39 protein-coding genes and 2 pseudogenes (2 of these 41 only partly in view) are annotated in these 57,671 nt (G+C 63.6%); 19 read left to right on the top strand and 22 right to left on the bottom strand.

Annotated features, from left to right (window positions below):
• From CQ13_RS14010 to fhuB, 4 genes are all read left to right on the top strand, one after another.
• Positions 1-12,627, top strand: partial view of a non-ribosomal peptide synthetase gene (locus tag CQ13_RS14010; protein WP_057843428.1) — the 3' portion only. 3,810 nt of this gene lie to the left of the window's left edge; 12,627 of the gene's 16,437 nt are visible here — the last part of the coding sequence; its start codon lies beyond the left edge, outside the window; the stop codon is at positions 12,625-12,627.
• Between the two features lie 8 nt (positions 12,628-12,635).
• On the top strand, positions 12,636-13,640 hold the full coding sequence (locus CQ13_RS14005; protein WP_057843551.1) for an alpha/beta hydrolase: 1,005 nt from the start codon (positions 12,636-12,638) through the stop codon (positions 13,638-13,640).
• 76 nt (positions 13,641-13,716) lie between these two features.
• Positions 13,717-14,649, top strand: a complete 933-nt coding sequence (locus CQ13_RS14000; protein WP_082637452.1) for an ABC transporter substrate-binding protein — start codon at positions 13,717-13,719, stop codon at positions 14,647-14,649.
• On the top strand, positions 14,636-16,642 hold the full coding sequence (fhuB, locus tag CQ13_RS13995; protein ID WP_197427333.1) for a Fe(3+)-hydroxamate ABC transporter permease FhuB: 2,007 nt from the start codon (positions 14,636-14,638) through the stop codon (positions 16,640-16,642). Before CQ13_RS14000 ends, fhuB begins: the two co-directional genes overlap by 14 nt.
• Before the next feature lie 33 nt (positions 16,643-16,675).
• Here fhuB and CQ13_RS13990 read toward each other — a convergent pair whose 3' ends face one another.
• Both CQ13_RS13990 and CQ13_RS13985 read right to left on the bottom strand, forming a co-directional pair.
• Positions 16,676-17,500, bottom strand: a complete 825-nt coding sequence (locus tag CQ13_RS13990; protein ID WP_057843426.1) for an ATP-binding cassette domain-containing protein — start codon at positions 17,498-17,500, stop codon at positions 16,676-16,678.
• Positions 17,501-17,570: 70 nt separating this feature from the next.
• Positions 17,571-18,632, bottom strand: coding sequence for a siderophore-interacting protein (locus CQ13_RS13985; RefSeq protein WP_197427332.1), 1,062 nt, complete (start codon positions 18,630-18,632; stop codon positions 17,571-17,573).
• 315 nt (positions 18,633-18,947) lie between these two features.
• Here CQ13_RS13985 and CQ13_RS13975 point away from each other — a divergent pair, with 315 nt between their 5' ends.
• From CQ13_RS13975 to CQ13_RS13965, 3 genes are all read left to right on the top strand, one after another.
• Complete coding sequence (locus tag CQ13_RS13975; RefSeq protein ID WP_057843423.1) at positions 18,948-20,651, top strand: cyclic peptide export ABC transporter; 1,704 nt, start codon at positions 18,948-18,950, stop codon at positions 20,649-20,651.
• Between the two features lie 292 nt (positions 20,652-20,943).
• Entirely contained in the window at positions 20,944-21,942 is a 999-nt protein-coding gene (locus CQ13_RS13970; protein WP_245309172.1) for a GNAT family N-acetyltransferase, read from the top strand.
• A 20-nt stretch (positions 21,943-21,962) separates the two neighbouring features.
• Complete coding sequence (locus tag CQ13_RS13965; RefSeq protein WP_057843421.1) at positions 21,963-23,261, top strand: lysine N(6)-hydroxylase/L-ornithine N(5)-oxygenase family protein; 1,299 nt, start codon at positions 21,963-21,965, stop codon at positions 23,259-23,261.
• 4 nt (positions 23,262-23,265) lie between these two features.
• Here the strand turns inward: CQ13_RS13965 and CQ13_RS44395 are convergent, their stop codons facing one another.
• Together CQ13_RS44395 and CQ13_RS47095 are read right to left on the bottom strand one after the other, a co-directional pair.
• Positions 23,266-23,565 (bottom strand): 4'-phosphopantetheinyl transferase family protein, encoded by a 300-nt coding sequence (locus CQ13_RS44395; protein ID WP_197427331.1) that lies wholly within the window; start codon positions 23,563-23,565, stop codon positions 23,266-23,268.
• Between the two features lie 69 nt (positions 23,566-23,634).
• Positions 23,635-24,024, bottom strand: a pseudogene (locus tag CQ13_RS47095) (4'-phosphopantetheinyl transferase family protein); the annotation flags it as partial.
• Positions 24,025-24,253: 229 nt separating this feature from the next.
• Between CQ13_RS47095 and CQ13_RS13955 the strand changes: the two are divergent.
• Positions 24,254-24,700 carry a hypothetical protein gene (locus CQ13_RS13955; protein ID WP_057843419.1) on the top strand — a complete coding sequence of 149 codons (447 nt, stop codon included), beginning with the start codon at positions 24,254-24,256 and terminating at the stop codon, positions 24,698-24,700.
• Positions 24,701-24,734: 34 nt separating this feature from the next.
• On the opposite strand, the gene CQ13_RS13950 is transcribed toward CQ13_RS13955, so the two are convergent.
• The 3 genes from CQ13_RS13950 to CQ13_RS13945 all read right to left on the bottom strand — a co-directional run bounded on the left by CQ13_RS13950 (position 24,735) and on the right by CQ13_RS13945 (position 26,233).
• Positions 24,735-25,055: a VOC family protein gene (locus CQ13_RS13950; RefSeq protein WP_197427329.1), complete on the bottom strand. Its 321-nt coding sequence runs from the start codon at positions 25,053-25,055 to the stop codon at positions 24,735-24,737.
• Positions 25,052-25,186: a VOC family protein gene (locus CQ13_RS46425; RefSeq protein WP_283807505.1), complete on the bottom strand. Its 135-nt coding sequence runs from the start codon at positions 25,184-25,186 to the stop codon at positions 25,052-25,054. The genes CQ13_RS13950 and CQ13_RS46425 overlap by 4 nt, the downstream gene beginning before the upstream one ends.
• Positions 25,187-25,294: 108 nt before the next feature.
• Complete coding sequence (locus CQ13_RS13945) at positions 25,295-26,233, bottom strand: LysR substrate-binding domain-containing protein (protein ID WP_082637450.1); 939 nt, start codon at positions 26,231-26,233, stop codon at positions 25,295-25,297.
• 182 nt (positions 26,234-26,415) lie between these two features.
• On the opposite strand from CQ13_RS13945, the gene CQ13_RS13940 reads away from it, so the two are divergent.
• Together CQ13_RS13940 and CQ13_RS13935 are read left to right on the top strand one after the other, a co-directional pair.
• Positions 26,416-28,167, top strand: a complete 1,752-nt coding sequence (locus tag CQ13_RS13940; RefSeq protein WP_156433658.1) for an acyl-CoA dehydrogenase family protein — start codon at positions 26,416-26,418, stop codon at positions 28,165-28,167.
• 3 nt (positions 28,168-28,170) lie between these two features.
• Positions 28,171-28,953, top strand: a complete 783-nt coding sequence (locus tag CQ13_RS13935) for a 2-keto-4-pentenoate hydratase (protein ID WP_057843417.1) — start codon at positions 28,171-28,173, stop codon at positions 28,951-28,953.
• A 21-nt stretch (positions 28,954-28,974) separates the two neighbouring features.
• Here CQ13_RS13935 and CQ13_RS13930 read toward each other — a convergent pair whose 3' ends face one another.
• Positions 28,975-29,406 (bottom strand): hypothetical protein, encoded by a 432-nt coding sequence (locus tag CQ13_RS13930; protein WP_057843416.1) that lies wholly within the window; start codon positions 29,404-29,406, stop codon positions 28,975-28,977.
• Positions 29,407-29,517: 111 nt separating this feature from the next.
• On the opposite strand from CQ13_RS13930, the gene CQ13_RS13925 reads away from it, so the two are divergent.
• Both CQ13_RS13925 and CQ13_RS13920 read left to right on the top strand, forming a co-directional pair.
• The gene (locus tag CQ13_RS13925) at positions 29,518-29,718 is read left to right on the top strand and encodes a hypothetical protein (RefSeq protein WP_057843415.1); all 201 of its coding nucleotides are present in this window, start codon (positions 29,518-29,520) and stop codon (positions 29,716-29,718) included.
• Between the two features lie 826 nt (positions 29,719-30,544).
• Positions 30,545-30,790 (top strand): hypothetical protein, encoded by a 246-nt coding sequence (locus tag CQ13_RS13920; protein WP_028346859.1) that lies wholly within the window; start codon positions 30,545-30,547, stop codon positions 30,788-30,790.
• 148 nt (positions 30,791-30,938) lie between these two features.
• Here the strand turns inward: CQ13_RS13920 and CQ13_RS13915 are convergent, their stop codons facing one another.
• The 7 genes from CQ13_RS13915 to CQ13_RS13885 all read right to left on the bottom strand — a co-directional run bounded on the left by CQ13_RS13915 (position 30,939) and on the right by CQ13_RS13885 (position 39,606).
• Positions 30,939-31,907 (bottom strand): ABC transporter ATP-binding protein, encoded by a 969-nt coding sequence (locus CQ13_RS13915; protein WP_057843414.1) that lies wholly within the window; start codon positions 31,905-31,907, stop codon positions 30,939-30,941.
• Positions 31,904-32,896 carry an ABC transporter ATP-binding protein gene (locus CQ13_RS13910; protein WP_057843413.1) on the bottom strand — a complete coding sequence of 331 codons (993 nt, stop codon included), beginning with the start codon at positions 32,894-32,896 and terminating at the stop codon, positions 31,904-31,906. Before CQ13_RS13910 ends, CQ13_RS13915 begins: the two co-directional genes overlap by 4 nt.
• The gene (locus CQ13_RS13905) at positions 32,896-33,816 is read right to left on the bottom strand and encodes an ABC transporter permease (RefSeq protein WP_057843412.1); all 921 of its coding nucleotides are present in this window, start codon (positions 33,814-33,816) and stop codon (positions 32,896-32,898) included. Before CQ13_RS13905 ends, CQ13_RS13910 begins: the two co-directional genes overlap by 1 nt.
• A complete protein-coding gene (locus CQ13_RS13900; protein ID WP_057843411.1) occupies positions 33,782-34,741 on the bottom strand; it encodes an ABC transporter permease in 960 nt (319 codons plus the stop codon). The genes CQ13_RS13905 and CQ13_RS13900 overlap by 35 nt, the downstream gene beginning before the upstream one ends.
• Positions 34,742-34,766: 25 nt before the next feature.
• Positions 34,767-36,557 carry a peptide ABC transporter substrate-binding protein gene (locus CQ13_RS13895; RefSeq protein ID WP_057843410.1) on the bottom strand — a complete coding sequence of 597 codons (1,791 nt, stop codon included), beginning with the start codon at positions 36,555-36,557 and terminating at the stop codon, positions 34,767-34,769.
• Positions 36,558-36,849: 292 nt separating this feature from the next.
• Complete coding sequence (locus CQ13_RS13890; protein WP_057843409.1) at positions 36,850-38,268, bottom strand: M20 family metallopeptidase; 1,419 nt, start codon at positions 38,266-38,268, stop codon at positions 36,850-36,852.
• Between the two features lie 90 nt (positions 38,269-38,358).
• On the bottom strand, positions 38,359-39,606 hold the full coding sequence (locus CQ13_RS13885) for a multidrug effflux MFS transporter (RefSeq protein ID WP_057843408.1): 1,248 nt from the start codon (positions 39,604-39,606) through the stop codon (positions 38,359-38,361).
• Positions 39,607-39,844: 238 nt separating this feature from the next.
• Between CQ13_RS13885 and hemC the strand changes: the two genes are divergently transcribed.
• Entirely contained in the window at positions 39,845-40,831 is a 987-nt protein-coding gene (hemC, locus tag CQ13_RS13880; protein WP_082637449.1) for a hydroxymethylbilane synthase, read from the top strand.
• 101 nt (positions 40,832-40,932) lie between these two features.
• On the opposite strand, the gene CQ13_RS13875 is transcribed toward hemC, so the two are convergent.
• From CQ13_RS13875 to CQ13_RS13860, 4 genes are all read right to left on the bottom strand, one after another.
• A complete protein-coding gene (locus CQ13_RS13875; protein ID WP_245309171.1) occupies positions 40,933-43,467 on the bottom strand; it encodes a branched-chain amino acid ABC transporter ATP-binding protein/permease in 2,535 nt (844 codons plus the stop codon).
• A complete protein-coding gene (locus tag CQ13_RS13870; protein ID WP_057843407.1) occupies positions 43,464-44,339 on the bottom strand; it encodes a branched-chain amino acid ABC transporter permease in 876 nt (291 codons plus the stop codon). The genes CQ13_RS13875 and CQ13_RS13870 overlap by 4 nt, the downstream gene beginning before the upstream one ends.
• A 102-nt stretch (positions 44,340-44,441) precedes the next feature.
• Positions 44,442-45,686, bottom strand: coding sequence for an ABC transporter substrate-binding protein (locus tag CQ13_RS13865; protein ID WP_057843406.1), 1,245 nt, complete (start codon positions 45,684-45,686; stop codon positions 44,442-44,444).
• Between the two features lie 188 nt (positions 45,687-45,874).
• The gene (locus CQ13_RS13860) at positions 45,875-46,768 is read right to left on the bottom strand and encodes an IclR family transcriptional regulator (protein ID WP_057843546.1); all 894 of its coding nucleotides are present in this window, start codon (positions 46,766-46,768) and stop codon (positions 45,875-45,877) included.
• Between the two features lie 205 nt (positions 46,769-46,973).
• On the opposite strand from CQ13_RS13860, the gene CQ13_RS13855 reads away from it, so the two are divergent.
• The 3 genes from CQ13_RS13855 to CQ13_RS13845 are packed head-to-tail and all read left to right on the top strand — an operon-like array spanning position 46,974 to position 49,900.
• Positions 46,974-48,773, top strand: a complete 1,800-nt coding sequence (locus CQ13_RS13855; protein ID WP_057843405.1) for a thiamine pyrophosphate-binding protein — start codon at positions 46,974-46,976, stop codon at positions 48,771-48,773.
• Positions 48,774-48,793: 20 nt separating this feature from the next.
• Positions 48,794-49,498, top strand: a complete 705-nt coding sequence (locus CQ13_RS13850) for an SDR family oxidoreductase (protein ID WP_057843404.1) — start codon at positions 48,794-48,796, stop codon at positions 49,496-49,498.
• 18 nt (positions 49,499-49,516) lie between these two features.
• The gene (locus tag CQ13_RS13845) at positions 49,517-49,900 is read left to right on the top strand and encodes a cupin domain-containing protein (protein WP_057843403.1); all 384 of its coding nucleotides are present in this window, start codon (positions 49,517-49,519) and stop codon (positions 49,898-49,900) included.
• 36 nt (positions 49,901-49,936) lie between these two features.
• Here the strand turns inward: CQ13_RS13845 and CQ13_RS13840 are convergent, their stop codons facing one another.
• From CQ13_RS13840 to CQ13_RS13830, 3 genes are all read right to left on the bottom strand, one after another.
• Complete coding sequence (locus CQ13_RS13840) at positions 49,937-50,161, bottom strand: hypothetical protein (protein ID WP_057843402.1); 225 nt, start codon at positions 50,159-50,161, stop codon at positions 49,937-49,939.
• Positions 50,162-50,462: 301 nt separating this feature from the next.
• The gene (locus tag CQ13_RS13835) at positions 50,463-51,263 is read right to left on the bottom strand and encodes an SDR family NAD(P)-dependent oxidoreductase (RefSeq protein ID WP_057843401.1); all 801 of its coding nucleotides are present in this window, start codon (positions 51,261-51,263) and stop codon (positions 50,463-50,465) included.
• 67 nt (positions 51,264-51,330) lie between these two features.
• On the bottom strand, positions 51,331-52,272 hold the full coding sequence (locus CQ13_RS13830) for a hypothetical protein (protein ID WP_057843400.1): 942 nt from the start codon (positions 52,270-52,272) through the stop codon (positions 51,331-51,333).
• A gap of 195 nt (positions 52,273-52,467) precedes the next feature.
• Between CQ13_RS13830 and CQ13_RS13825 the strand changes: the two genes are divergently transcribed.
• The 3 genes and pseudogenes from CQ13_RS13825 to CQ13_RS13815 all read left to right on the top strand — a co-directional run.
• Positions 52,468-55,941: an indolepyruvate ferredoxin oxidoreductase family protein gene (locus CQ13_RS13825; protein ID WP_057843399.1), complete on the top strand. Its 3,474-nt coding sequence runs from the start codon at positions 52,468-52,470 to the stop codon at positions 55,939-55,941.
• A 143-nt stretch (positions 55,942-56,084) separates the two neighbouring features.
• The gene (locus CQ13_RS13820; RefSeq protein WP_057843398.1) at positions 56,085-56,564 is read left to right on the top strand and encodes a hypothetical protein; all 480 of its coding nucleotides are present in this window, start codon (positions 56,085-56,087) and stop codon (positions 56,562-56,564) included.
• A 181-nt stretch (positions 56,565-56,745) separates the two neighbouring features.
• Positions 56,746-57,671 (top strand): annotated as a pseudogene (locus CQ13_RS13815) (alkaline phosphatase D family protein) (it continues 645 nt past the right edge of the window).

Genomic DNA, 57,671 nt, shown 5'->3' with positions numbered 1-57,671 from the left:
GCATCCTGGGGCGCGCAGTTGCAGGCATATAGCGGCACCGAAGAGCTGTCTGCCGAGTTGCCCTATTGGCTCGAACGAGGTTCGCGCGCCGATCTGCCCTGCGACGACGATCATGATGGTGTCGACCGGGTTGCCGAGGGCGAGGAAATCCTGCTGGCATTCGATGCCGGGCTGACGACGCGGCTGCTCAAGGAAGCGCCGTCCGCCTATCGGACTCAGGTCAACGATCTGCTGCTGGCGGCACTGGCGCGGGCGGTATCGCGCTGGAGTGGAATTGAGGACGTTGCCGTCGAGCTCGAAGGGCACGGCCGCGAGGACACCTTCTCTGGGGTGGATATTTCCCGCACGGTCGGCTGGTTCACGACCGCTTTCCCGGTGCGCTTGCCGGGCGGCTCTGGCGACGATGCTTCGCTGATCAAATCCGTCAAGGAGGAGCTCCGGGCGATTCCCGCCCGCGGGTTGGGCTTCGGCGTGTTGCGCTATCTCGGCACCGAGGCGCAGCGCCATGCGCTCGCCGCGCTGCCCGAGCCGCGCATCGTTTTCAACTATCTCGGCCAGTTTGATTCCAGCGTAGGTGAGGGCACACCGTTCAGGATCGCTCCTGAGAGCGCCGGGCCCTCGCGCAGCGACAGCGCGCCGCTTGGCCGCTGGCTGAGCATCAACGGTCAGGTGCGGGAAGGCCAGCTACGGCTGTCGTTCAGCTATGGCCGCAGGCGTTACCGGCGAGCCACGATCGAACGCCTCGCAGAGCACTATGCCGCGGCGCTGAGAGAACTCGTCGACCATTGTACAAGCGGCGCCCGCGGCATCACGCCGTCGGACTTCGCATTGTCGAATTTGAGCCAAGCCGATCTCGATCTCCTGGGCGCGGCGATCGATTGCCGCGACATCGAGGATATCTATCCGTTGTCGCCGATGCAGCAGGGCATGCTTTTCCACGCGCTGCGCGACGGAGAAAGCGGCAACTACGTCAACCAGGTCGGTCTCGAAGTGCGAGGCCTCGATGCCGGCCGGTTACGCGCAGCCTGGCACGAGGTGAGCGCGCGTCATGCTGTGCTGCGGACCGGCTTTGCCTGGCGCGAACTGTCAGGCGCGGCACAGCAAGTGGTATATCGCCATGTGACGCTGCCATTCGTGGAAGAAGACTGGCGCGAGCAGGCCGCAGCCATGGACCGCGGCGAACTCGAGGCGGCCCTGGCGAAGGCGTCGCAGGCCGAGCGCGTCAAGGGCTTCGACCTGTCGCAGGCGCCGTTGCAGCGCGTGCGGCTGATCCGGCTTGACGAAAGCCGCCACTGGCTGATCTGGACGCATCATCATATCCTGCTGGACGGCTGGAGCTCGGCGCGGCTGGTGGCCGAGATACTGCAACACGAACGCGGCCATCGTTTACCTGCCGTGCAGGGCCGCTACCGCGACTACATCGCCTGGCTGCAACGGCAGGACCGCGACGCCTCCGGGACGTTCTGGCGCACGGCATTGGCGGAACTGGATGAGCCGGGTTTCCTGGCGGATACGCTGGGAGGACCTGCGGCCACCACCGGCGCGTCCGGCCATGGTTCGCTCGATCTGCTTCTCACTGCCGATCTGACTGCAAAGCTGCACGCATTTACAAAGCGCGAGCGCGTTACGCTGAACACCCTGTTGCAGGGTGCATGGGCGCAATTGTTGCGCCGTCATACCGGCCGGCGCGTGGTCTGCTTCGGTGCGACGGTATCGGGCAGGCCGGCAGAGATCGGCGGGTCCGAGGACATGGTGGGCCTGTTCATCAACACCCTGCCGGTTGTGGATCGGGCAAACCCGCAAACCGATGTTGGTGCATGGCTGCGGGACCTGCAGGAACGCAACATCGATTTGCGCGATCACGGCTGGATGCCGCTCTACGAGATCCAGCGCCTCGCCGGACGATCCGGCCGGCCGCTGTTCGACAATATCCTGGTGTTCGAGAACTATCCGATCGATCAGGCCTTGCGCAGCGAGAACGAAAGCGGTCGCCGCTTCGGGCGGGTCGAGCAGGTCTCGATTACCAACTATGCGCTCACGGTGGCGGTGTTCGCCAAGACCGACGGCATCAATCTCGGCTTCCGCTACGACCGCAGCCGGTTCGATGAAGGCCAGGTCAGATATCTGCAGGTCACGCTGTCGCGGCTCCTTGCCGAGATCGTCGCGGACGCCTCCCGACCGCTGGGTGAGCTCAGCGGGCTCGATGCAGATCAGACGCGAAAGGTGCTCGGCTGGAGCGATGGCTTTGCCAAGGTTCCGAATGTTGGCAACAGTATCGTCGCTCAGATCGAGGCTCGTGCGGCAGCTTCGCCATCCGCTATCGCGTTGGTATTTGGCGACCAGAAAATCAGCTATGAGGAGCTGAACGCTCGCGCCAATCGTCTGGCGCGACGGTTGCAAGCTCACGGCATCGGTCGCGACCGGTTGGTCGGGCTCGCACTGGAGCGCAGCGTCGAGCTGATCGTCGGCGTTCTCGCCGCGCTGAAAGCCGGCGGAGCCTATCTGCCGCTCGATCCCGATTATCCGCCGGACCGTCTTTTGCACATGCTGCGCGACAGCGGAGCTGCGCTGGTGCTGACACAAAGCCGGCTGCTGGATCGTCTCGCGCCCGTAATTGCGAGCGCGTCCGTTGAAGCCTGGGCTATAGAAAGAGAAAGGGGGACTTGGGCAGGAGAGCCGGTCCGCAATCTCGACGTGGCGCTGCACCCGGATAGCCTGGCCTATGTGATGTACACGTCGGGATCGACGGGCATGCCCAAGGGCGTGGCCTGCTCGCATGGCGCGCTCACCGCACGGCTTGGCTGGATGCAGGCGGAGTATCGCCTCGATGCCGGCGAGACCTTGCTGCAGAAGACGCCGTTCAGCTTCGACGTCTCGGTCTGGGAGATCCTGTGGCCGCTCGCGACCGGCGCACGGCTTGCGATCGCAGCGCCGGGCGCGCATCGGGAGCCGCGGCTTTTGGTCGATGCCATCATCGCCCACGACGTGACGACACTGCATTTCGTGCCGCAGATGCTCGAGCATTTTGTTGCCGAGCCCGAAGCGAGGCGCTGCGTCACGATCAAGCGCCTGTTTGCCGGCGGCGAAGCCTTGTCGTCAGAGTTGAAGGCGCGTGTGCTCGCAGCCTTCCCCAATTTGCGTTTCGACAATCGCTACGGTCCGACTGAAGCCCTGATCAATGCCACGTTCTGGAATTGTCGCGACGATGGCGCGGCGCGGGTGCCGATCGGACGGCCGATCCCGGGTACGGTCATTCGGATCCTCGATACCGACCTGAACATGGTCCCGGGCGGCGTGACCGGTGAATTGTTCATTGGTGGAGCAGGGCTGGCGCGGGGCTACTGGCGACGCCAGGCTCTGACGGCGGAACGCTTCCTTCCCGATCCCTTCGGCGGCCCTGGCGCGCGGCTATATCGAACGGGTGACTTGGCGCGTTGGCGCGCCGACGGTGCGATCGAGTTTATCGGGCGGTCCGATCACCAGATCAAGATCCGCGGATTCCGCATCGAGCTTGGTGAGATCGAAGCGCGGCTGCTTGAGCAGCCCGGTGTCCGCTCCGCTGTGGTGGTGGCGCGCGAGGTCGGATCAGGCCGCCAGCTTGTCGGATACGTCAGTGGCGCGAGTGGACTGGAGGAACAGGTCCTGCGGACGGCGCTGTCGGCCGTTCTGCCTGATTACATGGTGCCATCGCGGATTGTGGTGCTGGAGCGGCTGCCGCTGGCGCCGAACGGCAAGATCGACCGCCAGGCGGTTCCGGCGCCCGACGCCGCGTCCACGGTTGCGCAGTACGAGGCGCCGCGCACGCCGGCCGAACTGGCGCTCGCGGCGATCTGGGCCGAATTGCTCGGGCGGCCTGCTGTCGGCCTTGCCGACAATTTCTTCGAGCTCGGCGGCGATTCGATCATCTCGCTGCAGATGGTGAGCCGGGCCCGCCGCGCCGGTTACCTGATCGAGCCGCGCGATGTGTTTCAGCATCAGACGCTCGAAGCGCTGGCGCGCGCCGCGCGTGCCGAGCAGCGCAGCGAGGCGCTCGCCGATCAGGGGCAGGTTACCGGCCCGCTTTCGTTGTTGCCGATCCAGGCGCGTTTCTTTGCGAAGGACGCAGGAGAGCGCGATCACTGGAACCAGGCGGTGCTGTTGCGGCCGAGGGATCGTCTCGATTGGGAAATGATGCGGCGCGCGCTAGCGGCCGTGATCGATCATCACGACGCGCTGCGGCTTCGCTTCGTGGAAAGCGCGGGAAGGTGGCGCGCGGAGCACGGCGCGGCACCTGCTGCCGCGGATTTGCTGTGGATCCGAAGTGCGGTTGACGGGGAAGCCGTGACGGCCTTGGCATCCTCGGTGCAAACAAGTCTTTCGATATCAAGGGGACCGCTGCTGCGGGCGGTCGGGATCGACGTCGCCGATGGCACTCAGCGTTTTCTGATCGTGATCCATCATCTGGTTGTCGACGGCGTGTCATGGCGGGTTCTGCTGGAAGACGTCGCCGCCGCCTATGCTCAGCTAGCGAACGGCGGCGCCGCGGTTGCGCTTCCGCCGAAGAGCCACGCCTATGCCGTGTGGGGCAAGCGGCTGCAAGATTATGCAGCATCGCCCGAACTGGCGACTGAATTGTCCTATTGGATCGATCGCCGTACGGATGTGGATATTCCCTGCGATGACGACCATGGCGGCAGCGACTGTGTCGCCGATGCCGATGAAGTTTTGCTCACGTTCGAGCGGGAATTGACGCAGCGCCTGCTGACGGACGCGCCGTCCGCCTATCGTACGCAGATCAACGATCTTCTTCTCGCCGGCCTTGCACGCGCTGTCTGGCAATGGAGCGGACAGGACAATGTGCTGGTCGAGCTGGAAGGCCACGGCCGCGAGGACCTGTTCGGCGATCTCGATATCTCGCGCACCGTCGGCTGGTTCACCACCGCCTTTCCCGTGCGGCTGGCTGGCGGGTCACAGGACCCTTCGTCACTCATCAAGACCGCGAAGGAGGAACTTCGCGGCATTCCCGGCCGGGGACTCGGTTATGGCGTATTGCGCTATCTCGGCTCCGAAGAGCAGCGCGCGGCGCTGGTTGACATTGCCGAGCCGAAGCTTGCCTTCAACTATCTCGGCCAGATCGACGGCGGCGTTGAAGACGCGGCATTGTTCGCCATGGCATCGGAAAGCGCGGGTCCCTCGCGTGACGCATCGAGCCCGCTGCGGCGCTGGCTTAGCGTGAACGGCACGGTGCGCGAAGGACAGTTGCGGCTCTCGTTCGGCTTCGGCCGCAAACGTTATCGACGGGAAACAGTCGAGCGATTAGCTGGGTTGTACGAAGCGGCGCTGCGCGAACTGGTCGATCACTGCACTAGCGGCGCCTCCGGCGTGACGCCGTCGGACGTGGCACTGTCAGGACTTGGCCAGGCCGATCTCGACAGGCTGGAGTTGCATTGGCGAGAGATCGAGGACATCTACCCGTTGTCGCCGATGCAGCAGGGCATGCTGTTCCATGCCATGCACGACAGCGAGAGTGGGCTTTACGTCAACCAGCTCGCCGCGGAAGTGCAGGGCCTCGATGCCGGAAAGCTCCAACGCGCCTGGCAGGCGGTCAGTGATCGCCATGCGGTGCTGAGAACTGGCTTCGTCTGGCGCGACCTGACAGGCTCGCCGCAACAGATCGTCTATCGTCGGGCCGAGGTGCCGTTCCTCGAGGAGGACTGGCGCGCGCGAGTCGCGGCGTCCGAACCGTCCCAGTTGGAGGCTGCGCTGGGCGAAGTTTCGCTGCGCGAACGGGTCGAAGGGTTCGACCTGTCGAAGCCGCCCCTGCAGCGGGTCCGGCTGATCCGGCTCGGAGAAGATCGTCATTGGCTGATCTGGACGCACCATCACATCCTTCTCGACGGATGGAGTTCGGCGCGGTTGATTGCCGAGGTGATGCAGCATAATGCCGACGGCCGGTTGCCTGCATTGCAGCGCCGCTATCGCGACTACATCGGTTGGCTGCAGAGCCGGGACGGCGATGCATCGGCGGCGTTCTGGCGCAGCGCGATGGCCAAGCTGGAAGAGCCGAGCTTCCTGGCAGGAGGTTCGACCGAACATGCAGACGCGGAGTCGTCCGGTCACGGCATGCTCGCGCTGGAGCTGGATGTTGCCGTGACTGAACGCCTGCAGCAATTTGCTGCGCGCGAGCGTGTGACGCTGAACACGCTGGTGCAGGCGGCTTGGGCGCAACTGTTACGGCAATATACCGGGCAGGGAACGGTTTGCTTCGGCGTCACCGTATCAGGCAGGCCGCCGGAATTGGCCGGCGCCGAGGACATGGTGGGCCTGTTCATCAACACCTTGCCTGTTATCGACGACGTCGGTCCGCAGCAGAAAGTCGGCGCATGGCTGCGTCACTTGCAGGATCGCAATCTGACCTTGCGCGAATACGGCTGGACGCCGCTCTACGAGATCCAGCGCTTGTCGGGACGTCCCGGGCGGCCGCTGTTCGACAGCATCCTGGTGTTTGAAAATTACCCGGTCGACCACGCGCTGATGGGGAAAGATGGACAAATCCGTGTCGGCGAGACCAGGATCGTCGAGACCAGCAACTATCCGTTGTTCGCCAGTGTCGGCGTCGATGACCGATTGCGGCTGGTCTTCAACTATCAGCGCAGGCATTTTGATGAGGCGCAGATCGCGCGGCTGCAGCGCGCCTTTGTGCGGTTGATGGAGGCGTTGAGCGTCGATGCTGACCGGCCCGTCGGCATGATCGCGGCCGGCGCCCCGGGTGATCATGCGCTGCTCTCCCGGGCGAACGAGACGCGCCGCGATGCACTGCGTCGGGGAATTGTCGAGCAGTTCGAGGCACAGGTCGATCAATCTCCCGACACGATCGCGCTGGTGTTTGGCGATGAGACATTGAGCTATGCCGCGTTGAACGCGCGCGCCAATCGGCTGGCGCGGCGGCTGCGCGATCGCGGCGTTCGAACCGACGTGGTGGTGGGGCTGGCGCTGGAGCGCGGCGTCGAGATGATGGTCGCGCTGCTCGCGGTGTTGAAGGCGGGCGGGGCCTATCTGCCGCTCGATCCGGATTACCCGGCGGAGCGGCTGGCGCATATGCTGCGCGACAGCGGCGCCGCGTTGGTGCTGACGCAGCGGACGCTGTTGGATCAGTTTGCGCCGGTACTGGAGGAGACCGGCGCCGAGGCATGGTTGCTCGACGGGAATGACAGCGGCGAGGACGGTGACGGTGGCAATCTTGATGTCGCCGTCCACCCCGAAAGCCTGGCCTACGTGATCTACACCTCGGGCTCGACCGGTCTGCCCAAGGGCGTGATGGTCCGCCATGACGCCGTGACGAATTTTTTGGCGACCATGGCGGAGCAGCCGGGCATGACGGCCCAGGACCGCGTGCTCGGCCTGACCTCGCTGTCGTTCGACATCGCGGTGCTGGAGCTCTGGCTGCCGCTGACGCTCGGGGCATGCGTGGTGCTGGCCGATCGCGCCGCCGCGCATGATCCGTCGCGGCTCAAGGCCATGGTGGTCAGGCATGGCGTGACCATGATCCAGGCGACGCCCTCGACCTGGCGGATGCTGCTTGATCATGACGGCCCATCACTGTCCCCAAGCTGCCGCGTGCTGTGCGGCGGCGAGGCCTTGCCGCCGGACCTGGCGCGGCGGCTGGTGGCGCAGGCCGGCGAGGTCTGGAACCTGTATGGCCCGACCGAGACCACGGTGTGGTCGGCCCGCCACCGCCTCGATGCGCAGGACGACCGTCCAGTTTTGGGCGGCCCGATCGGCAACACCACGCTTCATATCCTCGACAACGACCTCAATCTCGTGCCGGTTGGCGTTGTGGGCGAGCTCTATATCGGCGGCGCGGGCCTTGCGCGCGGCTACTGGCGGCGCGGCGCGCTGAGCGCGGAACGCTTCATCCCCGATCCGTTCGGCCGGCCAGGCGCGCGGCTCTACCGCACCGGCGACATAGCGCGGTGGCGCGCCGATGGCGTGATCGAATATATCGGCCGCGCCGACCACCAGGTGAAGGTCCGCGGTTTTCGGATCGAGCTCGGCGAGATCGAGGCGCGGCTGTTGGCGCAGGCTGGCGTACGCTCGGCGGTGGTGGTGGCGCGCGAGGTCGGCGCTGCCCGCCAGCTCGTCGGCTATGTCAGCGGTGAAACGTCGCTGGACGGGACAGCTCTCAAGACCGCGCTGTTGTCGCTGCTGCCGGACTACATGGTGCCGGCACGGATCGTGGTGCTGGACCGGCTGCCGCTGACACCGAACGGCAAGATCGACCGCAAGGCGCTTCCGGCCCCGGACCAGCTCGCGACATCAACCGAGCGCGTCGCACCGCGTACGCCGATGGAAGCGGCGCTCGCCGCGATCTGGGCCGATCTGCTGCGCCAGCCCAGTATCGGCGTCACCGACAACTTCTTCGAGCTCGGTGGCGACTCGATCATCTCGCTGCAGATGGTGAGCCGCGCGCGCCGCGAAGGCGTACTCGTCGAGCCCCGCGATGTCTTCCGGCACCAGACGATCGAAGCATTGGCCGCGTTGGCCCGCGACGTCAGCCCGAACAATGACACTCCGGCATCAGCGCGCGGCTCATTGTCGGGTTTGACCAGCGAGCAGCTCGATCGGCTTGGACTGAATTGGGACCGCATTGAGGACATCTACCCGCTGTCGCCGATGCAGCAGGGTATGCTGTTCCACAGCCTGCGCGATGCCGGCAGCGGCGTCTACGTCAACCAGGTCAGCGTTGAAATCCGCGGACTTGATGCGGAGCGTCTCGGGAGAGCATGGCGCGAGGTGACCGCACGCCATCAGGTGCTTCGGACTGGCTTTCTGTGGCGCGAGCTTGCCGGGTCTTCGTTGCAAGCCGTCTATCGCGACGCCGTCGCGCCGTTCGAACAGGAGGACTGGCGCGGGCAAACCATTGATGAGGACCGGATTGCGGCGGCGCTTGCCGACGAACGCGCCGCCGAGTTCGATCTCTCGACACCGCCGCTGCAGCGAGTGCGGCTGCTGCGCCTCGAGGACGAACTCTATCGGCTGATCTGGACCTATCATCACATCCTGATGGACGGATGGAGTTCGGCAAGGTTCGTCGGGGAAGTGCTGGAATGCTATTATGGCGGCGCGCCCGCGGCGAACCCGACGCGTTACCGCGACTATATCGCCTGGCTGCTGGCGCAGGACGCCAAGGCTGCCAAACATTTCTGGCGCGAACAGCTCAAGAGCTTCGACGAGCCGACGCAACTGGCGGACGCTTTCGGTGCTCGCCGCCATGATGCATCGGGCCACAAGCGCTGCTACACGCGGCTCGGAGAGACGGCGACCGCGGAGCTGAAAGCATTCGCGCGCCGTGAGCGGATCACGCTCAATACCATCGTTCAGGGCATCTGGGCGCTGCTGCTGCAGCGCTATACCGGCCAGCAGACGGTGACGTTTGGCGTTACGGTTGCCGGCCGCCCGGCTAGCCTCGACGGATCGCAGCAGATGCTCGGGCTCTTCATCAATACCTTGCCCGTGATCGAAACGCCGGCGTCCGCCAGCACGGTTGGAGAATGGCTGCGCGCGCTTCAGGATCGCAATTCGGCGATCTGGGATTACGAGCATACGCCGCTCTACGATATCCAGAGCTGGGCCGGCCGTGCCGGTCAGGCGATGTTCGACAGCATCATCGTGTTCGAAAACTATCCGATCGAACGCAGCATGCACCGGGGCGACGGCTCACTGCAGTTCGGCGGCCTTAGGAATGTCGACGTCACGAACTATCCGATGGACCTGTCGGTGCTCGTCGAGGATACGCTTCAGGTCGAGTACACCTATATGCCGAGCCACTTTACGGCGGTACAGGCGGGGCAGATCAAGGCGCAGTTCGAGCGTCTGCTTGAAATTCTGAGGCGCGATTCGTCGGCGTTGCTTGGCAGTATCGACCCGGTCACGGCAATCGACGATGCTCTCGCCAAAAATTGCAATCGCCACGCGATGTCGGCGGCCGCATTGCCGCTGGTTCACGAGTCGATCAGCATCCACGCGCGGCGTCATCCGGAACGGACGGCGCTTACCATCGGCGGCAAAACGCTCTCATTCGGTGCGCTCGACGCCAGGGCCAATCGTCTTGCCCATCACCTGATCGGCCGTGGGCTGAAGTCTGAGCAGCGCGTCGGCGTCGTGGTCGAGCGAACCGAAGCCACGATGGTCGCGCTGCTGGCCGTCCTGAAGGCGGGCGGGGCCTACGTTCCGCTCGATCCGGAGATTCCGGCCGAGCGGCGCGCCTTTGTCATGCGCGATGCCGGGATATCGTTCTTGCTGACAGGACAGCTCGATGTCCGGGAAGGCTTGGATGGTGTCGAGAGAGTTTCCCTTTCGACGTTCGATTTCGATGCTGGGCCGGAGCATGCGCCGCAACCGGAGCTGCACCCTGAGAACCTCGCTTATCTGATCTACACGTCCGGCTCGACGGGAACGCCAAAGGGCGTCGCCGTCGCCCATGGGCCGCTCGCGATGCACTGTCAGGTCACGGGCAGCATCTACGAGATCGACGAGAGCTCGTGCGAGCTGCACTTCCTGTCGCTCGCCTTCGATGGTGCCCATGAACGCTGGCTGACGGTCTTGTCGCATGGCGCGCGTCTCTTGATGCGGGATGCAGAATTGTGGACGCCGGAGCAGACGGTCGAGAACCTGCACGCGCATCGCGTCAGCCATATCGGATTGCCGCCGGCCTATCTGCAGCAGGTTGCGGAGGCGGTCGAGCAGGCGGGCAATCCGCCGCCGGTCAAGCTCTACTCGTTCGGCGGCGAGGCGATGCCGAAGGCTGGCTTCGACAAGGTCAGGCGCGTTCTGAAGCCGCGCATCCTGATCAACGGTTACGGTCCGACCGAAACCGTCGTCACGCCGCTGGTCTGGAAGGTCGATGGCGCATCCGAATGCGAGACACCTTACGCACCGATCGGTCTGCCGGTCGGTGACCGCCGCGCCTACATCCTCGATAGTTCGCTCAATATCATTCCCGCCGGTGTCGCCGGCGAGCTCTATCTTGGCGGATTCGGACTGGCGCGCGGCTATCACGGCAAGGCCGGCATGACTGCCGAGCGTTTCGTGCCCGATCCATTCGCTGCGGTGCCGGGCGGGCGGCTATACCGGACCGGCGACCTCGCGCGCTGGCGCAAGGACGGTACCGTCGAATATCTCGGCCGCAGCGACGACCAGGTCAAGGTCAACGGCTTCCGGATTGAGCTTGGAGAGATCCAGACCTCGCTGCTTCGTCACGAGGAAATCGAACAGGCGGCCGTGTTGGCGTTGCCCGGCGCGGCGGGAAATCAACTCGTTGCCTATGTCGCGCCGAAGGCGGCAAAGAGCGGAGCGGGAGACGCTGCCGAGGCTCTGGTCGACAGATTGACAAATTTTCTGAAGCAGACGTTGCCGCTCTATATGGTGCCGGCGCGGATCATGGTGCTTGAGCGACTGCCGGTGTTGTCGAGCGGCAAGGTTGACCGGCGTGCGCTGCCGACCCCCGACTCGGCCGGGCGAAGCTTCGTGGCTCCGCAAGGGCCGGCCGAAACCGCGATGGCGCGGCTGTGGGCCGACATCCTCAAGCTGCCGCAGGTCGGCGTCACCGATAATTTCTTCGAGCTTGGCGGCAATTCGATTCTCAGCCTGAAGGTCGTGGCCCGGCTGCGGCAGGACAAGACGTTTGGCACAGAGATCAAGCTGCGCGATCTACTGCAGAAGCCCACGATCCGCGCGCTGCTCGCGGATAACGCTTCCTCCGTGCCCGCCGCTGCGCCGCCGCCGACAGCGTTGCTGCCGCTGAATGCCGCGGTTCGTGGCGTGCATCCGGTGTTTTGCGTGCATGGCGGCTTCGGCACCGTCTTCGATTATGGGCCGCTGGCGCGACGCCTCGAAGGACGGCGGCAGGTGATTGGTCTGCAGTCCAGGATGCTGGTCGACAGTTCGTGGAGCGACCGGTCGCTCGAAGCGATGGCGGCGGACTATGCGAACGAGATCAGGCAGGTTCAGCCGCAAGGGCCCTATAGCTTGGTCGGCTGGTCGCTTGGGGGCCTACTCGTCACTCTTGTTGCCGCCGAACTTGAACGGTGCGGTGAACGCGTCGATTGTCTCCTGATGGTCGACAGCTTTGTGCTGCGGCAGCACGGCGGATCGGAGCAGCAGGCAGCGTCAGCCCACTGGATCGATGATCTCGCGGGATTGCTGTCGGCCGTTCTTCCGCACGCTGTTGGTATCAGCTCGCATGTGGAGGAAGCGAAGGCCGCAGGCATGCCGGAGACATCCGAGAGCGTCCGGCGTCTGGTCGCACAGATATTGGGGGAGGGAGCATCGGCGGACGACACACTGCTCGGCGTCGACGACCTGTCAGCAGCCTTCGCAGTAGGCCGGCACCTCAAGACCCTGACGCAGAATGCCGCGCCGCCGCGCTGTCTTGCAATCAGGCCATTGTGCTGGTGGACGTCGGGCCGCCTGACGCAGCGCGATCGGCTGGAGACGCAACTGCCTGACGCCATTGACCGCGGCGTCATCGGAGACAACCACTTCACGATCCTGAGGGATGCCGGCTTGCTCGATGGGATCTGCAGGCTGCTCGTGCCGGAGACGGCATCGGCTGCTTCGCAGGACACGGTGCCGGAACCGGCGGAGTGAACGTTGGCATGAGCCTTAATCCCGATATCGCCGCGCTGCTCGAGATGGTGCAGGTTGGCACCGAAAGCGGATCACGCATTCCGTTTCCGCAATTGACGGCCATACAGGCACGCGCTGATTTCGATGCATCCTCACCGTTGCTCGATCTCGATCCGCCGGCGCTCGCGTATGAGCGTCAACTCGCGCTGCCGACGCGCGATGGAGCCGCGATCGACGCGCGGCTCTACGCCAAGGAGGAGCCGAGCCGTCGCAATCCGGCGCCGGTCCTTCTGTATATGCACGGCGGCGGCTTTGTCGTCGGAAGCCTGGACTCACATCAGCCATTGTGCCGCGGTCTCGCCGAAGATAGCGGCGCGGCCGTGCTGTCCGTTGGCTATCGGCTTGCGCCGGAGCACAAGTTTCCGACCGCGTTCGAGGATGCGGTCGATGCGCTGGCCTGGATCGGCCGCGATGGGCTGGCTGCGGGGTTGGATGCCGATCGCGTCGCCGTTGGCGGCGATAGCGCTGGCGGCACGCTCGCCGCGGCGCTTGCCATCGAAGCAAGAGCGAACCGAAACCTGCCGCAGCCTGTTCTCCAGGTGCTCGCCTATCCCGGTCTGAGCTCCCGGCAAACATCTAATTCCTACGAACGATACGGTTCCGGTTATCTCCTGGAACGCAGCACCGTCGACTGGTTCTTCCGGCAGTATCTCCGCGACGATTCAGACCGTGACGACTGGCGGTTTGCGCCGCTGGCTGCGGAAGATCTCTCGAGGTTGCCCCCGGCGCTCATCGTGCTTGCCGAATACGATCCCCTGGTGGACGAAGGGCGCGACTACGCAGCAAGGCTCCGCGCCGCCGACGTTCCCGTCGACCTGCAGGTCTATCCGGGCATGATCCACGAGTTTCTGCGGATGGGCAATGTCGTGGCCGATGCCCTGCAGGCGCGGGCGGCGATCGGGCAGGCGCTGGCTAGCGCGTTTCGCGCCGCAGGCGAAAGGCGGCGGCCGGGCATGGAAAGACAGAGCATATGAAGGTATGGCATATGACGCTATGTCATAACTCCCGTCTCTCGCAGCCTCGCCGCAAGCCGTTCCCGAGTCGCACCCCATGAGCAAGAATTTACTCTCCGACTACAGACTGTCTCGCCGCGCGTTTCTCACAGTGGGCGCGGGCATCGGCGGCGGGGTGGTTGCAGGCGGCTGGCCGATGGCGCTTGCTCAAGCCGCCGCGCAAGAAGGCCCCCGTGTCGCCACGCTCGGCTGGGCCTGCGCGCAGACGATACTGGCGCTCGGCGTCGTGCCGCTGGTTGTGCCGGAGATCGAGCGTTACAACCGGCTCGTCGTCGAGCCGGCTGTCCCGTCCAGCGTTCAGGAGATCGGCCTGCGTTCGGAGCCAAATCTCGAATTGCTGCAGAGTTTTGCGCCTGATATCATCATCATCGATCCCAGTATCACTGCCGCAATACCCCGGCTCAAGCTGATTGCCCCGGTCGAGGTCTTCACGATTTTCAAGCCCGGCCGGCATCCGCTTGAAACAGCGCGCAGTTCGACGATGGAGCTGGCTCAGCGTCTCGGCGTGCAGGCGGCATGCGAGGCCTATCTGGCGCGTTTCGATGCCGCCATGACCGGCTACCACGATCAGCTTCGCGGTCGCAACGACAAGCCGCTGTACCTCGTCAGCGAAATCGCGCGCAACCGTGCGCTCGTGTTCGGGCCGAACAGCCTTTACCAGGAAGTCCTCAGTCAATTCGGGTTGAAGAATGCCTGGACCGGCCAGAGCGGTCCGTGGGGACATACCAGCGTTGGTCTTGAAGTGCTCGCTGCGGTTCCGGATGCGCGGCTGGTTCTGATGAGTTCGCGGGTTGCCGATATTGAAGCCTTGCTCAACGCAAGCCCAGTGTTGCGGACCTTGCCGTTCCTCCGCTCGGGGCGGCTGACGGTGCTGGGAAATCAATTTTTCTATGGCGGCGTGCCGGCGGCCGAACGCTTCGCACGCCTTCTCGCCGAACGTTTGCCGCAGGAAAACAATGAGCAAGGTTGACGCGCTGCCCGCCCGGTCCGGGATCGAGATGCATCCTGCGATACTGATCGGCTTATTGTTTGCGGCGGCGGCTGCGCTGACCTTTCGGCATCTGTCGGGATATCTGCCCGTTAACGCGTGGTTGCCGGTGCTGTCGCGTCCTGAAATCAACGATCCGCAGCAGATGCTCGTGCACTATACCGTCTTTCCGCGAATTGCGGTGGCGCTATTGGCCGGCGCAGCATTGGGCCTTGCCGGCGCCGTCTGTCAGCAGGTGCTGCGCAATCCGCTGGCCGAACCGACCACGCTCGGTGTCTCGAACGGCGCCTATCTCGCGCTGGCCATGACGACCTTGTGGGCGCCGTCGCTGCTTGCTTTGGGCCGCGAGTGGATTGCTCTGGTCGGCGGGTTCGCTGCGTTCCTGTGCGTGTTCGGCCTCACCTGGAAACGTGCGCTATCGCCGGTCGTGCTGGTGCTGGCCGGGTTGATCGTGGGCTACTACTGCGCCGTGACGACCCAGGCCCTGGTGTTGCTCAACCATGACTACCTGATCGGCCTGTTCATCTGGGGCGCGGGCTATCTCAATCAGCAGGACTGGAGCAATGCGGCGTTCCTGGCGCCGCGGTTTCTGATTTCGTTCGTGCTGATCGCGGCGATGGTCCGCCCGCTGACCTTGCTCGGCTTCGACGACGAGACCGCGCGCAATCTCGGCCTCGGACTGACAGGCGCGCGGGTCTGCGCGCTTGGCATTGCGATCGCTCTCAGCGCTTCGGTGGTCAGCGTCGTCGGCGTGTTGGGCTTTGTCGGTCTGACCGGGCCTGCTCTCGCCATGCTTGCAGGCGCGCGACGTTTCCGCGATCGGCTGATTTGGGCGCCGCTCTGCGGCGCTGGCTTGCTGTGGCTGGCGGACGAGCTTGTGCTGCTGATTCCGCCGGGCTATCGCGAGATGCCGGCCGGCGCAGCCACGGCATTGATTGGCGCGCCCATGTTGCTGGTGCTGTTGCCGCGGCTACGGTCCGCAGCTCCAGTCGGAAACCTCACACCATCCGTTCCGCCACGTCTTGATCATCCCTGGCGGGTGATCCTGTTTGGTCTGGCCTTGCTGTTGCTCGTGGTCTGGGTCGCGCTCGCAGTTGGGGTCGGCGCCGAGGGCTGGAGTTGGAGTGGTCTCGCCGGCATCCAGGAATTCCTGCCGTGGCGCTGGCCGCGCGTGGTGTCGGCGTTGGCCGCGGGGGCCACGTTGGCGGTGGCAGGCACGCTGCTGCAGCGCATGACCGGAAATCCAATGGCGGCTCCGGAGGTGATGGGGATCAGCTACGGCGCCGCGATGGGCGTGATCGTTCTTCTCTATCTGCTTCCCTCCCACACCCGCGTGGCGCAGATCGCCGGCGGCGGGATCGGAGCCTTTATCGTGCTCGGGATGGTTCTGCTGTTCAGCCGGCGGTCCGAATTCAGTCCGGAGCGTGTGCTGCTGGCTGGTGTCGCCATGAGCGCGGCATTCGGCGCAATCATCGCCATGGCGCTGGCGACCGGTGATCCGCGCATCGGCATGCTGCTGTCGTTGCTGACCGGATCGCTCTATCAGATCAGTCCGGCCGAGGCCTCGGTGCTCGCCGCCGCGGCGGCCCTTTTGTTGATCATGGTGCCGATGCTGTCTCGCTGGCTCGACATTCTGCCGCTCGGCTCGGCGGCCTCGCGTTCGGTCGGCGTATCGATGGCGAGAAGCCGCATCATCATCATGCTGCTGACCGCATTGTTGACGGCGACCGCGACGCTGATGGTCGGGCTATTGAGCCTGGTCGGTTTTATCGCGCCGCATATGGCGCGAATGATGGGGGCGCAGCGCGCGGTTCATCAGACGGCGCTGGCCGCGCTGATTGGAGCCATCCTGATGGTGTTTGCCGATTGGGCCGGGCGAATGGTGATATTTCCGTTCCAGATGCCGGCCGGCATTTTCGCGATGATGCTCGCCGGGCCCTATCTTCTCTGGCTGTTGCGCCCGCAGCGCGGATGACGCGAGACGGTGAAGCGCCAAATGATAACGAGCTCACCGTGCGAAGCTGATGAGATGGCTGTGATCCGGAGACGGCATCACCCCCATCGCAATGCCGTAGATGGTTTCGAGTTCGGTAGGCGTCATGATCTTGTCCGGCACGCCGCGCGAAATCAGCTTGCCCGAATGCAGGGCGATGATCTCGTTGCAGAAGCGTGCTGCCATGTTGACGTCATGGAGCACGACGACCACGCCGAGATTGCGCTCCCGTGCGAGCCGCTTCACCAGCGACAGCACTTCGATCTGATGGGCAATGTCGAGCGCCGAAGTCGGCTCGTCGAGCAGCAGGCACTCGGCATCCTGCGCAACCAGCATGGCGATCCAGACCCGCTGGCGCTCGCCGCCTGACAATGTATCGACCAGCCGGTCCGCAAACGGCTCGATGTGGGTCAGCGCCATGGCTTCCGCAACCTTGTCGCGGTCGGTGTCGCCGAACCGGCCCAGCGCGCCATGCCAGGGATAGCGCCCGAGCGCGACCAGCTCCTTCACCAGCATGCCGGCGGCGGGCGGCGTCTGCTGCGGCAGATAGGCGACCTTGCGGGCGTATTCCCGATCGCTCCATTCGCGTAAAGCGCGGCCTTCGAACCGGATCGTGCCGGATGAGCTTGGCTGCTGCCGAGCCAGCAACTTCAGCAAGGTCGATTTGCCGGAGCCGTTGTGCCCGATCAGGCCGACGACGCTGCGCGAGGGAAGCGACAGGGTGAGCGGTTCGAGCAGCGCGCGCCCCGCCACAGCGAACTCCACCTGGTCCAGTGCGAACAAGGGCGTGGCCGCATCGGGCGCGGCTTGCGCGATTTCGGTTGGCCGAACTACATGCATGAGAAAGTGCCTGCGGGGGTAATGCGTTGCGAGGTGAATGTCGTCCCGTCGGCCTGCGGATGTGGGGACGTCATGGCTGCCGCAGGCTCCAATACGCGACCGCAAGATGCTGCTCGCGGGCGAGCTTCCGCTCGTCACGCAGATGGTTTCGCAGCGCCTTCAACGCCTGCGCTTCGCACGCGACCCATGCAAAGACCTCGCGATGATCCGGCCATCGCACGGCTTTGACGGCATCGACCAATAGCTGCGTCGTCCCGGCCGCACGCTCGTCGCGATGCAGCCATTGGATCGATACGCCGGCTGGCGCGATCAACGGAACCTGCTCAAGCCGGTCGGCGACTTCGATGAAGACTTCACCGGTTGCCGTCGCCGGCAGCATCTCAAGAATTCGCGCAATGGCGGGAAGGGCGGTCTCGTCGCCCGCCAGCAGCAACCAGCGCGCCGGACGAATGCCTCGTCCGAGCGGACCGGCCATGCCGCAAATGGCGCCGGTTTGCGCATTGAGGGCGAAAGCCGAGCCGGGTCCGGCATGATCGTGGACCACGAAATCGATGTCGATCTCGCAAGCCTGCAGGTCGATGCGGCGGATCGTGTAGTAGCGGGTGACGGGTCTGCGCTCCGGTTCCGGCCACAGGATGCGCCCATCGGGGGCGGGCCACGGCCATTCCGGCTTGGCGAGGCCTTCCGGCGGAAAATACAGGCGGACGTGCAGGTCATCGTCGTTCACGAAGCGGGCGATGTCGTCGCCGGTGAAGGTCAGCCGGCGCATGTGGGGTGTCAGGTCGATCGCTGCCTTCAGCCGCACCTCGCGGAAGTTGGCCAGCGTGCCGCCGTTGGATTCATGGCCGGACCAGACGATGGTCGGCAGCTCATCGCCGGCGAACTCGATGACGTGGAAAGCGACGACCGAACGCAGCATTTCCAGATTGCCCTTGTCGTTGGCCTCGACGCGGATCTTGAGCGCCTCGGCCTCAACGGCCAGCGAACTGGTTCCAAACGGCAGCTTCGCCACCATCAGGCCGCCTTGGTCCTGGAAGGCGATATCATGCTCGGCAAGATGATCGATCATTCGGGCAGCAAGGCCGGAGGCATCAGCAATCGGAATGCGGGTTTCGGAAACAAGCGAATCCAAAGTCATTTCTCCAGTCGGGCCTGCCCGATGCTGGCCTGCGCACGCTTCGATTTCCGGATATCGCAGCCCGACATCGGATCCATGTCCCTGGGTGGATCCATGTCCTACTCGCTCGCCGGCTGCGATGCAAAGGCTCTACTACTCGCATTTTATTAAACGCGTTGCCGATCACAAATTAGAATCAATCGAAAGAGGCCGAAAAATAAGCTCTGGAAGAGCGATGCTGCCATCATGTATTCGCATCACTCCCGCAAGGCTATTCGTATTACGACGGGCCGTGTAGGTTCGCTTCAGCTCTACTCCAGCGCGGCACTCATGATGAATCCACGAAGCGGCCTGACGGCGCAGATTCTGCATCTCCTGCGGCCCTACTGGCCGATCGTGCTGGGCGGCACCGTTCTCGGCGTTGTCGGTGGCGCCAGCGTTGCGGGGCTGCTCGCGGTCGTCAATCGCGGACTTTACGCGTCGCAAGACGACGTCGCCACGCTGCTGTTCGCGTTTGCGGGCCTGTGTCTCTTGATCCTGATCGGCTCGATCGGCGCCGATATCAGCGCCAACTATGTTGGACAGCGGATCATCGCCGAGCTGCGCAAATCGCTCGCCGCGAAAATTTTAGTGGCCCCGATCGACCAGCTCGAATTCTACCGGACGCATCGATTGATTCCGGTCCTCACCCATGACGTCGACACCATCAGCGATTTCGCGTTCTTCTTCTCCTCCTTCTTCGTGTCCGTCGTCATTACGCTCGGCTGCATGGTCTACCTTGCGGTGCTGTCGTGGCCGCTTTTCCTGATCACGGGGCTGGTCATCGTTCTCGGCTCGCTCGCGCATGCATATGCGCGAACGCGCGGCGTTCAGGGCTTCAACGTCGCCCGCGATTCCGAAGACCAGTTGCAGAAGCACTACCGCGCGATCGCCGAGGGCGCGAAGGAGCTGCGCCTGAACCGCGCCCGCCGTCAGCGAGTCTATGTCGACCAGCTTCAGCGCACCGTCGATCGAATCAGCACGGTGCAGATCAAATCGATCAACCTCTTTGTGACCGCGCGGGCGTTGGGCACGATGTTGTTCTTCGTCGTGATCGGCGTCGCGCTGACATTGCGCCCGTTCCTCTGGCCCGACAGCCCGGCCGCCGTCTCCAGCGGCTTCGTCCTGGTGCTGCTCTATATGCGGGGGCCCATCGATCAGGTGATCGGGATCCTGCCGGCATTGGGCCGTGCGCAGGTAGCGATGAAGCGGATCGCCGAGCTTTCGGAGCAGTTCGCGACGCCCGAGCAGGGCTTGCTCGCCGCGCCCTCGGTCGCGCCGGATGGATCAGGCAGCATCGAATCGATCGAGCTCCGTGGCGTATCGTACGGCTTCCGCGCCGTGCCCGGCAGCAACCCCTTCGTTCTCGGACCGATTGACCTGCACGTCCGGCAGGGAGACATCGTTTTCATTGTCGGTGAGAACGGAAGCGGAAAAACCACGCTGATCAAGTTGCTGCTGGGTCTCTACGCGCCACAGAGCGGTACGCTGCTTCGCGACGGTCTGCCCGTCGTGACGGAAACGCGGGATGATTACCGGCAGCTCTTCACGACAATCTTTTCCGACTATTACCTGTTCGAAGATATTCTGCAGGGAGCGGGGATGGTGCCTGAGGTCGCGGAGCGCTATCTGGAGCGGTTGGAGGTGGCGCATAAGGTCTCGGTCGAGAACGGCGTATTTACAACGACGGACCTGTCGACCGGTCAACGCAAGCGGCTGGCACTGATGAATGCCTGGCTCGAGGAGAGGCCGATCCTCGTGTTCGACGAGTGGGCCGCGGATCAGGACCCTGCCTTTCGGCATATCTTCTACACGGAACTGCTGCCTGACCTGAAGCGCATGGGCAAGACGATCATCGTGATCTCACATGATGATCGTTATTTCGGCGCGGCTGATCATCTGGTGCGACTGCGGTACGGCAAGATTGTCGCGGGCGATGCGAAAACCCATGACATCATCAAGTCGTCATCGGTTCCAACCGACGCCTCTCTTTAGAGCTATTTTATTCTTCCGGAAAATTTGCATCGAAGTTCAGGCTCTTTCGAGATGCGCGCTGGGGAACGCGTGCGATGTCTTTGGCGACGCCGTCTTGTCAGATTTGTAAGAAATCTAAACTGCGTGTGCCTGCATTTCTTGTCATCCTGTACGCGAGTGTTTTACATCGCAGGCGCGCGTCAAGATCGCGTGCTGTTTCAAGCAACCAAATTTGCGATGCGAGGGCCGGATGAACAAAGCTTCGAGCTCCGCGACAGGGCCTCGCGCATTCCCGATCGGACCGGATTTTTCCGTGACCGTCGTTCAGGACGGCGGTGGAGATCTCCGCATTGCCGTGGGTATCACGACGGTGATGCGCCTGCGTCTCGATGAACGGCTCGATCACCTGAAAATATTGACCACTCCCGACGATCCGCAACTGGCGATCTCGGCGGTTTCGGCGGCGGCTGAAGCCATTTTTGGATGGCGGCCGACACTTGACCGGCTTGTGCTGGATTCAGCCAGCGCGGAGCTTGTGCGCGAGCTGATGAGCCACGGTCTCGCTTTCATGGCGGGGACAGACCTCGTGCTGCTTCCCGAACTGATCATGCAGCGGAGGGACAATTGGCTGGTCAATGCCAAACGACCGCCATTGCCGCAACTCCACGTCATGACGGACGGCAAGCGCCATCCGCGACGCTCGCCAAAGCCGGTGGGAAAGGTCTATGCCCGCTTCATACCCTGGCTCGCCGAAGTGATCTCCTTTCGCGTCGCCAACACGGACGGTGACCTGCATCTGCTGCACCGGTGGATGAATGATCCCCGCGTCGACGCGTTCTGGAACGAAGCCGGCGATCTCGAAAAGCATCGGCGCTATCTCTCCAGCATCCTGGCGGACCCGCACATGCTGCCGCTCATCGGCTGCTTCGATGACGAACCGTTTGGCTATTTCGAGCTCTACTGGGCCAAGGAGAATCGTATCGCGCCGTTCTACGATGCCGACGATTACGATCGCGGTTGGCATGTCGTCGTCGGCGAGGACGCCTTTCGCGGGCGCCGCTATATCAGCGCCTGGCTGCCGTCGCTGATGCACTACATGTTCCTGGATGATTGTCGAACACAACGAATCGTCGGTGAGCCGGCGGCGGCGCATGCGCAGCAACTCCGCAATCTGGAAGTCTCGGGATTCGCCAAAATCAAGAACTTCGATTTTCCGCACAAGCGGGCCACGCTCGTGATGCTGTTGCGCGAACGCTTCTTTGGTGACCGGCTGTGGCTGCCGGCAGCTACCAGCCCGGCGACTACGTCCTAACGCCCGAACGGAGCGCAGCTATGTCTCACCAGTTTGCGATCGAGCACGACGTCATTGGCGTCGGATTCGGGCCGTCCAACCTTGCGCTTGCGATCGCATTGGATGAATCCGCCAGAAGATCACGTCTGAAATGCGCCGCTCTGTTCGTGGAGAAGCAGCCGCAATTCAACTGGCACGGCGGCATGCTGCTTCCAGGCAGCGACATGCAGATCTCGTTTCTCAAGGACCTCGTTTCGTTGCGTGATCCGACCAGTCCGTTCACCTTCGTGAACTATCTGCACAAGCGCGGCCGTTTGCAGGATTTCATCAACTGCCGAACGTTCTATCCGAGCCGGATTGAATTCAACGACTATCTGCGGTGGGTAGCAGCCCAGTTCAAGTCTCAGGCGGCCTACGGCGAAACCATCGTCGCCATCGAGCCGGTGACGGTCGGGCAGTCGGTGACGTCCTTGCGCGTTCATTCACGGACACTCGCCGGCGAGGAAGCGGTGCGGCTTGCGAGGAACCTGGTAGTCGCGGTGGGAGGGCGACCGTATATCCCGCAAGTATTTGCAGAGATCGCCGATGATCCGAGATTATTGCATTCCAGCCGCTATCTCGACACGGTCGAGGACATCGGCCTCAGTGGAAAGGCCGCGCGCGTGGCCGTGGTCGGGGGAGGGCAGAGCGCGACCGAGGTGACGGTCGACCTTCGCGGGCGATTTCCGGACGCGAGCATTGATCTTATCTTTCGCGGCCATGCCTTGAAGCCGTCCGACAGCAGCCCGTTCGTCAACGAGATTTTCAATCCTGATTACACCGATTTCATTTATGCGCAGCCCGCCGAGCGGCGAGATGCGATCGTTCGTAACTTCCGGAACACGAACTATGCGGTGGTCGATGCCGACCTCCTGGACCAGTTGTATCGACTGCTTTACCAGCAGCGCGTCAGCGGCACGACAGGGATCGCGTTGCACCCGCGTAGCGAAATAACGAGTATAGATGCCGCACCTGAAGGCATCGAGATCGGCACGGCTGACAAGTTCGGCGGTGCAGAGCGTCGATCCACCTACGATGCCGTCATTCTGGCGACGGGCTATGACAGGGAGACGCCGCACGCGTTTCTTGAGCCGATCCAGCGCTACATTCGCGACACCGTTTTGGACCGCAACTACAAGCTCGTCACCACCCCGGTATTTCGGCCTCAAATCCATCTTCAGGGATATTCGGAGGCCTCTCACGGCCTGAGCGATACGCTACTCTCCGTTCTTGCCACGCGCTCGCAGGAAATCGCAGAATCGCTGCTTTCGACGATTTCACGCCGCGAGCTCATCGCGTAGGGCGTCAGATGGCGGGCGCGATGAGTCGCCACTGCGCGGCTGATCCAAGCGCGGCCGGCACCGAAAGCGCGGCAGGTGAAGGACCTGCGTCGATGATCACGGTGTTCGGAGCTATCGTGAATCCGAGGGCGGCCGCCTTCAGCAAGGCTTCCTTGAGGGTCCAGTAGCGAAGAAAGAGCTGGGACCGGAGCGCCGCGGGAGCGTTCCGTAGAACCTCCCGCTCTTCGGCCGCCAGGACGATCTCGGCGACCGAATCCATATCGGCGACTTCCCGCAGCGGTTCGATATCGACGCCGATCGGCATGCGGGCCACTGCAACGGCTACGGCGCCCCTCGCGTGGCTCAGGCTGAAGTCGATCTCCATTGGACCAGCAACGAGTATGGGCTTGCCATGCTCCGATGGTTGAAACCGCAGGGCTTCGGCCGGTTGACCGACAAGCCCGCCAAGCATGAGGCGAACGCCCGCATGCGCAGCCAGATAGCTCATTCGATCTTCGATGTGCAGGAATCGCCCCAAGCGATCGGTCTCACCGGCATCGAGGACTTTCGCAACCCGCTCGACGCTGAGTAAGCCGGGTTCGCCGGCAGCGATCTCCCACGATGGAGGTATCGCTGCCAGCCAGAGAAGAATCTCTTCCGGTTCCAACGGCGCAACCGGCTTCGTAATGTCCGCATCGCCCAAGCATCGCACCCGCAATTGATCCTGCGGAGCCGCGCATTTCACGGCGATCGACCACGCGAGTGAGACGCTTGCATGCGCCATTGAAAGCGATGCGGCAAATGGTCCTTGTCGAGCCTTCAGGGAGTTGGCCATGTCCACGGGCTTATCGATCAACGCGCAATTGCTTGCAACCCCCGGGTGTACAGATGCGCGTGTCGAGGTGATCTGACTTAGAATCCATCTAACTGAGACAAGCCGAGATCGCGTGCGCTTGCGGTACTGATAGATTCATTCTCAATCGCGTCGGCAGATACTCAACGTGGACCCGGTCATGATAAAATCCGTCCCTTTCGAGCAGCATATCGATAGCTATCTGCCGGAGCGAATTGCAACCATACTAATTCGCAGTCACCACGCGGGGCTCGTCAGCAAGGAGCCATCCACGCGCATCAACTACCTGCTCGAGATTGCATCACTCCATACCAGGGGCGAACTCCTTGGGCAGCCGGGCCTTGGGCGCCTGAGCTTGCAACGGATCGAGAAGTGGATGGAGTTTCATGGCCGCCGCCTTCGGCGCAACGATGAGAGTCTGGATAGCGTGATCTGCCGATTTGGCTTTCGGCACGCTTTGCTCGAGAAAAATGCCAGCCGGTTCGCGCCCAGATCGGTCATCTCGTCCGAGGACAGAGACAAGATCTTGCGCGAGTTCAGTTCATACGGCGAGCGTGAAGATATCCGGCGGCCGGAACGGCGGATCGCGGTGAGCCAAGATACTTGATGCGAGGGTGCCGCGTTCGCTACCCGTCTACGTCTCATCCGCCAAAGCCGTAGTATTCGCGAACGACGGGTTCGCGAAGCACACCGGGCTCGAATATTTCGATCACGACTCCGTCCGGAGCGCCGAGCATGAAATAGCCGCCTCCGCCGCCAAGTTTGCGGATCGGATTTGGAATGTGCAGGCCTGCGGCTTTCATTCGCTCGTATAGCTCCTCGATGCCGACGACCTGCATTCCCAAATGATGAACGGCGTTCTTGCCTTCGCCTCGCGGCTGCTGGTCGTATAGATGCAGCGCACCGATGCCGACCTTCACGAGGACGTTGCGAGCGCCGGCGACGTCACCATCCCACTTCACCTCCGCATCAAACCATTTCGGTAGAACTCGATCGTCGCGTCGATGTTGGATGCGAAGAGATGGATATGCTGCAGATGATAGCGCTGCCGGGTGTCATAAGGATACTGCCAGTCGTCCGGGGACGTCGTCATGCCTGCTCCTTTCGGCGCGAAGGGCTGCGCCTTGAACCGTCGGGTTCTCTGTGTCAGAGCAGCACCAGGCTGGCAAACGAGCTTTTTTGAACGCGCCTTGAGTGAAACTCAACGCGCATGTTCTGCACCCGCCTTCATCGCAGTCTTCTTCGCGGCGGACTTCTTCGGCGCTTGCTGGCCACGCGCATTGTTCAGCCAGGCGACGAAGGCCGTCAGCGCGGGATCGTCAGCCATACGCTGCTCGTATTCGAGCACGAACTGCCGGCGCGTCGAGCGAACGGTTGGATGGGCTTTGACGAGATTGCCGCGTGCGAGGTCGGGCGCGAGAAGGCCGTCGATGGCGATGGCGACGCCCATGCCGGCGGCGGCGGCTTCAATGGTCAGGCCGAGGCTTTCGAAGCTGCTGCCGCCCTGTACGGGCACGTCGGCAAATTGGGCGTGATCGAGCCACCGCCGCCAATCGTCCGGGCGCGGCCGCGCATGCAGGAGAGGAACGGTTGCGAAATCCACAGCGCCGTTCGTCATGAATTGCGGCGCGCAGACCGGCACGGTCGCAATCGGCATCAACGAATGGGTGACGAGCCCGGCGCGAGGCTGCCCGTCCGAGACGGCGATCACCGCATCGTAACGGCTGGCGAGAAGGTCGAGCGGATTGGAGCTCGTGTGCAGGTCGACTTCCAGATCGGGATAGGCCGCATTGAGCGTGGGCCAAATCGGCAGCAGGAAACGCGAGACGAAGAAGCCATAGACCCCGATCGAAAGCCGCCTGAAACGCCGCAACCGCAGCCCGTCGGCGGCATCGGCAATCCGGTCCAATGCTTCGCGGGCGGAATCGGCGAAGGTCTTGCCTGCGGAGGTGAGAACCAGACCGCGCGAGCCGCGCAGAAAGAGCGCAGTCCCCATTCGCGCTTCCAGGGCGCGCACGTGCCGGCTCACGGCGCCGACGGTCACGTTCAGTTCGTCGGCCGCCCGGGTGATCGACAAGTGCCGTGCGGCGGCCTCGAACGCCCGCACCGCATGCAAGGGAGGAAGTCGTCGTGATGCCATCGCGGGAGCTTAGTTCAAAAGGGCCGGCCGGCAAACGGGCGGAACCGCAGCGTTGAGTCTGGCTCAAGCCCCCGACCCAAGAAGTCGTTTGCACGGGAGCTCCCCGGCTCATACGCCGATATTTTCCGCAAGTTTCGTCCAGGCCGGTGCGGCCCGGGCGGGCGGAGCCGAGGGAGATGCCCATGACCATTCATGTCGATCGGACCGGCCGCGAGGCGGCAGCCCGGCGCTCCAGAGCACTGGCGCCGACCTGTCGCGGGCTGAACTATTATTCGCTCGACCAAAGCCTGCGCGGCCTCTTGCCCCAATACATGGAGGCTCCACTGCTGGCGCATCTCGCGCCGCACCTTTCGGAACTCGGCGAACTCGCCGGAGGCCGGCTGCATGACCTGTCGGACCAGGCCGAGCGCCATCAACCGGTGCTGCATCCGCGCGACGGCTATGGCCGCGACGAGGAGTGGGTCGAGTATCACCCTGCGTACCGCGAGATGGAAAGCATCGCGTTCGGAAAATTCGGCATGCACGCGATGTGCAATCGCGCCGGCGTGCTGGACTGGCCTTCGTCGATGCCGCCGATCGCAAAATACGTCTTTCACTATCTGTTCGCGCAGGCCGAGTTCGGCCTGCTTTGCCCCGTCAACCTCACCGACAGTTCTTCGGAGCTGGTGCGCCGTTTCGGCACGGATGAGCTGCGCCAGCGATATCTCGAACGGATGTGGAGTCAGGATCCCGCCACGCTGCTCAAGTGCGCGCAATTCATGACGGAGAAGACCGGCGGTTCCGATGTGGGCGCCGGCGAACTCGCTGCTGTCAGCGATGGCCAGGATTGGAAGCTGTGGGGCGAAAAGTGGTTCTGCTCGAACGTCGACGCCGAACTGGCGGTGCTGCTCGCCCGGCCCGAGGGCGCGGTGGCGGGCGGTCGCGGCCTCGGCCTGTTCCTGATGCCAAAAGTGCTTCCCGATGGACGGCGGAATTCGTACCGGATCCTGCGGTTGAAGGACAAGCTCGGCAGCCGCACCATGGCAAGCGGCGAGATCGTTTTCGAGGGCGCCACAGCCTACCAGCTCGGCGAGCTCGATCAGGGCCTCAAGCACATGCTGGTCATGGTGAATTCGAGCCGGGTGTCGCACCTTGCCCGCGCGGCCGGCATGATGCGGCGATGTCTCAATGAAGCGATGATCGCCGCGCGGCATCGCAACGCGTTCGGCCGCGCGGTGATCGATCATCCGCTGATGCGCCGGCAACTGCTCAAGCTGATGGTCCCAACCGAGCAGGCGCTGTCGGCGCTACTGTACGCGGCAACCGCGTCCGACAAGGTGCTGCGGCTGTTGACGCCGATCGCAAAATACCGGGCGTGCCGGGACAACGTCACGGTCGCCACGGGTGCGATGGAAGCCCGCGGCGGCAATGGCTACATCGAGGACTGGCCGAACGCGCGGCTGGTTCGCGATGCCCATCTCGGCCTGTTGTGGGAGGGCACCAGCAACATCAACGCGCTCGATGCGGTGCAGCGCGCGGTCGGAAAGGCGCGGGGCCACGAAGCGTTGCGCGATGATCTCGGCCGCCGGTTGGAGGACACGGCCGGGATGCCGGGTCAGTTTCGGACGCGCCTTTCCGGCGCGCTGACGGATGCGATGCGGTTTGCGGAAGAGGTTGCTGCAGATCCGGCGAACGAGCGTTTTTGCAGGATAGCCGCCGGAAAACTCTACCACGCCACGACGGCTGCGCTATTGGCGTCCGAAGGTACGCGCCTCGGCAACGACGGCGGCGACGCACGCCGCCTGCTGCTTTCGCGTTTTGTGCTCGAGCATCGCTTGGCCGAACATTCGTCTACCAATCTGCAGGCGCAGCATTGGGAGAACGCAGCGATCGATTTGCTGCTCGGCGATGCGCCGGTATCGCTGCGCGAGGCTACCGCGCTGGTGCAGGGATAGGTCATGGACATCGCTCACCAACGTGAACTCGCCCGCCTGCTCGCGACGCTGCGCCGTGACCGACGCCCGCAAAGCGGCCTCGATCGACGGCTGGTGCCGCCCGACAAGGCGACAGCCTATCGCGTCGCCGGCATGGTCGCGGAAGAACTGGGCTGGGAGGTCGTCGGCTGGAAGATCGCCGGCATGAAGGAGGGGCTGCAGCGTCAGCTGCGCACGGACTCGCCGATCTATGGCCGGGTATTCGCTCCGATCATGGAGTCACCGGCCAGCGTCGGGCATGCCAAACTCTGCAGCCCGATTCCCGAAGTCGAGTATCAGGCGCGCTTGGGCGTCGATCTGCCGCCGCGCGAAAAGTCCTACACGTTGGCTGAGGTCACCGAGGCGGTAGTGTCGCTGCATACGGGAATCGAACTCGCCGAATGCCGCTTCGTCCACGACGCCGCGTTTCCGCCGCTGCCCGCGATCCTCGCCGATGGCGCGGGAAGCGGCATCATCGTCTGCGGCGCCGCGATCCCCGATTGGAAGACGCGCGACATCGCCGGGCAGGAAGTGTCGTTGACCTGCAACGGCATGCCGCGGCGAAAGGGCACGGCAGGGGAGGCGCTCGACCATCCCATGGTGCCGCTCACCTGGCTCGCCAACGAGCTCTCGCGCACCGGCATCGGAATGAAGGCGGGACAGACCGTCAGCACGGGGACGCTGACAGGCATGTTGCGGCCGAAGCCCGGTGAGACCTATGTCGCGGATTTCGGCCCGTTCGGGAGCGTTACCGCGACCTATGCGTGACGAGCGGCGGCAAGGCCGATCTCACTTACCTTGTTCGGGAAGGTCGCCAAGAAGATTCGACAGCCTGACCGCAAGCTTTCGCAGCCGCACATTCTCCTCGAGCAGCAGCCCGAGATTGCCGTTTTCCTGCTGCCGGGCGCCATCTCTGCGAAGTCCGTCGGCTTCGTCGAGCAGGGGCGATAGCGCGGCAAGGAGGGCGTCGCCTCGAAGCGGCGCGTCGCGCGCTTGAAGCTCGTACTTGCCCTGACGCAGCGGCACGACGTTGTCGCGATGTCCGGCGTCCCGAAATGCATCGACGCCGGCCTGTCTGGCACGCGGTGAATGTTCGGTACTCATGACAATTTCCTGATCACAAGGTGGCACAGTCGCCTTTTCAGCGACGAACTTTCCATTGAGTCCGGGGCAAATTTGCGTCGGAAAGGCAACGGCGAAAAGGCTCGCCAGATAGTTCATGCGTCGTTCGAGTCACACGGCAGATCGGATTAGGCCTAATTTTTGACGTACCGTCGGCCTTTCTGGCGTCTCGGGGTGGGCTGGGGAGCAAACCACCTTAGGGGCGTACCGATGACGGATTTCCTGACCAATGCGGAGCACTGGCGCAAGCGCGCGGAACGGACGAGGGAGCTAGCTGCGGTTGCCGTCAAGGATCAGGGGCGCCTGCTCAAGGTGGCGGAAGAATACGATCGCCTGGCGGCGCTCGCCGAACGGCGGCGAAGCGCGCCGGTTCCGCCCAGTCCCTACGTCCCGGCAAGCCGGCCCGAATAAACCCTGCAATCGAGAAGCCGTCGTAAGAGGCGGGGCATTTCCGCTCTCGCAGGCGCGTGGCTGCGTCGTCGCGGTGGCGAAATGCGCCGCCATACCCACATGTGTGACTTCTAAAACACAACCGCCAAGCAACGTTCAAGCCATTGTGATCGCGCGATTGCGGTCGAATCAACGAATCGCCTAGACCGTTAGCGGGGCTGGGAAGCGGAGAGTTAGTATGAGAGTCGCTTCCTTAGAAAGTGTACTGACGGCGGCTACGCTGGTATTGGCCATCGTCATCGTGCTGTGGGGAATCAAGATTTTCCACGGTGTGTGAACAGGCGAGCTGGCGTCGAACTAGAGACCTCCGGTCAAGAAGAGGCTCGCGACAAAGGCAGAGGCAAAGGCGTCACTTCCGCGGCGGCGGAGGCCTTTTTTGTTCCTGGTTGCCCGACGCATGGTTCGCTGGAGGCTTGTCCCTTCCGACGCGTATCGAGTTTGATTTACGGCCCGACGCGATTCCGCACGGGCCGCGAGAGGCATTGGTTTCAAATTTCGCATGCATTTTGGTTATTATCTGATGATCGCAGCCCTCGTTCTCATGGGGCTTGAGGTTCTTTACGCTCTCTATCAATTGTCGACCTTTCTCTAGATCGCACGCGCAGGCTGCAGGTTTGCCCCGCGCGGACCTTACGACTTGCCGCAATCACGCCGCTTTAGCGCCGGGGTCGTCTCCGCACGATTCCAATTTTAGTCGCAAATTTGCCTGCCGACTCACCTCATTCTCCGCGCGCGAGACAGGGTGACTGGGGGCACGTTCCGCTTTTTAAAAATTGGAGTATCAATCATGCGAGTAGACCATCCGCAGCTTAATAAGCGAGACCGCCGCGCTGAACCTTCATTTTGGGTTGAGGAACCGACCGACGACGCTCTTTCACTGCTTGAGAATGCCCTGCGCGGGGACGAGCCCGCCCTTCGTCGAAACGAACAGGCCGACGAAGCCCATGCGCTGATCGAGGAGAATGCCAGGCTTCGGGAGCTTTTGTCCCAGCTTTCGGACCTGATCCGCAAAAACGGCATCCAGACGCGCTAGACTAGCGCCCACGATCTCATTTCGGCCCCGCCCCGGCATGAGTGGTTCGACCGCTGCCGGGGCGCGGCCGTATTGTTTTCAGGGATTGAATTCTTTGCCGCCGCCGCATGAGAAGCGGCGGATAGCCAGGCGGAATAAGCCGTCGCTGTCAGGCCAGATGACACGCCACGAAATGCCCCTCGCTGCCTTGCTTCAGTTCGGGCGCGCTTTCCCGGCAGCGCGGCTCGGCGATCGGGCAGCGGGTGTGGAAATGACAACCCCGCGGCGGGTTCATCGGGCTAGGTACGTCGCCCTGCAGCCGGATACGCTTGCGCTTCACCTTCGGGTCCGGCACCGGCACGGCGGAAAGCAGCGCCTGCGTGTAGGGATGTCGGGGATTGCGGTAAAGGTCGCTCGCGTTAGCCAGTTCGACGATGCGCCCGAGATACATCACTGCGACGCGGTCGGAAATATGCTCGACCACGGAGAGATCGTGGGCGACGAACAGATAGGTGAGCTTGAGCTCGGCCTGCAGGTCTTCCAATAGATTGATTACCTGCGCCTGAATGGAGACGTCGAGCGCGGAAACCGGTTCGTCGCAGACGATGAACTTCGGCTCCACCGCAAGTGCGCGCGCAATCACGATGCGCTGGCGCTGGCCGCCGGAAAATTCGTGCGGGTAGCGGCGCATGTGCTCGGCCTTCAGCCCGACCTTGACGAGCAGGCTCGCCACGCGGTCATCCCGCTCGCTTGCCGAGGAAGCGAGCGCGTGGATGGTGAAGGCTTCGCCGAGAATCGCGCCGACCGTCATGCGCGGATTGAGCGAGGCAAAGGGGTCCTGGAAGACGATCTGCATATTGCGCCGCATGGCGCGCAGGTCGCCGCCGGAAAGGCCTCGCACGTCGCGCCCATCGAAGACGATCTCGCCTTCGCTGGGTTCGACCAGGCGCAGCACGCAGCGCGCGGTGGTGGACTTGCCGCAGCCGGACTCGCCGACCAGCCCGAGCGTTTCGCCGCGATTGACTGCAAACGACACGCCGTCCACCGCATGCACGCGCCCGACCTCGCGCGAAAGGAGTCCGCCCTTGACGGGAAAATGCTTTTTCAGACCGGTGACGCGCAGCAGGGGTTCGCTCATGCCGTCTCTCCGCGCACGTCTTCGAGGTGACACGCCATGCGATGGCCCGGTGCGACCTCGCGCAGCACCGGTTCCTGTTCGGCGCAACGACCAAAGGCGTAGCGGCAGCGCGGCGCGAAGCGGCAGCCGGGCGCCGGATTGATCAGGATAGGCACCGAGCCGCCGATCGCTTCCAGCCGGGTCTTGTGCGCGGCAGCAAGGTCGATGCGCGGGATCGAGCGGATCAGGCCCTGCGTGTAGGGATGGCGCGGGCTTTCGAACAGGCTGTCGACATCGGCCTCTTCGACCACCTTGCCGGCATACATAACGACGACCCGCTGCGCGGTTTCGGCCACCACGCCCATGGCGTGGGTGATCAGCATCACCGCCATGCCGAAGCGTTCCTTCATGTCCTGCAACAAGTCGAGAATTTGCGCCTGGATGGTCACGTCGAGCGCGGTGGTCGGCTCGTCGGCGATGACGAGCTTGGGCTTGCAGGCCAGCGCCATCGCGATCATGACGCGCTGGCGCATGCCGCCCGAGAACTGATGCGGGTAATCATGGACCCGGGCTTCCGCGTTGGGGATCTGCACCAGCTTGAACATCTCGACCGTGCGGGCGAGTGCGTCCTTGTTAGAGAGGCCCTCGTGGCGGCGCAGGCTCTCGGCAACCTGTTCGCCGACTGATAGCACCGGGTTTAGCGAGGTCATTGGTTCCTGGAAGATGAAGCCGATATCCTTGGCGCGGATGTCGTCGAGTTCGTGGCTCGAGAGCGGCACCAAGTCGCGGCCCTCGAACAGGATCTGGCCCTGGACGATGCGGCCGGGCGGCATTGCGATCAGTTTCAGGATCGACATCGCGGTGACGGTCTTGCCGCAGCCGGACTCGCCGACCACGCAGAGCGTCTCGCCCTTGTTAAGCGTGATGTCGACGCCGTCGACCGCCCTCAGCATGCCGTCGTCGGTGGCGAAGTGGGTTTTCAGGCCCTTGATTTCGAGCAACGGGGCCATCAGATCACCCGCCGCGCGTCGAGCGCATCGCGCAGGCCGTCGCCGATGAAATTGATTGCGACGACCGCGATGAAGATGGCGCCGCCCGGAAACATCGCCCAATGCGCAGCGATGTCGAGATAGTCCTTGGCGTCGAACAATAGCCGTCCCCAGGTCGGGGTATCCGGCGGAAAGCCGAGGCCGAGAAACGACAGCGTCGATTCGGCGATGATCGCGGCGGCGACGTCGATGGTGCCGGCGATGATCACGGGGCCGACTGCGTTAGGCAGGATGTGCCGCACCACCTGCCGCAACGGGCTGGCGCCGAGCGCGCGCGCGGCTTCGACGAATTCCTTCTCGCGCAAGGAGAGGAACTGAGCGCGCACCAGCCGCGCGACCGGCATCCAGCGCAGGCCGCCGATGACGAGCACGATCAGGATGAAGATGCCGCCCTCGGGCCCGAACACGGATTTGAGCCCGTCGCGGAACAGATAGATCAGAAGCAGCAGCAGCGGCAGTTGCGGTAGCGAGAGGAACAGGTCGGTCAGCCACATCAGCGCGTGCCCGAGCGCCCCGCGCGACATGCCGGCGAGCGCACCGATCAGCGTACCGACGAGGACGGCGACCGCCATGGCGGCAAGCCCGACCGCGAGCGAGATACGTCCACCATAGATCATGCGGGCGAGGATATCCTGCCCGAGATCATCGGTGCCGAAGGGGTGGGCGAGCGAGGGGCCCTCAAGGCGCGCATTGAAATCGATCTCGTTGATGCTGACGCGCCAGACGAATGGGCCAAATACCACCGCTGCGATCAGGACAAGCAGCAGGAACGCGCTGACCACGGCGAGCTTATGGCGGCGATAGCGCCGCCAAGTCTCGCGCCAGGGCGACCAGGCCGGCCGCCGCTCAGCGGAAGGAGATGCGAGGGTCAAGCCAGCCATAGAGGATATCCGCGATCAGGTTGAAGAGCACCACAAGACAAGCGAAGACGAAGGTCACGGCCATCACAACCGGCGTGTCGTTGGAGAGGATGGAGGAAATCAGCAGTGAACCGATTCCTGGAATCCGGAAGATCTGCTCGGTGACAATGGCGCCGCCGAACACGGCGGGCATCTGCAACGCGACCAGGGTGACGACCGGAATCATCGCGTTGCGCATCGCGTGCTTGACGATGACCCTCGATTGCCCAAGGCCCTTGGCGCGGGCCGTGGTGACGTAGTCAAGGCGGATCACATCGAGCATGGCCGAGCGCACGAAGCGCGTCATGGAGGCCGCCTGGAACAGGCCGAGCACCATCACCGGCATGATGGCCTGCCGCACGTGTTCGATTACCCAGCGGATGCCGGTCGCCTTGATGTCGGTTGTATAGACAAACGGCAGCCAGTCCAGCGTGATCGAAAACACCAGGATGAACAAGAGCCCGGTAAAGAAGGTCGGCAGCGAAAAGCCGATAAAGGCGAGCGTGTTGGCGATCTGGTCGAAGATCGAATAGGGCCGGGTGGCGGCGAAGACGCCGACCGGTATGGCGATCAGCAGCGCCAGCACCTGCGCCGAGCCGATCACGTAGAGCGTGGTCGGCAGGCGCTGCAGGATCAGCGTATCCACGTTCATCCGGCTGACAAAGGAAAAGCCCCAGTCGCCCTGCGCCATCGCCGCGAGCCAGCGCAGGTAACGGACAGAGACCGGATCGTCGAGGCCGAACTTGGTCCGAAGCGCTGCTGCCACTTCGGGCGGCACGTTTGGATTGGTCACGAGCTCTGCGAACGGATCGCCGGGCGCCAGCGCAAGCACCGTGAACAGGACGAGCGAAATGCCGAGCAGGCTCGGCACTGCGATCAGCAGGCGACGCAGGATATACTGCCGCATGAGGATGATGCCCCTATGCCGGCTTTCAGGCCTCTCGATACCAGTCCTGGATATTGTCGGTGTCGTTGGTCCAGCCGCTGAGCACCGGCCGCAGCGAGTTAACTGCCGCGCCGACCTTCAGGCGGTGCTGCACGGCGATGGTCACCGTGTCCTGCCACATGATGTCGTTGGCCTTGATATAGAGTGCCGCACGCTTGACCGGATCGGTTTCGGCCTCGGCCGCATCGATCGCCGCGTCAAACTCCTTGTTGACCCAGCGCGGGAAATTTCGGCCCTGCCACTTGTTTTCCTTGGTGGCCACGAAGCGCGAGTGAAAGCGCCGCATGTGCTGAGCGGGGTCGGGCTGGGTCATCGGAATCTGGAACATCTGGATGTCAGCGTAGAACTTGGAATAGGTGTCGGGATTGGCGACATCGGAGGAGAAGAACACCGAGGCCACCACCGATTTCAGTTCGATGTCGATGCCGGCCTTCCGGCAGGCCTGCTTGACGATCGCCTGGGTTTTCTGCCGCGGGCCGTTGATCGAGGTCTGGTACAGGATTTTCAGCTTCTTGCCGTCCTTCTCACGGATCCCGTCGGCCCCGGCCTTCCATCCAGCCTCTTCCAACACCTGGATCGCTTTCTCGACGCTGAACTCCCATTTCGTGTTCTTGGAGACGAATTGTTCGGGACCGTTGAGGAAGCTGGCCGTGGTGCGGCCGGCGCGACCGTAGATGTGCTTCTGAACGGCTTCGCGGTCGATCAGGAGCGCCAGCGCCTTGCGTACGGCTGGATCGGAGAACAGCGGATGCTTGGTCTTCATCGACGAACGTTCGCCGTCGATCTCGGTGTTGGGATCGGTGAAGTTCAGTGCGATGAATTCGATGTCGCCACCGGTCGTGTAGACGGTCTTGCCCTTGCCGCCCTTCTCCAGGCGCAGCAGGACCTCGTCTTCCACCTGCATGTTCCAGGCATAGTCATATTCGCCGGTCTGGATCACAGCGCGTGCCGCCGAGACGGCATCGCCGCCGCCCTTGATCTCGATCGTATCGAAGTAGGGGCGGTTCGGCATGTGGTAGTCGGGATTGATTTCCCCGCGCACAAGATCGCCCGGCTTGAACTCGACGAACTTGTAGGGGCCGGTGCCGACCGGCTTCAGATTGTTCGGAGCCTCGCGGGATTTGGCGCCCTTGTATTCCGCGAATAGATGTTTGGGCAGGATGCATCCGACCACGGCGACGAAGGCGTCGGCCCAGAACGGGGTGGGATTCTTGAACAGGATACGGACGGTAAGGTCATCGATTTTTTCGACGGTGATGTCCTGGTAGACGCCGATCGTCAGCGCCGCGGTAGCGGGGTCGCGGGCGTATTCCCAGTTGAACACGACGTCGTCGGCGGTGAAAGGTTTGCCGTCGTGCCATTTGACGCCGGGCTTGAGCTTCCAGGTCACCGACTTGCCGTCGGCAGCGAGACCGCCGTTTTGAGTCGACGGGATTTCCGCAGCGAGAATCGGACAAAGGTTGCCGTTGGCGTCCCAGCTCGCGAGCGGCTCATAGAACAGGCGCGAACCGTCCTGGTCCTTGGTGCCGGTGGCAAAATGCGGATTGAGCAAGGTCGCTCCCTGCCACCACAGCAGCTTCAGCGGGCCACCGCCGCCGCGCTTGGTCGGCTTGTAGGGGGCGGGGCTCTGCGCCATGGCCACGCCGCCGACCGCGAGGATCTGCGTCGCCATCGGCGCGGTGAGACCGAAGGCAAGCATCCGCTGAACGAAGGCGCGGCGATCCATGCGGCCGTCCTTCACCTCGTCGATCATGGTCCGCAGTTCGGTGTCCAGCATCGTTGTCCCCGTCTGGTTTTGGCGTTGCGCGACGCGCCGCCGGGCGGCGGCGTCAGATGTCCCAGGATAAGATGGCACATCAAATGCCCCGGAGGTCAATGTCCGCCTGTCAACAATTGGCAGCATGGAAGCGGCCAATGATTTCTGCTTGGGCAGAAACCCCGTTGCGGCGCACATCGCGTTGGCATCCCGGCGGTCTCGGCGCGTCAAAGCGCGCAAAACTGCGCTTTGCACTGCAAAAAATTTGTTCGCCGGATCGGCCAGCCCAAATCAGGACAGGGTCGGATCAGGATCAGACCAGCGACATGTCCAGCGGCGGGACCACGCTGTCCGGCAGCGGACTGACATAAGGGGTGCGGGCGGTGCGCTTGTTCAGGTCGGCCTTGGCGGCGGCGATCAAGTCCGGTTCCGTCAGCGCGCTGACGCCCAAGCCTGCCATGGCCTTGGCGGCCTGCACCATGGCCTTGTGGGCGTGCGGGCTCTTGCCCTGCGCCACCACCTGCCATGTGTGCAAGGGGGTGCCGATGGCAATGGTCGGAGCGTGAACCTGGACGGTCGGTACGACCCAGCTCACGTCGCCAACATCGGTGGAGCCGATCAGCGGGTTGCGCTTGGCGTCCAGCGGCACGATGAAATCGGCCAGCGGCCGCTCGGTCGGCTCCATGCCGATCGCATGATAGACGGTGGCGATATCCTTCTCGGTCAGCGTCGAGCGGATCTTCTGCGCGAAATCCTTGTCGGCCTCGTCGAAATGCGGCGGGCCGAGTTCCTCCATGATGCCGTGAAGGGCCTGTTCGAGCGGGGTGTTGGGCAGCAAATTGGAGACGGCGGAAATGATCCGCATCTCCACACTCGTTTCGGTCATCAGCGCCGCGCCTTGGGCGATCTTGTGGACGCGCTCCACCAGTTCGTTCATGCCGGGCAGATCGCGGGCGCGGATCGAATAGCGCACGCGGGCATGGGCCTGCACCACGTTGGGGGCGATGCCGCCGGCGTCGAGCAGGGCATAGTGTACGCGCGCATCGCTCGGCATGTGCTCGCGCATGTAGTTGACGCCGACATTCATCAGTTCGACCGCATCCAGCGCGCTGCGACCGAGATGCGGCGAGGCCGCGGCATGCGAGGTGCGCCCGGCGAAAATGAAATCGGCGCGGGTGTTGGCCAGCGAGGGCGTCACCGCCACTTCCCAGAAACTGTGGGGGTGCCAGGTGATCGCGATATCGGCGTCGTCGAAGGCGCCTGATCGCACTATGAAGGTTTTCGCCGCTCCACCTTCCTCCGCGGGGCAGCCATAGTAGCGCACGCGCCCCGGCACCTTGTGCTCGGCTAGCCAATCCTTCACGGCCGTGGCCGCGAGCAGGGCGGCGGAGCCGAGCAGATTGTGGCCGCAACCATGGCCATGGCCGCTGGTTTCCAGCGGCCGCGGTTCGGCCACGCCAGCCTCCTGGCTGAGACCGGGCAGGGCGTCATATTCTCCAAGGAAGGCGATCACGGGTCCGCCTTCGCCCCATTCGCCTATCACGGCGGTGGGAATGCCTGCGACCTGCTCCGTGACGCGGAAACCCTGATGACGCAGCTCGGCGAGATGTTCGGCGCAAGAACGCGCCTCGGTGTAGCAGATCTCGGGCATCGCCCAGACCCTGTTGCTCAAGTCTATGAAGCGCGGCTTGATGGTGTCGACGCCACGCCAGATGCTACTGCGGTTATCCATCTTCCAATTCCTGACTTAAAGGCGATGTGAGCAATTGTTATCAGCTTCGCGAGATAACGCCCAGCGCAGGGCAGGTATCTGCCATGCTCGTCACACCTTCAAGGTGTGCGGCCTGAACAGCCGGCCTTTCTCAACCACCAGCACCACCGCGAGCGCGGCCAGCGTGCAGAGCAGAAAGCCGGTCGCGAACGGCACCAGCGTGCCGTCGTAGTCCTGGCCGATGGTGGCGCCGATGCCGATGCCGAGCAGGGTGGTGATCGAGCCGTACAGCGACGCGGCGGTGCCGGCGATATGGCCCTGCGGCTCCATGGCGAGCGCGGTGAAATTGGCGATCATCAACCCGAACGCAAACATCATGGATATCGAGAGCACCATGAACAGCGGCAACGGCAGCATCTGTATTTTCGCCGCGACCAGCATGGTTGCGGCGATGACCACGAAGCCCAGCAGAGCAGCGTGGGAGATCACGCGCATGCCGAGGCGGCCGACGAGGCGGGAATTGACGAAGCCGGCGATGGCGGTTCCGACGGCGACGCCGGCAAACGCAAGCGGAAAATAATATCCGAGCTTGTAAATCTCGGTGAACACCTGTTGCGAAATGAACACGAACGCGAACAGCGAACCCAATATGCCGCCGGCGACCAGCGCATAACCCAGCGTCTGGCGATTGGTCAGCGTCTGGCGGAACGCATCAACCACCTCGCCGACGGCGAGCGACCTGCGCTTTTCGACCGGCAGCGTCTCCGGCATACGCAGCGCGCTCCAGATCAGCGCCACCACGCCATACAGCATCAGTACGATGAAGATGCCGCGCCATTGCGTCAGCAGCAGCACGGCCTGGCCGAAGGCCGGGGCGACCACGGGCACCGCGATGAACATCATCATCGCCAGCGACATCACGCTGGCCATGCGCCGGCCGGCATAGCAGTCGCGCACGATCGATGTCGCGATCACGCGGGTTGCCGAGGTGCAGAGGCCCTGCAGTGCGCGAGCCAGCAGCAGCGTTTCGAAAGAGGGGGCGGCAATCGCGAGCAGGCTGGCGATGCAATAGACGGCCATGCCCCCGAGCAGGACCGGCCGCCGGCCGAACCGGTCGGATAAGGGGCCCATGACGAACTGCCCGACGCCGAAGCCGACCAGGAAAATCGACAGCACCATCTGCGGCCGGTTGGCCGAGGTGATGTGGAAGGCGGACGCGATGTCCGGCAGCGCCGGCAGCATCATGTCCATCGCAAGCGGATTCAGCGCCATGATCGACGCGATCACGATCACAAATTCGGGGAAGCCCATCGGGCGGTGGCCTGAAGCGGCCAAGGCATCGGCACTGGTATCGGACAACGAAAAACCCTCTTGCGGAGCGCAATCTATTCATGGTGCTGCGGCGCACAATCTGCGTTTTGGTATAGCAGCCCGGCAGCATCGGAGCCGATGGGCACGCCCTGCCCACACACGCGGCAAACGCGTTCCGCTGCCGGCCAAAGTCATTGTTCTGGTCGGCCGCTTGTTCTATCCCGTACCGGCTGGAGACGACAGCCGTGGATTACGTTCGAACGGAGACCTTGTGTCAGGACAAACCTTGAAGATCGGCACGCGCAAGAGCGCGATGGCGCTGGCGCAGACAGAAGGAATTGCGCAGCTGCTGCGCGCGGCCGATCCGGCGCTCTATGTCGAGATCGTCAAGTTCGAAACCCGCGGCGATCAGGACCAGACCAGCAAGCTGCTGCGCCATGGCGGCAAGGGCGGCGCCTTCGTCGCCGAAATTCGCGAGGCGATGCGCGGCGGAGAATTGCAGGCGGCGATGCATTCGCTCAAGGACGTTCCCGGCAATGAGGAGACCCCTGGCCTGATCATCGCGGCGACCCTGCCGCGCGATCCAGCTAACGACGCGCTGGTGCTGCGTCCGGGCCTTTCGCTGGATGCGTTTCGCGCATCGAAGGGTAAGGGTTTCAAGATCGGCACCAATGCGGTGCGCCGCGCCGCCTATCTGCGCCGGCTGTTTCCCGAGGCCACCGTCATTCACTTCCGCGGCGCGGCCGACACCCGCGTCGCAAAACTCGACCGCGGCGACAAGCAGCGGCTTCCCGATGGCGGCGAGGTGGGACCGGCGGATGCGCTGGTGATGGCAAGGTCAGGGCTCGAGCGCATCGGAATGGCGTCGCGCATCGTGCATGACTTTTCGGCCCGGGAAATGCTGCCCGCGGTAGGGCAGGGCATCGTCGCGGTGGAATGCGTCGAGAAGGACTGGGTCACGCGCGGCCGGCTTGCCAAAATCGAGGACGCCTCGTCGCGCCTCTGCGCCGAGGCCGAGCGCGAAGTGCTGTGGGTCTTAAACGGCCACTGCAATTCGCCGATTGCCGGCCATGCGACGTTGGCGAATAATGAGATGACGCTGACGGCCGCCGTGCTGGATGAAGCCGGCGACCGCTTTATCGAGGTGTCGCGGACCGGCGCGGTGGACCGGCCCCGCGAGCTCGGCCGTGCTGTCGGCCTCGATCTGCTCGACAAGGGTGCGGCAGAGATTATCGCGCGCACGCGGCCGCAGGAAGATTCCCTACTTTCGTGAGTGGACGCGTTCCCCGGATGGAGCGAAGCGACGAAGCAATCCATAGTGCCGCAAGCGTAGAAATGGATTGCTTCGCTGCGCTCGCAATGGCGTGGTGAGTGTTACAGCCACAAAATCTTCTTGCGATATTCGAGATCCGTCAGCAGCGGTTGCGCCGGTCCTTGATGGAACACTGCGCCGCGTTCCAGCGCGAAGACGCGGTCGGCGAGCGCCAGCACTAGGTCGAGATTGTGCTCGACGATCACGATGGAGATGTGTTGCCGCAGCCGGTCGAACACCTTGAACAGTTCGAGGATCACGGCCGGTGCCAGACCCTCGAAGGGCTCGTCGAGCAGCAGGAGCTTGACATTGCCCGACATTGCGCGCGCCACCGCCACCATCTGCTGCTCGCCGCCGGAAAGATAATCGGCCGCGACGTCCATGCGCTCGCGCAGGCGCGGGAGGTATTTGAGGATCTGCGCTTCGTCCCACACCACTCCGTTGCTGCCGTCGGTCTTGCGCGCGAGACGCCCGAGGGAGAGATTTTCCCGCACCGTCATCCCGGCGAACAGGCCGCGGCCCTGCGGCACATAGCCGATGCCGGCGCGCGCGATCTCGGGCGCAGGCAGGCGGGAGATGTCCATGCCGGCATACTCAATCGTGCCCGATGACAGCGGCACCAGGCCCGCGAGCGTCTTCAAGAGCGTCGACTTGCCGGCGCCGTTGCGGCCGAGCAGCGCAACGATTTCACCTTCGCGCACATCGAGGGTGGCGTCGTGCAGGATATGGCTCTTGCCGTAAAACGTGTTGACGCGCTCGAAGCGCAGGATCTGCGCTGCGCTCTCGCGGGCCTGCTCGCTCGCGATGTGCTCGACCTCGGGAACGCCGGTGCCGGTATAGATTTCCTGCACCTTGCGGTCGGCGCGCACGGCCTCGGGCGTGCCGGTCATCAGCACCTCGCCCTGGTTCATCACGGTGACGGTGCGGGAGAAGCCGAGCACGCGATCGATGTCGTGCTCGACGATCAGGACCGGAATGTTGGCGGCGATGTTCTTCACGAGGTTCGAGACGCGCTCGCGCTCGGCGGCGGCAAGCCCGGCGAGCGGTTCATCCAGCAGCAGCACCTGCGGTTTGGAGCCGAGCGCGATGCCGAGATCGACCAGCCGCTGCCCGCCATAGGACAGTTCGCCGCCTTCGATTGTCTCGATGCCTTCGAGGCCGAGGAACTTGATCAGCTCCGCGGTCTCGGCGTGGATGTCCCTGTAGTGGTCGATGTCGCGCCACAGGTCGAAACGGCCGGGGCTCTGCGCCTGCAGCGACAGGCGGAGGATTTCGTAGATCGAAAGGCCCTTGAACAGGTTGGTGATCTGGAACGAGCGCGCCAGCCCCTGATGGCAGATCGCCTCCGGCGGCACGCCCTGGATCTCGCGGCCGTTCAGCCTGATAATGCCGCTGTCGGTCGGATAGAGGCCGGAGACCAGATTGAACAGCGTGGTTTTTCCCGCGCCATTCGGCCCGATCAAGGCGTGAATTTCGCCCGCGCCGACCGTGAGGCTCGCATTGGTCACCGCGCGGATGCCGCCAAAGCTCTTTGAGACGCCTTGCACGTCGAGCACAATACCCTCGAGCGCTCTCGGCCGCAGGAAAGCCGGCAAAGGCAGGCCTTGGTAGATTTTGCGCCTGCTCATGGCGGCGGATTCTTCCGGCGGCGGCCACCAGCGCTTTGCGAGTGTCGCCCAGATGCCGACGAGGCCGCCCGGCGAATACAGCACGAAGGCGATGAAGACGAGACCGAACCAGAGCAGCCAGTTCGGCGTCCAGATTGAAAACAACTCGCGGAACAGGATGAAGAACAGCGCGCCAATCGCCGGCCCGAGCATGCTGCGCATGCCGCCGATCACGACGATGGCGAGCAGTTCGCCGGAGAACGGCACGGAGACCGCTTCGGCGGAGACGAGATAGTTCTGGAATCCAACCAGCCCGCCGGCAAAGCCGGTCACGACCGCCGAGATCACGAAGACGCCGAGCTTGTAGCGCTCGACCGGATAGCCCTGGAACGTGGCGCGCAACTGGTTCTCGCGGATCGCCATCAGCACATGGCCGAACGGAGAGCGGACCAGGCGCAGCAGGAGATAAAGCACGCCGAGGCAGAGCACGGAGACGACGATGTAATAATTGAGCGCGTTATCGAGGCCAAACGGGCCATAGCTACCGCGCTTCAGGCCGCCGAGACCGTCCTCGCCGCCGGTTACCGCGGTCCAGCGAAAAGCGATGGTGTAGGTCAGCGCCGACAGCGCCAGCGTCAGCAGCGAGAAATAGACGCCGCGCCGGCGCAAAATGACGAAGCCGACGAAGGTCGCGATGACGGCGACGACGATTGCCGCGAGCAGCAGCGGCAGGAAGATGTCGTTGTTGAACCAGTTGCGCTGGATCAGCCCGGCCGCATAGGCGCCGATGCCGAACCAGGCGCCGTGGCCGAAGGAGACGAGGCCGGTGTAGCCGATGCAAAGGTTGAGCCCTATCGCGGCTATGGCGAGCGCCACCACCATGGTGCCGGTGTTGAGCGAGAGCCCGAGCAGATAGAGGCCGAACGGCAGCACGATGATGGCAAGCGCGGCCAGCAGCAGCGGGCGAAATTTGGCGCCAGGCGTCATCATTCGAATTTCTCGATACGTTCGCCGAGCAGCCCGCGCGGCCGCACCATGAGCACCAGGAACATCAGCACATAGATCGAGGCTTCACCGGCAGCCGGCGCAAAGTGGATGGTGATGCCTCTGACGACACCGACCAGAAGAGCTGATATCACCACGCCCCAAAAGCTGCCGAGGCCGCCGATCACGACGACGACAAAGGCAACCGTGATGATCTCGGCGCCCATCGCCGGATGCACGATCGTGATCGGTGCAAAGAACGCGCCGCCGAGCGCGGCCATGCCGACGCCCAGCATGACGATCGCGGTCATGTAGGGCTGCAGGCGAATGCCGAGTGCGGCGACCATGTCCGGCCGCTGGATGCCGGCGCGCACCACGCGGCCGAACGACGTCTTGTGCAGCAAGAGCCAAACACCGAGCAGGACTGCAGCGACGACGGCGAGGATGAGCAAGCGATAGCGCGAGAACAGGAAATCGCCGAGGAACACCGAGCCGCGAAGCGCCTGCGGGATCGCGGCCGATATCGGCGGCGCGCCCCAGATGATGCGGATCGCCTGCTCGGTCACCATGGCGAGGGCGAACGTCACCAAAAGGCTCAGGATCGGATCGGCGTCGTAGAACCTTCGCAGGATGAAGCGCTCGAAGAGAATGCCGAGCAGCGCCACGGCGACCGGCGACAGCACCACCGCCGAGCCGAAGCCGAGATACTTCGTGATCTCGACGGAAATGTAGGCGCCGAGCGCATAGAACGCGCCATGGGCGAGATTGACGATACCGCCGACGCTGAAGATCAGCGACAGCCCAAGTGCAATCAGGAGGTAATAGCCTCCGAGCACCAGGCCATTCACCACCTGTTCAAGCAGAAATCCAAACTGCATCTGCGATCCGCGACTCTAAACGCATTTTGAAAAAGAGGCGGCGCCGGCCGATCCGTGCCGGCGCCGTTAACGCCAGTGTGCCCGACGCCCGAATTCGGGATTCTATGCCTTCATGTTGCAGGGATTTTGCGTCTTCGTCGGGTAGATCGTTTCAAGGTCGGCGCCGGCCGCCGGAACGGCCTCGCCGAGCACCAGCATGTCCCACTTGTCCTTCATCTCGTTCTTCGCCTTCACCGTGAAGGGATAGGCCTCCTGAACGAGCTGATGGTCCCAGGACCGGAAATACGCCTTGCGCGACTTCATGATGTCGAACTGCGCTTGCTTCTCGAAATAGCCGATCAGCGCGTCGCTCTCGGTCGACTTGGTCTCGGTGATCGCCTGCGCGATCATTTTCAGCGTGATGTATTCGATCCAGGCATGGTTCTCCGGCGGTTTGCCATATTTCTTGCTGAACGCCTCGACGAAGGCCTTGGACGCCGGATTGTCGAGCGTGTGGTACCAGACCGTCGGCCAGGTGCCGGAAAGATTGCCTTCGCCCATCGCCCAGGCGTCGCCGGTGTTGAGGTTGAAGCCGACGAGCGGGTAGGGAAAGCCGAACTCGGCATATTGCTTGACGAGATTGGTGACCTGGTTGCCGGCGAGGTTGCAGCAGACGACATCGGGCTTGGCCTGCCGCACCTTCAGGAGATACGGGCTGAAGTCGGTAACGTCGGTCGCGATCAGCTCGTCGCCGATCAGGGTAGCGTCGTTGGCGCTGAAAAAGGCCTTCGCCGCCTTCAATAGGTCGTGGCCGAAAATGTAGTCCGCCGTGAGCGTGACGAACTTCTTGCCCTTCACCATGCCCTTCTGTTTGAGCGCGGTGCCGACGGCGTTGACCATCACCGTGTTGGGAATGTCGCAATGGAAGGAGTAGCGGTTGCAATCCTTGCCGCGCAGCGCGTCGGATCGCGCGCCGGTCGAGAAGAACACCTTCTTGTTGCGTTCGGCGAACTGCATGATGGTCAGCGACGAGGCGGATGAGATTTCGCCGAACAAGAGCACGGCGCCGTCCTGCTCGATCATGCGTTGCGCCTTGGTCGAGGCGGTGGCGGGATTGACCGAGTCTTCCGACATCAGGTCGATCTGCTTGCCCATGATGCCGCCCGACGCGTTGATCTCTTCCGCCGCCATCTTCACCCCTAGCTGGGCGTAGCTGCCGATCGCGCCGAGGAAACCGGTCAGCGGCACCAGATGGCCGATTTTGATCCGCGCGGCCTGTGCGCGGACGATGGCGGGAGATCCGATAGCGGATACGCCGGCAAAAGCGGCGCCGGCCTTCAACAGAGTGCGTCGGCTAAAGCGGGTCATGACTGATCTCCTCCCGAGAGTTCGCCTTGACGTTCTCCCCTCCGATTCCCGCTTATGCGACAATGTGAGAGACGTTCTTTTATTATTGTAGGATATTTCCGGACGCGGCGTCGGCTGTCAACGCCAAATGCGTCGTGGCCGCGCAGCACCGCGCACTGAGGCAATTCAGAAAGAGTGAGGTCAGGAACTCAGGAGGATTTCGCCAGACCCCGCGCGCCGAATTCGATCGACAGCCGGCTGGCGGCCGATTGCACCAGCTTGGCGCGGCTCTGCACCACCTGATCGGTCATGCGCCAGATCGGGCCGGAGATGCCGAGTGCGCCGATCACTTCGCCGGTGAAATGATACACCGGCACCGCAACGCAGCGGACTTCCGCGTTATATTCGCCGTCGTCGAAGGCGATCGCGCTGCGGCGGATTTCGGCGATCTCGCGCATCAGCACGGCGGGATCGGTGATCGATTTTTTCGTCGAGGGCTTCAGTTCGACGCGTTCGAGAAAGCGCTTCAACTGATCGGGGCGGAGCGAGGCCAGCATGATCTTGCCGAGCGCGGTGCAATGCGCAGGTCGAACCACGCCGACGCGGTCGGTCAATTGGAACGCGCCGGCCCCGCTGGTGCGGGCGATTACGACAACCGCGTCGCCCATTCGCACGGCAAAATGGCCGCTTTCGCCAGTCTCCCGCGACAGCTCTTCCAGGATCGGCGTCGCCAGATTGACCATCTCGATTTCGTCGAGCGCGCTGGCCGCGAGCGCAAACAGCGGCCGGCCGACGCGGTAGCGCTTGGAATCGCGCTCCTGCCTGAGATAGCCGAGCGACACCAGCGTCTTGGCGAGATGAAAGGTGGTGGAATTGTGCAGGCCGACCAGCTTGCTGAGATCAGCCAATCCAATGCCTTCGCGGTGGCGCGCGACTTCTTCCAGGATCGAAAACGCGCGCCCGAGCGACTGCACCCCGCCGCGTGCGCGCTCCTCGGCTTCGTCGTCGATATTGGGCTCGCTCGATGGCATCAGCCTTGCGATCGAAAGCTTGCGTGGGCCTGCAGGCTTGTCGCTCGTCTTCGGCTTGGTGCGCGGCTTCACAGAATCAGTTCTCCAGATGGGCGAGGCGAAGTCTAGCAGGCCGCCCTTGCCCTTCAACGGCATCACCCCGGTCAGAGGCGCGATCCGCACCATACCACAATAGCAATTGACGTACAGTATTATGAGAAATAGGTTTGCGAGGCAGCCGACCGCGCGCGGTAAAGACGCGGAGGCGAATTCGTTGGGCTTAGGGAGAGAGTGGTCGATGTCGCGTAACATGCTCAACGGCGCCCAGGTCATCGTCGACTATCTGATCCAGGAGAAGGTGCCGCAGGTGTTCGGCCTGTGTGGCCACGGCAACATCCAGTTCATCGACGCGCTGTATGAACGCTCCCACGATATCAAGACGATCTCGGTGCATCACGAGAGCGTCGCCGGCTTCATGGCCGACGTTTACTACCGCGTCTCGGGCCGGCCGACGGCGACGTTTACCTCCTGCGGGCCCGGCTCGGCGAACCTGCCGATCTCGCTTGCGAATGCCTTTCTCGATTCCGTGCCGTTCCTGGCGGTGACCGGCAACGTGCCGACCAGCCAGTTCAACCGCGGCGCCTTCCAGGAGATGTACCGGCATCATCAGGCCGATTTTCCTTCCACCGTGCGCACGATCTGCAAGAAGGTGTTCCAGCCGACGCGCGGTGAGATGGTGCCGCTGGCGGTGCGGCAGGCCTGGAAGACCATGACGACGGGCCGGCCCGGTCCCGTGGTGCTCGACGTGCCGTTCGACGTGTTCATGGAATCGGCGGCCGAGGAAGCGCCGAATGCGATCGAATGGAATGCCAACATATCGAGCCGCTGCGGCGCCGATCCGGAGGGCGTGGTGAAAGCCGTCGACATGCTGCTCGGCGCCGACCGGCCGGCGATCATCGTCGGCCAGGGCGTGCGCTATGGCGGCGCGGCGGAGGAACTGTTGCGGCTCGCCGAGCGGCTGCAGATTCCGGTCGCGGCTTCCGCCAGCGGCCTCGGCGCGATCGACTGCAACCATCCGCTGGCGCTGGGCCTCGTCGCGCGCGCCGGGCACTATCAGGCCAACCATGCGACGCGTCAGGCCGATGTGCTGCTGGCAATGGGAATGCGGTTCGACGATCGCACCTCGAGCTCATGGATCCCGGGCTATTCCTTCACCATCCCGCCGACGCGGCTGATCCATGTCGACATCGATCCCGAGGAGATCGGTCGCAACTATCCGGTCGCGCTCGGCCTGATGGCCGACGTGCGCACCTTCCTGCGGCAGGTTCACGCCGAACTCGATCGCCGCGCCGATCTCGCAAAGAAGCTGGACGCGCGCAAGAAGTGGCTCTCGCAGATCGATGGCTATCGGAAAGAGTGGGACAAGTTCGTCGCCCCTGGATTCTCCGACGACACCACACCGATCAATCCGCAGCGCGCCGCGCTCGAAATCGACAAGGCGCTGCCTGACGATGCGATCCTCGTCAGCGACATTGGCGTGCACCACAACTGGCTGCTCGGCTTCTGCAAGCCGCGGCGGCCGGATTCGCTGATCGGCTCGATGGGGTTCGGTCCGATGGGCTTTGGCGTTGCCGGCGTGATGGGCGCGAAGTTCGCGGCACCCCATCGTCCCTGCGTGTCGGTGTGCGGCGACGGCGCGTTCTTCATGCACGCCAATGTGCTGGGCACGGCAGTGGAATACAATCTGCCGGTGGTCTGGTTGGTCTGGAACAATTACGCCTACGCCTCGATCCGCGGGCTGCAGCGCGGCTATCTCGGCGGCCGCGAGCTTGCGACCGATTTCCACGATCCCAACACCGGCGAGCGCTACAATCCAGATTTCGCCGCGATGGCGCGTTCCTGCGGCGTCGAGGGCGTGCGGGTCGATCGGGCCGGCGATCTCGGCGAGGCTATCCGCAAAGGCATCGCCGCCAACAAGCCGTATCTGATCGACGTCGATATCGCCGCCGACATCAATCCGGTCGGTGCCGGCGTCTGGGAATTGCCCGGGCTCGGACAGAGCAAGGCCGGCATCGGCACGCGCTACCAGCCCGCCTGATCTCACTTCGAGGAAATCACATGCTGCTAGCAGGCAAGAAAGTCGTCGTCGTCGGTGGTTCCTCCGGCATCGGCTTGTCGACCGCGGAGATGGCGAAGCGCGAGGGCGCCGACGTCATCATTGCGTCCCGCAACGTCGAAAAGCTCGACCAGGTGGCGGAGAAGCTGAACGCCATCGCGATTCACGCCGACGTCACCAGCGATGATAGCGTGGCAAAGCTGTTCCGCCGTTGCGGCCCCGTCGATCACGTCGTGGTCACGGCGGCGCAGCTTCGCACCGGCCCATTCAAGACCGTGGCGATGGAGGATGTCCGGATCACCATGGAAGGCAAGTTCTGGGGCGCGTGGCGGGTCGCGCGCGAGGCCGAAATCCGCGCCGGCGGCTCATTGACCCTGGTCTCGGGTTTTCTCAGCGTTCGCCCGCGGCCGAACTCGGCAATCATCAGCGCCGCCAACGGCGCGCTGGAGTCGCTGGCGAGGGCGCTCGCGCTGGAATTGGCGCCGGTGCGTGTCAATGCGGTCTCGCCGGGCGTGATCGACACCCCGATCCGCGCTGCGATGCCGGAAGAGGCGCGGCGCGACATGCTGGCGAAGACGGCGGCTGCGCTGCCGGTCGGCCGCGTCGGCGCGGGTGAGGACATCGCGCGTCAAGCCCTGAGCTTCATGGCGAACGGTTTTGCGACCGGATCGATCGTCTATATCGATGGCGGGGCGCTAGTGATCTGACCGGCAAAGGAGGGAATCATGGCTCCAGAAAACAACGGCGCCTTCATCCGCAATATCGCCGAGGTGCCGTGGCGCGAATTCCCCAATCACTTTGGCGGCGCCCTATCAAAACCGCTGGTGATGCCGGAGACCGCGGGCTCCCGCCACATCGACTATCGCATTTCGATGTACCAGCCGATGGCCCATGTCGCGCGCCACAAGCACCTTGTGCAGGAGCAGATCTATCACGTGCTCGAAGGCGAGGGGCTGATGGAGATCGCGGGAAAAAATCACGTGGTGCGCAAGCACGACGTCATCTTCCTGCCGCCCGGCGTCGAACACGCCATTTCGAATTCGGGGCTGGTCGATCTGGTGTTCCTGGTGATCACCTCGCCGGTAACGGATGAGGAAAAGCCGGCGTGAGGCCGGGTCGCGAATAGGCGACCCAAGCAAGGCGAATCACGCCGCCAAGTCCTGCAGCAGCAGCGACGAGCCGCGAATCAGCACCTTGCGTCCCTTCGCGGTGATGGCGGGCGCGTCGCCGTTCATCACGGCGAGTTCGAGCGCGATCAGGCCGTCGATCGTATAGCGGCTCATGCGCGGCAGGCGCGACTCCGGCGTCCGCAATGCCTTCAGCGTTTCCCACTGGGCCGGTGTCAGCTCGTAGTCGAATTCTTCGTTCATGGTGCCTCGGCTTCCCACAATTCTTGTGGCGCCTCATAGCGAGCGGACATGAAATTCGTGCGACCGCAACGAGACGGGATTTCGACAAGCGACGATGCGCTGTCACATCATCGTGTCATTGGAATTGGTCGATGTCGTCGAATCACGTGCGTGGGCCAAAAACAAATGACGCCGGCGCAGGTCGCGTGAGCAGGGGCGTTAAAAAGGCCGCCCAATCGCCGGAAGCCTTAGGAGAAGGTTATTAACGAAAAGTAAACGGCGGGCCTGGTGCAAATACCGTGATTCAGCTCACAGCGCCGCTCTATCCCCGCCTGACACTCGCGCCGCCGTCGACCGGCAATGTCACGCCGGTGATAAAACTCGCTTCGTCTGAGGCGAGGAACAGCGCGGCGTTGGCGACGTCCCAGCCGGTGCCCATCTTCCGGCGCAGCGGCACCTTGCTGTCGCGTTCGGCCTCGACCTCGGCGCGGCTCTTCTTGAATTCGCGGGCGCGGGTGTCGACCGCCATCGGCGTGTTCATCAGTCCGGGCAGGATGACGTTGGCACGGATACCGTATTGCGCGTTTTGGTAGGCGAGCTGTTCGGTGAAGGCGATCATCGCCGACTTGGTCGCCTTGTAGGCGACGTACGGATAGGTCGTGATCGCGGCCATCGAGGAGATGTTGATGATGGCGCCGTTTCGTTGTGCCCGCATGATCGGGATGACGTGCCTGGCCGCCCACACGCAGCTCTTCAGGTTGATCGCGACGCAGCGGTCAAACGCTTCCTCGCTGATCTCGAGCAGTTCGGCGTCGCCACCGGCCAGGCTGACGCCGACATTGTTGTGCAGCACGTCAATGCGGCCCCAGCGTGCTTGCGCGTCTGCTACCATCGCCTTGAGCTCGGCATTTTTGGTAACGTCGGCTCTGAAGGCCGCCGCCACGCCGCGGCTCTCGGCGATCATATCGACGGTTTCCTGGGCAGAAGCGAGATTATGATCGACGCACAGCACTTTTGCGCCTTCGCGCGCAAAGGTCAGCGCGGTGGCGCGGCCATTGCCGATGCCTTCGCCGGGGCTCTGGCCGGCGCCGACGACGATGGCGACACGATCTTTCAGGCGCATCTCATTCCACTCCCGGGATCGGGTACTGTTTCAGTACCTCTTTGCAGGGCTCGTTGTCGGGGCTCACCTACCCATAGAGCGCTTGGTGCTCCCGCTCGTAGTTGGCGTAGGAATCCTTGATGCTCGCCATGTTCAACAGCATAGTGGCGACCGGTGTGTCGTCGGCTGCGAACACGGTCGTGCGGACCCAGACGCTTTCGGTGCGGCGGCTGCCGCTGAGGGCAACGATCTCGCGTTCGGTTGCATAGTTCTCGCCGACGAATAGCGGCCAGCGCAGCAGGCGAATCTCCTGATCCGCGAACAGTCCGACCGCGGGTCCGCGGACCGGCAGCCGGTCTTCGCGGGCGCGGTACTGAAACAGCACGCTCAGCATTTCGAACGGGATGATCGCGCGGCCCCAGGGATTGAGCTCCTGGGAATAATACGCCGATGGTTCGGTGATAACCTTCAGCTTCTGCTCAAGCGAAAACGGATAGAGATCACCCATATGCTGGTCGAAATCCATTTTCACCGTCTGGCGTGGCGTCTTCATGCCGACCTTGAGATTGGCAAGGATGACCGGATCGGCGAGCGGCTTCAATTCGCCGAGCCGCCGGGAAAGCGCCGTTTCCATTACGTCGCCGACGGAAGCGGTGCCGCGCAAAATCTCGGTGCCGTCGCGCTTGGTCATGCCGATCGCGCACGTCGTTTGCCCCGGCTTCGGTTTCTCGATGTTGGCCTGCACTTCTTCGCCTTCGAAGGCGGGATTGCGATAATGCGCGGACAGGCAGCCGGTCTCGAACCAGGCCTGGCCCCAGATCCGTTCGCACAGCGGTGCGAACTGGCTGAAATGGGTCGGGCCCTCGATGGTGCCGCCCTGAAACCCGAGCTTCTGCGCGGTCGCATCGTCGTGAATCGAGGCGTGCGAATCATAGACCTGCGCGTGGAGCATCTGCTTCGGGCTCCGCCACGGCCCGACGAGCAGATTACCGTTTTCCAATATCTCGGTCCTGAAGGCCGGTTCTGTCATCGCTGGCGTCTCCCTTTATTCCCAGCGTTTCAAAGAAGGCGGGCTCCCGCAAGAGGCCCGGCCGATCCACAACACGGGCGAGATATGCCCTGCGGCCATGAATTCACGCTGGGCACGCATAGCAAAATCGGTGCATGCTGTTCGCAATTAGACCGGTTCAAATGACCGGCGGAACGTGCGACGGGGAGCGGACGAATGGCGTTGATGGAAGTGGGACTGGACGACAAGTACCGTCTGGATGCGAAACGGATTTTTCTGTCCGGTACGCAGGCGCTGGTCCGCCTTCCCATGTTGCAGCGCGAACGCGATCGCGCACAGGGGCTAAATACCGCAGGCTTCATCTCCGGCTATCGCGGCTCGCCGCTCGGCATGTACGACCACGCGCTGTGGCGCGCCAAAACTTTCCTCAAGCAGCATGACATCGAGTTCTCACCGGGTCTCAATGAGGACCTGGCGGCTACTGCTGTATGGGGGAGCCAGCAGGTCGGCATGTTCCCGGGCGCAAAGGTCGATGGCGTATTCGGCATCTGGTACGGCAAGGGCCCCGGCGTCGACCGTTCCGTCGATGCGCTGAAGCATGCGAACTCGGCCGGCACCTCGCCGAATGGCGGCGTGATTGCGCTGGCCGGCGACGACCATGGCTGCCAGTCCTCGACGCTCGCCCACCAGAGCGAGCAGGTGTTCGCCGCGGCGCTGATGCCGGTGGTCAACCCGGCCACGCTGCAGGATTATCTCGATCTTGGCATTTTGGGCTTTGCGCTGTCGCGCTATTCCGGCTGCTGGGTCGGGTTCAAGGCGATTTCCGAGACGGTCGAAAGCTCGGCCTCGATCGTCAGCGATCCCGACCGCATCAAGATCATCACGCCCGACGATTTCGAGATGCCGCCGGGCGGGCTTTCGATCCGCTGGCCCGATGCGCCGATGGAGCAGGAGCGTCGCTTGCATGGCCCGAAGATGCAGGCGGTCGCGGCGTTCGCGCGCGTCAATCGCTTCGACCGGATCGTGCTGGATTCAAAGCCGGCGCGGCTCGGCATTATCGCGACCGGCAAGGCCTATCTGGATCTGCGGCAGGCGCTGGCCGATCTCGGCATTACCGACGCGGAAGCGCAGGCACTGGGATTACGCATCTACAAGGTGGCGCTGACCTGGCCGCTGGAGGAATCCGGCGCGCGGGCCTTTGCCGAAGGCCTGCAGGACGTGCTCGTGGTCGAGGAGAAGCGGGGCTTTATCGAGGACCAGCTTGTCCGCATTCTCTACAACATGGATGGCGCGAAGCGCCCTTCGGTGGTCGGCAAGCGCGACGAGAGCGGCGCCATGCTGTTGCCGAGCGAAGGCGAGTTGACGCCGACCATGGTGGCGGCGGCCATCGTGGCGCGGTTGCGAAAACTCGGTCATCGCAGCCCGGCGCTGGAGCAGCGTCTGGCAAAACTCGAGGCGTTCGACCGTCCCGTGGACGGCGTCGGCGCCGCAAAGCTGCAGCGGACACCGTATTTCTGCTCGGGCTGTCCGCACAACACCTCGACCAAGATCCCCGAGGGCAGCCGCGCGATGGCCGGCATCGGCTGCCACGGCATGGCGCTGTCGGTGCCGAACCGCCGGACGCAAACGATCTCGCATATGGGCGCGGAGGGTGTCACCTGGATCGGGCAGGCGCCGTTCACCAGCGAGCCGCATGTGTTCCAGAATCTCGGTGACGGCACCTATACCCATTCCGGCCTGCTCGCGATCCGCGCGGCGGCGGCTGCCGGCGTCAATATCACCTACAAGATTCTCTATAATGATGCGGTCGCGATGACCGGCGGCCAGCCGGCCGAAGGCGGGCTTTCGGTATCGCAGATCGCGCATCAGGTTTCGGCGGAGGGAGCCAAGCGCCTCGTCGTCGTCTCCGACGATCCCGAGAAATATCCGACGAATTATTTCCCTTCTGGCGCGACCGTTCATCACCGCCGCGAACTCGACGCCGTGCAGAAGGAACTGCGTGAGGTCAGGGGTCTCACGGTCCTGATCTATGACCAGACCTGCGCGGCGGAAAAGCGCCGCCGCCGCAAGCGCGGGCTCTATCCGGATCCGCCGAAGCGCGTGTTCATCAACGAACGCGTCTGCGAAGGCTGCGGCGACTGCTCGCAGGTCTCCAACTGCGTCTCGGTGCAGCCGCTGGAAACCGAGTTCGGCCGCAAGCGGCGGATCGACCAGTCGAACTGCAACAAGGACTTTTCCTGCATCGAGGGCTTTTGCCCGAGCTTTGTCACGGTGCATGGCGGACGCTTGCGGAAAGCCGACCGCGCCGCGGCTGATCCCTCAGCGCTGTTTGCCGATCTGCCGACGCCCGCCACACCCGCGCTCGATGGCGCCTACAACATTCTCGTCACCGGCATCGGCGGCACCGGCGTCATCACCATCGGCGCGTTGCTTGGCATGGCCGCGCATGTCGAGGGCAGGGCGTGCTCGACGCTCGACTTTACGGGCCTGTCGCAGAAGAACGGCGCGGTCATGAGCCATGTCCGCATCGCGCCGCAGGCTGACGATCTCTCGACCGTCCGCATCGCCCCCGGCGGCGCCAATCTCATCCTCGGCTGCGACATCGTGGTCGCCACCAGCATCCCCGCGCTGAGCCGGGCCGAGCGCGGCGTGACGCGGGCGATCGTCAATGCCGACCTGCTGCCGACCGCGAGCTTCGTCATCAATCCCGACATCGATTTCGAGGCGGGAACGATGCGGGATTCGCTCAACGAGGCGGTCAGCGCCTCCGACCTCGACATTCTCGATGCCACCGGGCTTGCCACCGCGCTGATGGGCGACAGCATCGCCACCAACGCCTTCATGCTCGGCTTTGCGTTCCAGCGCGGGGCGATTCCGCTGTCGCTGGAAGCGATCATGAAGGCGATCGACCTCAATGGCGCGGCGATTGAGATGAACAAGCTCGCGTTCTCCTGGGGCCGGCTGGCGGCGCACGATCTGCCGCGCGTCGTCAGCGCCGCCCGCTTCAAGAGTTCAGGCGCGGCGCCGGTCCGGCGCACGCTCGACGAAAACATCGCGTTCCGCGCCAAGTTCCTGACGGACTATCAGAATGAGGCCTACTCGAAGCGCTACCTCGCCGACGTCGGGCGCGTCCGCGCCGCGGAAGCCAAGGCTGCGCCGGGCTCGCATGAACTGACCGAGGCTTTCGCCAAGGGCCTGTTCAAGCTGATGGCCTACAAGGACGAATACGAGGTCGCTCGGCTTTATTCCGACGGCGAGCTTGCAAAAGCGCTGAAAGAGCAGTTCGACGGCGAGCCGCGGGTCAAGGTCAGCCTCGCGCCGCCGCTGCTGGCATCCCGCGATAGACTGACCGGGCATTTGCGCAAGCGGGAATTCGGCTCCTGGATATTCCGCGCCTTCGATATCCTGACCCGCTTCAAGTTCCTCCGCGGCACCGCGTTCGATCCGTTCGGCCATACAGCCGAGCGGCGGATGGAGCGGGCCTTGCCGGGCGAGTACTCGGCGATGATCTTCCGCCATCTCGACAGGGCCAAGCTGCATGACTGGCCGGGTCTGGTGGCGCTGGCGAAATCAGCGGAACTCGTTCGGGGCTATGGCCACGTCAAGGAAGCCAATGTCGCCAAATACCGTGCGGAGTGCACGCGGCTGGAAGCGACGATCGGCCAGCCGGTGGCGCAGGCCGCCGAGTAGGAACTGTTCATCCGCCACGTGAAGTTTTTCACAGGCTGGCTCAGTCACCGGCACCCTGAGCGCAGGAACGGCTGGCATTGCCCGGCCGGCTCCCTACATGTCGGCTGTTCTTAATTCTTTGGGTTGATTTCAGGAGGCCTGCGATGGTCCTGAAAAACGCTATTGCCGCAGCACTTTGCACGGGGCTCCTGATGTCGGGCAGCGCCGTGCTGGCAGAAGAGTATCGCGCGGGCGAACTCCTCGAGCTCGATCCTTCCCAAGCCATGCTCTCACCGAAGCGACTCGGCCCGGAGACGCGATTCGCCCCGGTCCGGATCGAGGCCCGAACCGATCGCAAGCAGGTGAAGACGGAGCGCGTGGTCGTGCCAAAGGCCGCCGCCGCATCCAAAACGGCTGCGCCCAAGGCTGCTGCGCCCAAAACGGCTGCGCCCAAAACTGCTGCCGCCAAGACTGTCGCGCCCAAGACTCACGTGGCGCATGAGCGTGTGCAGAAACCGCGCGGCGCTGCCCGCACCAATTTGGCGCGACCCCACAGCAACAACCCGCTCGACGCGCAGGCACGCGACACGCGGATCCAGACCTGGCCGTGCAAGTCCGGCGGCATCTGCAACTGGCAGCGGTAGCTCATTTGTAGGATGGGTGGAGCGAAGCGATACCCATCATGCCTCCGCGTTGGGATTGATGGGTTTCGCTTCGCTCTACCCATCCTACGATTCTGCCGCGTCATCGACCTGTCGTAAAAGCTTCAGCCGCGAGTCAAACTCAACGGGCACACCTTCGTCGTGATTCGACGAGGGGTGTTCGATGCCGATTGCGATTCGCGCCAAGCCCGCCCTGACGCGGCGTCAATGGCTGGTCCGCTCCGCCGCAACATTCGCCGTCGCTGGTTTCGGCGGCCTCGCCAGACCCTCCCTCAGCCGCGCCGCGGATCGGCCGCTCGTCACCAGCGGCATTCAATCGGGCGATGTCTCGGCCAATTCCGCCGTGGTCTGGGCGCGCGCCGACCGGGCGGCGCGGATGCAGGTCGAATGTTCGGCCAGCGAAGATTTCAAGACCATCATTGGCACGGCTTCTGCCGATGCGTCGCCGAATGCCGACTTCACTTCGATGGTTCTGCTCGACGGATTGCCGCCGGGACAGGATATTTTCTATCGCGTGCGGTTTGAAAGCGAGCCGGGGATCGCCGCGAGACGCAGGTCGGGCACTTCCGCACTGCGCCCACGGCGCGCAGCTCGGTGTCGTTCGCCTGGTCGGGCGATACGACGGGGCAAGGCTGGGGCATCGACGAAAGCCGCGGCGGCATGCGGACTTATCGGACCATGCTCGACAACCGCCCGGACTTCTTCATCCATTGCGGCGACCACATCTATGCGGACTGCCCGGTGGAGGGGGAACTGAAGCTGCCCGACGGCGGGGTCTGGCGAAACCTCGTTACCGAGGAAAAGTCTGTCGTTGCCCAAACCCTCGCCCAGTTCCGCGGCAACTACAAATACAACTGGCTCGATCAAAACTTTCGCGCCTTCCATGCCGCCGTTCCCTTGTTCGCGCAATGGGACGATCACGAGGTCACCAACGACTGGGCGCCGGTCGGTACCGCCGACGGGAGCGGCTATGCCGAGGACGGCACCTCGCATCTGGTGGCGCGGGCGCGCCGCGCGTTCCATGAATTCATGCCGATGCGCGCGACGCCCGCGCAGGACGGCCGCATCTATCGCAAGATCGCCTACGGC

It is taken from the genome of Bradyrhizobium retamae, from assembly GCF_001440415.1.
Lineage (GTDB): Bacteria > Pseudomonadota > Alphaproteobacteria > Rhizobiales > Xanthobacteraceae > Bradyrhizobium > Bradyrhizobium retamae.
This window is presented reverse-complemented; position numbering and strand designations above follow the sequence as displayed.

Coding starts and splice junctions, on each gene's coding strand:
- CQ13_RS13820 (WP_057843398.1), top strand. CDS start 56,085: ATGGTCCTGAAAAACGCTATTGCCGCAGCACTTTGCACGGGGCTCCTG.
- CQ13_RS13825 (WP_057843399.1), top strand. CDS start 52,468: ATGGCGTTGATGGAAGTGGGACTGGACGACAAGTACCGTCTGGATGCG.
- CQ13_RS13975 (WP_057843423.1), top strand. CDS start 18,948: ATGATGAATCCACGAAGCGGCCTGACGGCGCAGATTCTGCATCTCCTG.
- CQ13_RS13850 (WP_057843404.1), top strand. CDS start 48,794: ATGCTGCTAGCAGGCAAGAAAGTCGTCGTCGTCGGTGGTTCCTCCGGC.
- CQ13_RS13945 (WP_082637450.1), bottom strand. CDS start 26,233: ATGGCATCACGACGACTTCCTCCCTTGCATGCGGTGCGGGCGTTCGAG.
- CQ13_RS13965 (WP_057843421.1), top strand. CDS start 21,963: ATGTCTCACCAGTTTGCGATCGAGCACGACGTCATTGGCGTCGGATTC.
- CQ13_RS13925 (WP_057843415.1), top strand. CDS start 29,518: ATGACGGATTTCCTGACCAATGCGGAGCACTGGCGCAAGCGCGCGGAA.
- CQ13_RS13990 (WP_057843426.1), bottom strand. CDS start 17,500: ATGCATGTAGTTCGGCCAACCGAAATCGCGCAAGCCGCGCCCGATGCG.
- CQ13_RS13915 (WP_057843414.1), bottom strand. CDS start 31,907: ATGAGCGAACCCCTGCTGCGCGTCACCGGTCTGAAAAAGCATTTTCCC.
- CQ13_RS13855 (WP_057843405.1), top strand. CDS start 46,974: ATGTCGCGTAACATGCTCAACGGCGCCCAGGTCATCGTCGACTATCTG.
- CQ13_RS13835 (WP_057843401.1), bottom strand. CDS start 51,263: ATGCGCCTGAAAGATCGTGTCGCCATCGTCGTCGGCGCCGGCCAGAGC.
- CQ13_RS13955 (WP_057843419.1), top strand. CDS start 24,254: ATGATAAAATCCGTCCCTTTCGAGCAGCATATCGATAGCTATCTGCCG.
- CQ13_RS13890 (WP_057843409.1), bottom strand. CDS start 38,268: ATGGATAACCGCAGTAGCATCTGGCGTGGCGTCGACACCATCAAGCCG.
- CQ13_RS13840 (WP_057843402.1), bottom strand. CDS start 50,161: ATGAACGAAGAATTCGACTACGAGCTGACACCGGCCCAGTGGGAAACG.
- CQ13_RS13920 (WP_028346859.1), top strand. CDS start 30,545: ATGCGAGTAGACCATCCGCAGCTTAATAAGCGAGACCGCCGCGCTGAA.
- CQ13_RS46425 (WP_283807505.1), bottom strand. CDS start 25,186: ATGACGACGTCCCCGGACGACTGGCAGTATCCTTATGACACCCGGCAG.
- CQ13_RS13905 (WP_057843412.1), bottom strand. CDS start 33,816: ATGGCTGGCTTGACCCTCGCATCTCCTTCCGCTGAGCGGCGGCCGGCC.
- CQ13_RS13845 (WP_057843403.1), top strand. CDS start 49,517: ATGGCTCCAGAAAACAACGGCGCCTTCATCCGCAATATCGCCGAGGTG.
- CQ13_RS13935 (WP_057843417.1), top strand. CDS start 28,171: ATGGACATCGCTCACCAACGTGAACTCGCCCGCCTGCTCGCGACGCTG.
- CQ13_RS13930 (WP_057843416.1), bottom strand. CDS start 29,406: ATGAACTATCTGGCGAGCCTTTTCGCCGTTGCCTTTCCGACGCAAATT.
- CQ13_RS14000 (WP_082637452.1), top strand. CDS start 13,717: ATGAGCAAGAATTTACTCTCCGACTACAGACTGTCTCGCCGCGCGTTT.
- CQ13_RS13940 (WP_156433658.1), top strand. CDS start 26,416: ATGACCATTCATGTCGATCGGACCGGCCGCGAGGCGGCAGCCCGGCGC.
- CQ13_RS14005 (WP_057843551.1), top strand. CDS start 12,636: ATGAGCCTTAATCCCGATATCGCCGCGCTGCTCGAGATGGTGCAGGTT.
- CQ13_RS13910 (WP_057843413.1), bottom strand. CDS start 32,896: ATGGCCCCGTTGCTCGAAATCAAGGGCCTGAAAACCCACTTCGCCACC.
- CQ13_RS44395 (WP_197427331.1), bottom strand. CDS start 23,565: ATGCCGATCGGCGTCGATATCGAACCGCTGCGGGAAGTCGCCGATATG.
- CQ13_RS13870 (WP_057843407.1), bottom strand. CDS start 44,339: ATGCAGTTTGGATTTCTGCTTGAACAGGTGGTGAATGGCCTGGTGCTC.
- CQ13_RS13865 (WP_057843406.1), bottom strand. CDS start 45,686: ATGACCCGCTTTAGCCGACGCACTCTGTTGAAGGCCGGCGCCGCTTTT.
- fhuB (WP_197427333.1), top strand. CDS start 14,636: ATGAGCAAGGTTGACGCGCTGCCCGCCCGGTCCGGGATCGAGATGCAT.
- CQ13_RS13875 (WP_245309171.1), bottom strand. CDS start 43,467: ATGATGACGCCTGGCGCCAAATTTCGCCCGCTGCTGCTGGCCGCGCTT.
- CQ13_RS13830 (WP_057843400.1), bottom strand. CDS start 52,272: ATGACAGAACCGGCCTTCAGGACCGAGATATTGGAAAACGGTAATCTG.
- CQ13_RS13900 (WP_057843411.1), bottom strand. CDS start 34,741: ATGCGGCAGTATATCCTGCGTCGCCTGCTGATCGCAGTGCCGAGCCTG.
- CQ13_RS13895 (WP_057843410.1), bottom strand. CDS start 36,557: ATGCTGGACACCGAACTGCGGACCATGATCGACGAGGTGAAGGACGGC.